Raw genomic sequence first — 57146 nt, 5'->3', positions numbered from 1 at the left:
GATGTCGATGAATCCGTTCGACGAGATCGCCGTCGAGGAAGCGCTGCGGCTGAAGGAAGCCGGCAAGGCGACCGAGGTGGTGGTGGTCTCGATTGGGCCCGCGCAGGCCTCCGAGACGATCCGCACGGCGCTGGCGATGGGCGCCGATCGCGGCATCCTGGTCAAGGCCGAGGGCAATGTGGAACCGCTGGCGGTGGCCAAGATCCTCAAATCGGTCGCCCAGGAGGAACAGCCCGGACTGATCATCCTCGGCAAGCAGGCGATCGACGACGATTCGAACCAGACCGGCCAGATGCTGGCGGCGCTGCTCGGCTGGGCGCAGGCGACCTTCGCCTCCAAGCTCGAGGTCGACGGCTCGGACTTCAAGGTCACCCGCGAGGTCGATGGCGGCCTGCAGACCGTGAAGCTCAAGGGACCGGCGATCGTCACCACCGATCTGCGCCTCAATGAGCCGCGCTACGCCTCGCTGCCGAACATCATGAAGGCGAAGAAGAAGCCGATCGCCGAGAAGACCGCCGCCGATACCGGCGTCGATCTCACGCCGCGTCTCGAGGTCCTCAAGACCACCGAGCCGGCAGGCCGCAAGGCCGGCGTCAAGGTCAAGGACGTCGCCGAGCTCGTCAACAAACTCAAGACCGAGGCGGGGGTGCTCTGATGGCCACGCTGCTGATTGCCGAACACGACAATGCCGGGATCAAGGACGCGACCAACAAGGCGCTGACGGCGGCCACAGCCCTCGGCGCCGATGTCGACGTGCTGGTCGCGGGCCAGGGCGCCAAGGGTGCTGCGGAAGCTGCCGCCAAGCTCGCCGGCGTCAAGAAGGTGCTGCTGGCCGATGACGCGGCCTATGCGCATGATCTCGCCGAGCCGCTCGCCGACCTCGTCGTCAAGCTCGCCGCGACCTACGATGCGATCGTCGCGCCCGCGACCTCGCGCTTCAAGAACGTGATGCCGCGCATCGCCGCTCTGCTCGACGTGATGCAGGTGTCGGAGATCATCAAGGTCGTCGCGCCCGACACGTTCGAGCGGCCGATCTATGCTGGCAACGCGATCCAGACCGTGAAGTCGAAGGACGCCAAGAAGGTCATCACCGTGCGCACCTCGACCTTCGCCGCTGCCGGCGAGGGTGGCAGCGCGTCGGTCGAGACCGTCGCGGCGGCCGGCGATCCGGCGCTGTCGAGCTTCCTCGGCGAGGAGGTCGCCAAGAGCGACCGGCCCGAGCTGACCTCAGCCAAGATCATCGTCTCCGGCGGCCGCGCGATGCAGAGCCGCGAGAACTTCGCCAAATACATCGAGCCGCTCGCCGACAAGCTCGGCGCCGGCGTCGGCGCCTCGCGCGCCGCGGTCGATGCCGGCTATGCGCCGAACGATTGGCAGGTCGGCCAGACCGGCAAGGTCGTGGCTCCGGAGCTGTATGTGGCCGTCGGCATTTCCGGCGCGATCCAGCATCTCGCCGGCATGAAGGACTCCAAGGTGATCGTCGCCATCAACAAGGATGAAGATGCGCCGATCTTCCAGGTGGCCGATTATGGCCTGGTGGCGGACCTCTACCAGGCGGTTCCCGAACTGACCGACGCGCTCGGCAAGCTCGGTAAGTAACGCTTGTGACACCGGCCGCATGGGACCTCGGCGGCCGGTGTTCTCACTTCTAGGGCATGGACGGACGCAGATGGCGCGCCGTTCCGGTGGATGACAACATGGCTCAGATCAACAAGCTCGGTGTGATCGGCGCGGGACAGATGGGCAACGGCATCGCGCATGTTGCCGCCCTGGCCGGGCTCGACGTGGTGCTCAACGACGTCACCTCCGACCGGTTGAAATCGGGCATGGCGACAATCAATGGCAACCTGACCCGCCAGGTGGCCAAGAAGGTCATTTCCGACGAGGCGCGCAGCAAGGCGCTGAACCATATCTCGCTCGCCGACAGCCTCGACGGCCTCGCCGATTGCGATCTGGTCATCGAGACCGCGATCGAAAAGGAAGACGTCAAGCGCAAGATCTTCCATGACCTCTGCGCGGTCCTGAAGCCGGAGGCGCTGATCGCCTCCAACACCTCGTCGATCTCGATCACGCGGCTTGCCGCCTGCACCGACCGGCCCGAGCGCTTCATCGGCATTCATTTCATGAATCCGGTTCCGCTGATGGAGCTGGTTGAGCTCATCCGCGGCATCGCCACCGACGACACGACCTTCGAGGCGGCCAAGGAGTTCGTCGGCCGGCTCGGCAAGCAGATCGCGGTGTCCGAGGACTTCCCGGCGTTCATCGTCAACCGCATCCTGCTGCCGATGATCAACGAGGCGATCTACACGCTGTATGAGGGCGTCGGCAATGTCGAGGCGATCGATGCGGCGATGAAGCTCGGCGCGCATCATCCGATGGGCCCGCTGGAGCTGGCCGATTTCATCGGCCTCGATACCTGCCTGTCGATCATGCAGGTGCTGCATGAGGGGCTGGCGGATTCCAAGTACCGGCCGTGCCCGCTGCTGGTGAAATATGTCGAGGCCGGCTGGCTCGGCCGCAAGACGCAGCGCGGCTTCTACGATTATCGCGGGCCCAAGCCGGTCCCGACGCGCTGACCGCACAACCCCGCGTTGGATAGGCCAATCGATACGCTTCGTTAAGGCTGCCGGGTTAGAGTGCCCGTAACGAGGGTATAAGCGTATGGATATGAGCTTGGTGGCTGCGGCCCTGGCGCAGCAGGCGAGTGCAACTCAGCAGCAGGTCGCCACGACTGTGCTGAAGCAGAACCTGAATGCGCAGAAGGATGCCGTCCTGACCCTGCTCGGTGGTGCGCAGCAGACGCTGTCGCTCGCCAATGTCGGCCCCGGCGTCGGCGGCAATCTCAACATCGCCGCCTGAGCTCGATTCAGCCAACCAATCAGTTGCTCGTCATGCCGGAACAAGCTCGGCGATGACGACCTGGGAATGGCCTCGCGCAAAAGGCCGAGTGTCAGAGTCCTGCCGCCGCCTTCGCCGTGATGGCCTGGATCAGCTTGACCGCATCGGCACTGTCCCATTCGGCGGGGCCTGCGATGGTCGCGATCTCGCAGCCATGGCCGTCGACCAGCACCGAGGTTGGCATGCCCAAGGCGCGGCCCACGGCCTTCAGGTCCTGGAACACCTTGGCCTTCTGGTCGCTGAAATAGGCCAGCTGCGTCAGCTTGGCCTCGGTCAGGAAGGCCTTCGGCTTCTCCGGGTCGCGGGTGTCGATGTTGACCGCGACCACCTGGAAGGCGTCGCTGCCGAGCTTGGCCTGCAGCCCGTCCAGCGCCGGCATCTCCTTGCGGCACGGCACGCACCAGGTCGCCCACAGGTTCAATAGCACCGTCCTGCCGCGGAAGTCGGACAGTTTCTTCGGCGCGCCCGTCCCATCCTCGAAAGCGAGATCCGGCAACCGCAGCGGCGCGGTGGCCGGCGTCAGCGCCGCGACCTCGCCCTTGATCAGCGGCGCGATCCGCTTGGCGGTCGCGACCGCCGCCTCGCAGGCCTGGTCGCCCGCCGGACGGCCCTTCAGCAGCCCGCCAAACGCCATGGCCGCCACACCGGCGACGGCGACCACCGTGATGGCGGCTGCGGCCAGCAGCGTTTTCCGCGATCCAGCGGGGCGGGCAGGGGACGGCTCTGGCTTATCGTTTGTCATCTCGGGTCGGTTGCGGCTATCAGAGGCGCGAATTTGCGGGGCACTGCACGATGTGTCCCATCCTTTGGCGATCAGCAAGGCTTAAGAGCGGCAGGCATGAGCAACAAGATGTGGGGTGGCCGGTTCTCGGAGCGTCCCGACGAGATCATGGAGGACATCAACGTCTCGATCGACGTCGATCGCCACCTCTACGCGCAGGATATTGCCGCCTCCAAGGCGCACGCCGCCATGCTCGCCGCCCAAGGCATCATCACCGCGAGTGATGCGAAAAATATCGGCAAGGGTCTAGACACGATCCTGTCAGAGATCACCAAGGGGGCGTTCGAGTTCAAGCGGGCGCTCGAGGACATTCACATGAATGTCGAGAGCCGGCTCGGCGAGCTGATCGGCCCGGCCGCCGGCCGCCTGCACACCGCGCGCTCGCGCAACGACCAGGTCGCGACCGATTTCCGCCTGTACGTGCGCGACACGATCGACGACATCGACGCCGCGCTGGCCGCCTATCAGCACGCGCTGGCGTCTCGCGCGCTCGACCATGCCGGCACCGTGATGCCCGGCTTCACCCATCTGCAGACGGCACAGCCGGTCACCTTCGGCCACCATCTGCTGGCCTATGTCGAGATGGCCGGCCGCGACCGCGGCCGCTTTGCCGATGCCCGCAAGCGGCTCAATGAATCCCCGCTCGGCGCCGCCGCGCTGGCCGGCACCTCGTTCCCGATCGACCGCCACGCCACAGCGGAGGCGCTCGGCTTCGAGCGCCCGATGGCCAATTCGCTCGACGCCGTCTCCGACCGCGATTTCGTGCTGGAAACGCTCTCCGCCGCCTCGATCTGCGCCGTGCATCTGTCGCGCTTCGCCGAGGAGATCGTGATCTGGACCTCGCCTTTGGTCGGCCTGATCAAGCTGTCGGACAAGTTCACCACCGGCTCCTCGATTATGCCGCAGAAGCGCAATCCGGACGCCGCCGAGCTGGTGCGCGCCAAGACCGGCCGGGTGATCGGCGCGCTGAACGCGCTCCTGATCGTGATGAAGGGCCTGCCGCTCGCCTATCAGAAGGACATGCAGGAGGATAAGCAGGGTGCGATGGAGGCTTTTGCCGCGCTGTCGCTCGCCATCCGCGCCATGACCGGCATGGCGCTCGATCTGGTACCGGACGAGGCCCGCATGAAGGCCGCCGCCGGCGAGGGCTATGCCACCGCCACCGACCTCGCCGACTGGCTGGTGCGCACGCTGAAGATGCCGTTCCGCGAGGCCCATCACGTCACCGGGCGGATCGTGGCGCTGGCGTCGAAGCAGGGCGTCGCCTTGCACGAGCTGCCGCTATCGGCGATGCAGCAGGTCGAGCCGAAGATCACGGCCGACGTGCTCGGCGTGCTCTCGGTGGAGTCGTCGGTGAAGAGCCGCACCAGCTTCGGCGGCACCGCGCCGAAGAACGTCGCGAGCCAGGCCAAGGGCTGGCTGAAGCGGCTGGAAAAACAGCGAAAGTAGGGCCGCTGTCCGAAATTTGACCGGACCGGCGTGGCTCCCCGGCACTCGCCACGTCCGGTCAATCTCTGTATGGTGCAGCCCGCATGGGGATCTCACACGTGAATCGCAGTCGCCGTCCGATGTCCAAAGCCTGGCCTCTCCTTGTGGTCGGGGCCGCCGCCCTGTCGCTCGCCGCCTGCGGGCGCAAGGGCCCGTTGGACCTGCCAGCGAACTCGCCGCCCGCGCCGCAAATGTCGGCTGCCCCCGCCGACACCGCGACCGAGACCGCCAACAAGCCGGGCCTGTTCAACTCCGGCTACGGCACCGACGCCGGCCCCGCCGCCTCCCGCGGCACCAAGAAACCCTTCATCCTCGACCCGCTGCTGGACAGCAAATAGGGGCAAACTCCGCTCGATCCGCCGTCGCTGCCACCCTCCCCTGGAGGGGCAGGGTCGCCTTGCGTGGAGCGCAGCGAGACGCGAGGCGGGGTGATCTCTCCACGGCCACCGCCTTCGCGGCATCACCTCACCCCGGCGCATGCCGCTGACGCGCCGTGCCCCGACCCTCCCTCTCCAGGGGGAGGGGGTGGCCGCGTCAATTGACAATCCGCCCCATTTCCCGGCAATTCGCCGCCACAATCACTCCATCTCGCAGCCCCGCGCGCGGACCAGACCCATGAACCATTTCGACTACCGCGACGGCGTGCTGCACGCCGAGGCCGTCAATCTCGCCGGGCTCGCCGCCCAGGTCGGCACGCCGTTCTACTGCTACTCCACCGCCACTTTGGAGCGGCACTATCGCGTGTTCGCCGAGGCCTTCACCGGCCAGGACGTGCTGATCTGCTACGCGATGAAGGCCAATTCCAACCAGTCGGTGCTGCGCACCCTGGCCAAGCTCGGCGCCGGCGCCGACGTCGTCTCCGGCGGCGAACTGAAGCGCGCGCTGGCGGCCGGCATCCCCGCGCGCAAGATCGTGTTCTCCGGCGTCGGCAAGACCGAGGCCGAGCTGCGCGCCGCGCTCGCGGCCGACATCCACTGCCTCAATATCGAGTCCGAGCCGGAGCTCGACCTCCTGGCGCGGCTTGCCAATGAGACTGGCCACACCGCGCGCATCTCGGTGCGCGTCAATCCGGACGTCGATGCCGGCACGCACGCCAAGATCTCGACCGGCAAGTCGGAGAACAAATTCGGCATTCCCTTGGAGCACGCCCGCAAGGTCTACGCCCGCGCCGCCAAGATGAAGGGCATCGAGGTCACCGGCGTCGACGTCCATATCGGCAGCCAGATCACCGATCTCGGCCCTATGGAGACCGCGTTCCGCATCCTCGCCGAGTTCGTGCAGACGCTGCGCGCCGACGGCCACACGATCAGCCACGTCGATTTCGGCGGCGGCCTCGGCATCCCCTATCACATGGACCGCGCGGTGCCGCCGGAGCCCGCCGCCTATGCCGCGATGGTCAAGCGCGTCAGCCACAATCTCGGCTGCACGCTGATGTTCGAGCCCGGCCGCATGATCGTCGGCAATGCCGGCATCCTGGTCGCCAAGGTGATCTATGTGAAGCATGGCGAAGCCAAGAACTTCGTCATCATCGACGCCGCGATGAACGATCTGATCCGCCCGACGCTCTACGAGGCGCATCACGATATCCTGCCCGTGATCCAGCCCGCGCCGAACGCGCCCGCATTCGTGGCCGACGTTGTCGGCCCGGTCTGCGAAAGCGGCGACTACCTCGCGCTCGACCGCACGCTGCCCGAACCTGCGCCCGGCGACCTCCTCGCCATCATGACCGCGGGTGCCTACGGCGCCGTGCAGGCCTGCACCTACAACACCCGCGCTTTGGTACCGGAGGTTCTGGTCAAGGGCGACCAGTCCGCCGTGATCCGCCCGCGCATCGAGGTCGAGCAGCTGATCGCGATGGATACGCCGGCGCCGTGGCTGTGAGTGCGATCAATCGAACAGATCGGGCCTGATCTCGCGCGAGTGGTGCAGGATCACGCGGATCACAACGCCGTCTGGATCTTCGGTATAGAACACGATATGCGCCTGGAACCGAAACCTCCGGTGCCCGGGCGCGATATCGCTCACGCTGGCACCGATCCGCGGAAAATTCGCCAGCAGATCGAACGTGCGCTCAAGGCCCGCGTGATAGGCGTCGGCTTGGTACGTACCGAAGGTGCTGTTCGTATAGTCGTAGATATCAAGCAGATCAGCCTTGGCACGGGCTGAGAGCTTGAACTCAGCCGCGGCGAGCCGCGACGCGCCGTTGTGCCTCGGCGCGAATATCGCTCATGGTCGAGCTGGTGATACGCTGGCAATCGGGATGCTGCAGCACTTCGCGGTAGCGCGCGAGCTGCTCCTCGCGGCTCAAAGCCCGCCATTCGGCAAGCTCGGCTTCGCTCGGCGGCAGCGCGGAAGGCATCGCACGGGTGGTTGCATCAGTCATACCCGCAAAATAACACGGGTCACCGGCACATGCGAGGGGGTGTTCCGGTCTGTCGCTTGGCGACAAGCGGACCCAGGCCAAAGGCCCAGGACCTCGCGGCGACATTGGAGGATTGAGGATGAAATCAGCAAGCTCAAGACATTCGATGCCGCTGAGCACCTCCGTACGCCGGCCGCCCGAGCGGAGGATCTCAACCTCGTGCTCGCCGACGGTGATCCCGCCGAGGTCCGCGACGCCCTCGACCTCGTCGCCCGGGCGCAGGGCATGAGCCAGGTTGCCGAGTCCGCCGGCGTGACGCGGCAAGGGCTCTACAAGACCCTCGGCGAGAACGGCAATCCGGAGTTCGCGACCGTCCTGCGGATCATCACCGCGACGGGAATCCGGTTGACGGCCGAGCCGGCCGGCGCCAAGCCGAAGACGAAAGCCGCGGCGTCGCGGTGACGATCTCCGGCTGAAGCGCAGCTCAGTCGCGCGTCTCATGCAGCGCCGCAACTCCGCATTCCCTTCACCATGAGGACCCCCCATGAGCATTCGCGTCGGCATCGTCGGGATCAGCGGTTTTGGCGGCGGCGAGGCGATGCGCCTGGTCGCGGGGCATCCCTCGTTCGAACTGGTCTACGCCGCGGGCGAGGGCAGCGCCGGCCAGCGGCTGGCGGAGCGCTTCCCCGGCGTGCCGGCCAAGCTCGCCGATCTCGTGATCGAGAAATGGGACCCCGCGCGCCTGCCGTCCCTCGACGTGCTGTTCGCCTCGCTCCCCACCGGCGCCTCGAGAGATGCACTGGCGCGCGTGCCTGATGACGTGAAGATCGTCGACATCGGCGGCGACCACCGCTACGTCGACGGCTGGACCTACGGCCTCGCCGACGTCTGGCCCAAGGAGATCGCAGGCAAGACCCGCATCGCCAACCCCGGCTGCTTCCCGGCGGCGGCGCTGACCCCGCTGGCGCCGCTGCTGGCCGACAAGCTGATTTCGCCCGACACCATCGTGATCGACGCCAAGACCGGCATCTCCGGCGCCGGCCGCGGCGGCGGCACAGGCTTCGGCTACGCCGAGAGCAACGAGAACCTGATCCCCTACGGCCTGCTCAAACACGTCCACATGCCCGAGATCGAGCGCAGCATCGCGCGGATCAGCGGCGGCAGCGCTGCCGGCCTCGTGTTCACGCCGCATCTCGTGCCGATGACCCGCGGCATTCTCGCCACCATCTACGCTCGCGGCCGCGCCACCACCGCGCAGTGCCTCGACGCCGCCCGCCGCTTCTATCGTGCCAGCGCCTTCGTCCGCGTCACCGACAAGCCGCCGCAGACCAAATGGGCCACCGGCTCCAACCTCGCCTTCGTCAGCTACGCCGCCGACCCCGAGCGCAACCTGGTGATCGCGCTGGGCGTCGTCGACAATCTCGGCAAGGGCGCGGCCGGGCAGGCGGTGCAGAATGCGAACCTGATGTGCGGATTGCCTGAGACCGCGGGGCTGGAGGGGGTGCCGGTCTGGCCGTGAGGTCGGCCGCGATTGTCACAGCAGCGGGAGACGGAACGGGTGATCAAACGGCGCCTCTCCTCAGCGTTTGATCCGCTGCACCGTCACCGTGGTCCCCACTCAGAAGCCCGTCGAGAGCGCGACCTCGCGCCATCGGGCGATGATGGCGGCGTCGGAGGCGTGCTTCGCCTCGATCGCCGCGACGGTGTCGGCCCCCAGTGGTAACCGCACCGGCGGATCGGGCTCGCCGGCGAAGTCGACGAGCACCCGCGCGAGCTTGTCGGGATCGCCGGGCTGGGCGCCGTTGACGGTGCCGGCGTTCGCGCGGACACGACCTGCCGTCGCGCTGTAATCGGGGATCACGATGCGGCTGACCTTCAACGACGAGGCGTCCATGAAGTCGGTCCGGAAGTAGCCCGGCTCGATCGCCGTCACATGGATGCCGAGCGGCTTGAGCTCGGCGCGCATCGCCTCCGACAACGCCTCGACGGCGAACTTGGTCGCGCCATAGACGCCGAAGCCGGCCGAGCCGCGATAGCCGCCGATCGACGAGATGTTGAGGATGCGGCCGGACCGTGCCTTGCGCATGTGGGGCAGAATGGCGCGGGTGACGGCCAGGAGCCCGAACACGTTGGTGCGGAAGACGGCCTCGATCTCCTCTTGGCTGGCTTCCTCGACCGCGCCCATCAGGCCGAAGCCGGCGTTGTTGAGGAGCACGTCGATCCTGCCGAAGCGGTCGATCGCCGCCTGCGCCGCCGCGACCGCCTCGCTCTCCCTGGTCACGTCGAGCGCGAGGGCCAGGAGGTCGGGATGCGCCCCGATGCGATCGACGATCGCCTTCGGATTGCGGGCGGTCGCCACGACGGCGTCGCCTCTGTCCAGCGCCCGCTGCGCCACCAGCGCGCCGAAGCCGCGCGAGGCCCCTGTGATGAACCAGACTCTCATCGGACTATTCCTCGATATTGCCGTTGCGTGTGAGGCTCGGGGGTCGCGCCGGCTCATGCCGCCGCGATGTCGATGGCGATCTTGCCGGTGCCGCCCGTCTTGAGCGCGTCATAGGCCGCACCGACGTCCTCGAGGGCGAACCGGCGCGAGTCGAGCAGCGGCGTGAGCTTGCCGGATTCCACCAGCTGTGCGGCCTGGGCGAGGATCTCGCCGTGATGCCGCCGTCCCTTGCCGTCGAGCAGCGGCAGCAGTGTGAAGACGCCGGAATAGGTGCCGCCCTTGAACGACAGCGGCGCCAGCGGATGGGTGCCCCAGCCCAGCGACGAGGTGACATGGCCGAACCGCGCGACCGCGGCGAAGGCGGTGTCGAGCGCGCCGACCGTGTCGTAGACGATGTCGAAGCCGCGGCCCGCCGTGATGCGCGCGACGGCGTCGGCGATCGGTTCGTTGCGGTCGATGAAAACCGCGCCCAGGCGCTCGATCACTGGCCGGCTCTCTGGACGTCCCGTTGCGAAAACCGTTGCGCCGAAGGCGAGGCCGAGCTGGACGACGATGTGACCGACACCGCCGGCGCCGCCCAGGACGAGCAGCGTCTGTCCCGGCCGGATGCCGACGCGATCGACCAGGCCTTCCCAGGCCGTGATCGTCACCAGCGGCAGGACGGCCGCCTCGCGCATGCTGAGGTTCGCCGGCTTGGCCGCGAGCAGATCCGCGTCGGCGCTGACATATTCGGCCAGCGTTCCCGGGTGGCCGCCGACTCCGCCGACCATGCCGTAGACCTCGTCGCCCGGACGAAACCGGGTGACGCCTTCGCCTGTGGCTTCGACCGTGCCGGCCATGTCCAGGCCGAGGATGGCGGGAGCCGGTTGCCTGGCATGCGCGGCCTGGCCGGCATGGATCTTGGTATCGAGCGGGTTGGTGCCGGCCGCGGCGATGCGGACGAGGACCTCGCCGCGTCCCGGCGCGGGGCGGCTGATCGCGGTGACGCGCAGCGGCGCGCCGGTTTCGTGGAGAATGGCAGCCTTCATCGAAATGGTCATGGCGACCTCCTGCTGTGATGGAGGCATCATCGGCCGTCGTGCCATGAATGGACATCATCGACTTCGTATGTAATCCATTCAGTTTTGAATGGGCGTCTGGTGTCCGTCGCCCCCGTCGTCGAAAGGCCTTGCATGGAGTGGAGCGACCTGCGGATCTTCCTCGCCATCGCGCGCGAGGGCACGCTCGGCGCGGCCGCGCGCCGGCTCGGCCTGTCGCAGCCGACCATGGGACGCCGCCTGGCGGCGCTCGAAGCGGCCGTGAGCCAGACGTTGTTTCAGCGCACGGCCGAAGGCTTCGTGCTGACTCACGAGGGCACGGCGGTGTTGGCCCACGCCGAGCGGATGGAGGAGGAGGCGCTCGCCTTCGAGCGGCGCCTGGCGGGCGCGCAGGCGCAGCTCGACGGTTTTCTCCGGATCTCGTCGTCGGATTGGTTCGGCCGCCTGATGCTGGCGCCGGTTCTGGCCGAATTCGGCCGGCTGCACCCGCGCGTCTGTGTCGAGCTCTTGACCGACGCGCGGCTCTACAGTCTTCCCCGCCGCGAGGCCGATCTCGTGTTTCGCATCCGCGCGTTCGACGAGTCGGAGGTGATCTCGCGCCGGCTCCTGCATATCCCCTATGCCGTGTATGGCCCGCTCGACGGCCCGCGGCGTGTCGAGGGCGATGGCCAGGGGATCAGGGTTGTCACCATGGACACGGCTTTCGCCGACATGCCCGATGCGCGCTGGCTGGCGAAGCGACTGCCGAAGGCCGAGGTCGCGATGCGCAGCAACAACCGCGACGTTCAGGCCATGCTATCAGCGCAAGGCGCGGGGCTCGCCGTGCTGCCCCGGCCGCTCGGCGACGCGACGCCGGGCCTGCGGCCCGTCGACATCGGCGAGCAGCCGCCGGGGCGGGACACCTATGTCGGCTATCACCGCGATCTGCGCCGGCTCGCCCGGCTGCGGGCGCTGCTCGACCTCGTCATCTCGCAACTGGCGTCCGCGTGAGATACGTTTGACGCTGCGGCGCTCTCGATCTCGTCGGCGCTCCGGATCTCGTCCCCCGCGTGCCTCGAGTTTGTGCAGTGTCACCGTAATCCTGTGGTGATGCTGGAGTGCGCCGCCGATAGCAGCCGCCTCCCTTGTTGTCGTGGACCCGAGCGGTCGCGAACCGTCAAAGAGACCATTGAGATAAGGTGCGTTTTGCTGTTCTCAGGCGTATCCTGAGCGGCTATGAGCAGCTTGCAAGATCCTTCATACCTCATCGACAATGCGTCGCGCCGCGTCGCCAGATGCGCATGGCTCCTCAACTGCGGCTTCTTTGCCGTTGGCGCCTGCGTTTCGACTTTCGTCTATGTCTCAGGGCGCGTAGGCGACGAGGTCGTTCGTATGAACCGCACGGGGCAGGTCTCGACCGAAAGTGCGGCCTCGGCCCTATTCTCCCTTCCATTCTTCCAGCTGATTTTGTTCATGCTTCCGCTGCTGATAGACGTGAGGTGGGAGCCGTTCCGGCGATTTGTTCGCAGCTCCCACCAATTTCAGATTTCAAGAGATCCGAAGTATCAGAAACTGGATCCCCAATTCGTCTATTACGGCATCTGCTTCATCTTCGCATTGTGCGGATGTGTTGCTCTCGTGCTGGCGCTCTCCGAAGCGATGAGCACCTATGCTGGCAGCTTGAGCAAGGTTCGATGATTGCATGTCTGAGTTGAGCGATCGCGTCAGTTTTATGCAGTTACCGTAATCCGTCAGCGGCCGCCTGCGCCAAATCGCGAGTATGAAGCAGCGGCACCGTGACTTCCTGGTTTTGCCCTCCTGGTAGCGCCCGAGGCACTCGCGGGATGCCGACTTACGCTTGTCAGGTCGGCTTGGATGACAGCCCGTTAGAGAGAGCGATTCTCTACGGGGCCGCTGAGTTGTTTGGCCGTCGCGGCGTTACGGCGATATATCGCCAGCAACCCGCGAATGGTGAGGTCGGGATCGAAGTGATCTATCGCGTCGGTGACGCCGTGAAACAACGATGCGACGCCTCCGGTTGCGACGACCGTCATTGTTTGCTTCCGCTCAGTCTTGATGCGTGCGATCATTCCCTCGATCAGGGCGACGTGTCCCCAGAAAATGCCCGATTGCATGGCACAAACCGTGTCATCGCCCACCACCCGGCTTGGCTTTTGCAGAGCAATCCTGGGAAGCTTCGCGGCGGCGGCATGTAGCGCTTCCATCGAGAGGTGAACCCCCGGCGCGATAACGCCTCCCTCGAAGCTGCCGTCCCTCCCGATCACATCCAGCGTGATGGCGGTCCCACTGTCGACGATGATCAATGGCCCCGGGTAGAGATCGAGGGCGCCAAGCGCATTGACCAGTCGATCAGATCCGACCTCTGAGGGCTTGCTGATCCGGACCTCGATGCCTGCCTCGGCATTTTCACCCACGATCAACGGCTCGATGTGCAAATAACGGCGGGACAGATTTCGCAGGTTAAAGATCGATTGCGGTACTACGCTCGATATCACGCATGCACTCAAAAAGCTGAGCTTAAGCCGGTGCATTTCCATCAGCTGCGACAGCCACACCACGTATTCATCGGCTGTACGGGTTGGCTCAGTGGCCGATCGCCATTGGGCAATCCACTGATGGCCGTCATGGATTGCGAAGAGGCTGTTCGTATTTCCCTGCTCAATTGCCAGAAGCATCGATGAAGCCCCAGGTTTTCGATGTTCTCGTCGAGGATTAGCTTTGCCGCGAATGCCGGCGATGCCGCAGTGGCCTTGTGCCAGCAACGCGCAAAGCGATCACTGCTGCAAGTGGAGGTGCGCCTGCAATCAATCCGGAAGACAAGGACGTCGCCCATCCGTCGCCGTTTGAGCCAAGAATTGCGAGCAACTCCGTGACCAGTCCGACGAAGGAAAACGTCAGCACGGAGATCGCATCGCGCGCAGTCGCTGCGTCCGACAGGTTTGACGCGTCGGGTGAATGAGAGGGCGAGAGCAAGGCGATATTGGTGGGCATAGCAGTGCCTCATGTCTATTCAGCATGGCCTAGGCTAGACCCTTTCGAAAATCGGCGGTATCTATGACCTGCGGCAGACAGTCTTCCTAAATTCGGAAGGATCAAGATGGACTCACTCGCTGCGATGGCGACTTTCGTCCGAGTGGTCGATGCCGGAAGCTTGTCCGCAGCGGCCAGGTCACTTCCGAGTTCGCTCACCTCTGTGAGCCGACAGATTTCTGAATTGGAACAGCATTTCGGGACGCGGCTGCTGTTGCGCACCACGCGGCGCCTGGCGCTGACCGAAGATGGACGAATTCTCTATGAGCGGGCGAAGTCGATCCTGACGGAATTCAAGGAAATCGAATCCACATTGTCGCGCCGGGATCATCAGCCGACCGGACGTCTTCGCGTCAGTGCACCGACCCTGATCGGCCGTTTGCTGATTGCGCCGCTGCTAGATGACTTCCTGCACCGCTTCCCGTCGCTCTCCGTCGACCTGCTGCTGGTCGACCGTGTCGTCGACCTGGTCGAGGAAGATATTCATCTCTCGCTCCGTGTCGGGCATCTGCCGGATTCCCGATTGGTTGCACGAAAGATTGCGGATCTACAGATGGTCCTATGCGCTTCGCCAGCCTATTTGGCACGTCGCGGGACCCCGCAATCGCCAGCCGATCTGGAACATCATGATTGTCTGGTGTTCTCGGGCACGCCTGGCGCCGCGGTCTGGCGCTTCAAGCTAGATCAGGACGCGGAATATAGGATCCGCCTCTACGGGCGGATCTGGGTCAACAGTCTCGATGCGCTCGTCACCATGGCAAAGCATGGCGCGGGTATCGTGCGGGTGCCATCATGGCAAGTTGGAGCAGATCTCGCCGGGGGACATTTGCAACGCATCCTCCGCAGACACGAGCCCGCGCCGACCCCGCTGCATCTTCTGTTTCAACCGTCCCGTTTGCCTTCGACGAAGACCCGCGCGTTTGCAGACTTTCTCGTCGATCACTGGCTCAAGCGCGATCCGTTTGTCGCAGGCGTCGACGGTCATGAAGAGAATTGACCTGGCAACTCGCAAGCTAAGTCGATGACGGTGATGGCGCCGTTTCGGAGTTTCGTTGCCAGTGCGCTCAATTGAGGCGCAAACCGATGATGCTCAGGCCGGAGTGACTTAATAGAGACCGCACGGATGGTACGCAGGCGTGTACGCAGAAATTAGATGCACGGTCACCGTAATACGCACCGTAATGCGGGCTGATCGTCCGCCCGCGCGGTCAATCCGTGACGTTCCTTTGGCCGCAATACAAGACCGGCATCGAGGTTTGTCTCGTCAATCGCGAGGGGCGGAAAGCCTACTTTCCACCGGTGCAAGAGGTCGTTGACCGGCCGATGTTCTATGCACCAATCATGGGATGCGCATGATGGCGGGCGGTTCATGGCCATAGACTTCCGGTGGGGTGAGGCATGTCCCTTTCCAGGCTCGACCGGAAATCGGTCGTGAAAGCATCTAAGGGAAGATTCGAACGATTGCAGGCCCGGAGTCGAGAGAGCGCAGGGGTTACATGCTCAATATGCTTACCTTGGGGCGTCCAGTGGCGTATATAGAGGGTATGTCAATTTAGGTTTGGTAAGTTTCGCCCTGGCTTGCGCTCTTAGGGAAGATCCTTTGTGGATGTCGGCGATGTACGCTCGATTTCGACGCGGGCTATATCGGCCTATTGTCGCCCTGAACATTAATGCTCCTTTGTTCCAAACAACAACTGTGAAGGGGTGCAGTTCGGCCTCATCGGTTTGCAAAGTGCCGATATTCTCTCTTGATAGGTTGAGCGGTCGACGTCGCCGTCAGGATATGAACTGTCCCAATGATACGGGTACCGATCTCGTAGAAGATAATCCAATAGGTCAGGTTGAATTGTGTCGGCATCCCACCATTTTGTCTGGATAAAGTAGGGGATTTCCCCGTAAATTCTTGGAGTAATTTTCGCATGATCAAGCGTAACCCAAGAAAATTCGACGCCGCTAAGATCAAAGCTCGAAAAATCGACGTTAGAAAGGTCTGCTTCGTCCAGTCGAAGTCCCTTTAACGAAATCGTCTCTTTCGACGGCTGGGACCCTACAGGGAATGTAGTCCGCATCCAGGTTGCAATCATTTCAGACAAGAATTGCGTCTCAGAGATCAAATTACGTGCAATCTCCTTTAACTCTAGTAGTCGGGCCATTTCAATTGATGTTAAACCAGCGTCTCGTATGGCTTTTTCGGTTACTTCCTGAGCGCAAAAACTTCCATCTAGATCCAAGTTGAGTTTCGCTCTCTGCCCTTCCTCTAAGCGTTGATAGAATACTCGGCAATTTTCGTCGTTCAGCCGAAGACTGTTACGCAGAATTCGTCCTACGTCTACAGCATCTTCTATATTGTCCGAGTTGATCTCAACAAATGTCATATTGAACAGATCTTTGAATCCTAGAACATTAGCCATGTTGCCCATCAAGCGCTTCGCGACTTCGCTTGCTTGCGCGCCAACTATGGGTGACGAAAAAAAAGATCTCAGTCGGGGTGCGAACGTTGGATCAGATTGAATTGTTGCTGATGAGGTCCTTAGATTATCAAGAAATTCGCGCCACTGCATTGATTCGTTCTGGCGGCGTGCTTCATATATCTGAGATTCGTTTAGCTGATGCGTTTCCTTGAGCTGAAAATACTGCACGAGAATCGTGACAAGCACGGTTAGCATCGAGACGATCGGAACGAGCGCTGCGAATATCACTTTTTTCTGTTCGAAGCGTTGCTGAGTTCTGGCATCAATCGCCGCTTTTTCAGCCTCCGAGAGAGCTTTTGCGGTCGTCGCGGCTTTACCTATATCATCAGGCAAAGTTGCATCGCTCTTTGCAAGAGTGGCGGCGAGCAACGATCTGAGATCGGAAATCAGCTTGAGATCGCTATTTGAGTCGTATGTTGCCATTCTAAATCCTCAGTAAGGTGAGTGATGAATTTTAACCGGGACATAGAAACTACGGTGACAGTGCATAAAATCGGCCGGTGAATAGAAATTTCGTGCACTGTCACTGTAATTCGAGCCTCGTGCGACCCGCAAAGTGAAAGATAGCCGATCCTGATTGTGCCTGCCCACACTAGGCTCTAATGCAATTTCCGCTACGCCGCCCGGCGGCGGAGTTGGTAAATGAGGAGACATCCTCGCACATCTCATCCTTGCTGTCCCTAGACAGGGCGGGGGATACCTTTGATCGAGGTTTGAGCTCTCCTCAATGCCGTAGTAATGAGGCTAATTTTCAAGAACAGGTCACTGGCTGGCATGCGGTTTGGTAACTTGCCAGCTCGTGGTCTCTATCGCGCTTGCGATTGAGTCGAAACGTTCTGAGCAATCGTCACCCCAGCTGAAGACATAAAGTCTTTCAGGGCTTGATATTGCAGCCGATACAGCTCCTTCTGAAAATCTTTGGGTCGGAAGACAAATCCCAGCTCGCTGACCTCCTGCTTTCCGTCCTCACGATAGAAGAGCGGGGAGATTAGGGCGAGGAGCTTCTTTGCTGTATCAAGCTGTTGTTGGTCGTTTCGTGTGAACGCGTTGAATGTGAATAAAGCAATTGCACGGAGCCCTCACGTGCACGTCAGCGAGAAGGTCATGGCTCGATAATGCAGATAAAGTAGCAATATGAATTTCAGGGATAGCGACTTCGCTGTAAGCGAGAGTTGTCTCTGGAGAGTAATCAAGCGGCGTACTTCTCGCAAGCCGCAGGCCGGTATAATCCCAAGCTTTTAGACTTTCGCGTAGCGCACACTATGGTGCGCGCAAGCGCATTTCCGACTTACGGGATGCGGGAGTCGTGCGGCCGGCTCGTCAGTCTAGCCGCACGCGGGTGGCGAAGTCCGGCACGTCAAGACATCGAGGGTCCCATAGTTAGCCCGTGTCCTAGCGTGCGAACCGCGATCGATAACGTTTCGGCGTGCTCCTCCTGCACCAGTTGGCATGATCGAATCCGGAGCATCATCGGTGCGACATGCTCTGACGCAGGAGTTACCCAAATTTTCGCTTGCGCTTTATCCGAAATCGTGCTCTACTCCCCGCATCCCGTCCCGCTGAGGGGGCGCTTCGCGATCGTCACGGACGTCGGGTGCGGGATGCGGTGGGCGCATTGGGGCGCAGCGTGGGCTTGCTCGCGCGGACGAACGATCCCGGTGCGACGAGGAAGTCGCGTGGTTCTGGCATCGCGGTGCTGATGCCAAGCGGCCGATGACGAGTCGGCTGCGACGGGGGCAAGACAGCCGTTCCCCGGGAAGAGCGCGTATAAATCGTAACACCATCGCGCAGGGAAGGCCGGAAGTGTCGGCCGAACCTGTGGTGACTGCCGCCTGCTTTTCTTTCTGCAGGCGGGCCATGGGAGAGGCCAGCTCCCGACCTTCCCTGCGCCCTCTTGTTTCCGGAGGGAGAGACCTGTTCGCAAAGCTCGGGCGAGACCACGCCGCGAGAACCGATGTGCATGCGAGATCGAAGCTGCAGGCGCGGTTCCGGTGGCGACGTCGGCCTCACCCATTCGCGCAGGTTCTCACAAATGAAGAACCGCGTGATCGGCAGTTGGGCCTCGCCCTTCGAGATGCCCGCCTGCGGCGGGCTCCTCAGGGTGAGGAGCGAAGGTTGGACCCCGAACGTGACACATGCAGATCGAAGCCGGCGCGCTCGTCACCAGGGGCAGGTAGTCACGGCCGACGGGCCGCGCCGACTCCACGGCCAAACCCTCATGGTGAGGAGCGCCGCTTGCGGCGCGTCTCGAACCATGAGGCCCGCCAGCGCGCCCCCCGTAGCTTTCCGGGAACCCGTTCGGTCACACTCCCGTGTGGACGGCCTGGGATGGCATGAAAGTGGCTGGGGAACGGGTGCCTCACCGGCGCCTTTGTGTTAGCGTCTAGGTCCGGGCAACCTGGAGACATCGTTGAGCGGCGAGACCCCCGAGCCGGCGCGGCCGGCAAGCAGCACCCCCGATGGGCTGGCCAACGATGGCCTTGCGCGGCTCAAGCTGACGCAGGCGCTCAAGCGGGCCCGTCTCGCTATCGCCTGGGAGCGTGGCTGGCCGCATCTGGCGCGGCTGCTCACGGTGATCGGCCTGTTCCTGATCGTGTCCTGGGCCGGCCTCTGGCTCGGCCTGCCATTCGCCGCCCGCGCCGTCGGCATCGTGCTGTTTCTGCTGCTTCTGGTCGGCGCGGCGCTGCCGATGCTGCGCTATCGCTGGCCGACCCGCGACGAGGGCCTGACGCGGCTCGATCGCGGCTCCGGCATCGCCCACCGTCCCGCCACGGCGCTCAGCGACACGCTGTCGAGCCGGGATCCGATCGCACAGGCGCTGTGGCAGGCGCAGCGCGAGCGCACGCTCGCCTCGGTCAAGCGCATCCGCGCCGGCACGCCGCGGCCGCGGCTGTCGCTGCACGATCCCTGGGCGGTGCGCGCGCTGGTCATCGTGCTGCTGGTCGCGACCTATTTTGCCGCCGGCGATGAACGCCGGATCCGCATCGCCTCGGCGTTCGATTGGAACGGCGTGATGACGCCGGTCACGATCCGGGTCGATGCCTGGATCAAGCCGCCGCTCTACACCGCCAAGCCGCCGATCATTCTCTCCGCCGCCAACAAGGAAGGCGCGGTGCCGGCCAACGGTCCGATCGTGGTGCCGGCCGGCAGCACGCTCATCATCCGCTCCAGCGGCGGCAATCTCGACGTGGTGACCAGCGGCGGCGTCGCCGAAGCCGCGCCCGGCGAGATCGCGGCCGGCGAGGCCGCGCCGAAGGGCGCGACCGAACGGCATTTCACCATCAAGGCCGACGGCACCGCCCATGTGCGCGCGCCTTCGGGCCAGCCGCAATGGGTGTTCGCGGCGACGCCGGACCGGCCGCCGGTGATCAGCATGGCCAAGGACCCCGAGCGACAGGCGCGCGGCTCGCTGAAACTGTCCTACAAGCTCGAGGATGATTACGGCGTCACCGAAGCGCGGGCCCAGATCGTCGCGCGTCCCGCCGAGAGCAAGCCGGCCGACGGCAAGGCGTCCGAGGGCAAGGCGCCCGACAGCACGGCGAATGCGGCGGCAGCGCGGCCGTTGTTCCAGCCGCCGGAGTTTCCGCTGGTGCTGCCGAACGCCCGCACCCGCAACGGGGTCGGCCAGACCGTCAAGGATCTCAGCGAGGATCCCTATGCCGGCGCCGACGTCGCGATCACGCTGACGGCCAAGGACGAGGCCGGCAATGAGGGCAAGAGCGAGCCGTTCGAGACCAAGCTGCCGGAGCGGCTGTTCACCAAGCCGTTGGCGCGGGCGCTGATCGAGCAGCGCCGTGTCCTGGCGCTCGACGCCAACCGCAACAGTGAGGTGTTCACGGCGCTCGACGCGCTGGCGATCGCGCCGGAGCTGTTCACGCCGGAGCCCGGCCAGTATCTCGGCCTGCGCTCGGTGACGCGCCAGCTCGAGGCGGCGCGCACCGACGACGCGCTGCGCGAGGTCGTGGCCAGCCTGTGGGCGCTCGCGGTCACCATCGAGGACGGCAACATCTCCGATGTCGACAAGGCGCTGCGCGCCGCGCAGGACGCGCTCAAGCAGGCCTTGGAGCGTGGCGCCAGCGACGAGGAGATCAAGAAGCTCGCCGAGGATCTGCGCCGGGCGATGGACAATTACATGCGCCAGCTCGCCGAGCAGCTGCGCAACAATCCGCAGATGGCGCAGCGGCCGCTCGATCAGAACACCAAGATGCTGCGCCAGCAGGACCTGCAGAACATGATCGACCGCATGGAGCGGCTGTCGCGGCAGGGCGACAAAGAGGGCGCGCGCGAGCTGCTCGAACAGCTGCAGCAGATGCTGGAGAATCTGCAGATGGCGCAGCCCAACCAGGGCGGCGACAACGACATGGAGCAGGCGCTCAACGAGCTCGGCGACATGATCCGCAAGCAGCAGCAGCTCCGCGACAAGACCTTCAAGCAGGGCCAGGATTCGCGGCGCGACCGCAACCGCGGTAAACAGCAGCAGGGCGACCAGGACCAGAGCATGGGCGACCTGCAGCAGGATCAGCAGGCGCTGCGCGACCGCCTCAAGCAGCTGCAGGAGCAGCTCGCCAAGCGCGGCATGGGCCAGAAGGGCGAAAAGGGCCAGAAGGGGCAGCAAGGCCAGAAGGGACAGCCGGGTCAGCAAGGCGAGCAGGGCGATCAAGGCGACCAGGGGGATGCCGGCGACGGCCTCGACGAGGCCGATGGCGCGATGGGCGATGCCGGCAGCCAGCTCGGCGACAACAATGCCGATGGCGCGGTGGAATCGCAGGGCAAGGCGCTGGACGCGCTGCGCAAGGGCGCGCAGAGCCTGGCCGATGCGATGCAGCAGGGCGACGGCGACCAGCCGGGCCAGGGCGCGCGTGACGGCCGCGGCCGGCAGGCCAACAGCCCGACGGATCCGCTCGGCCGGCCGCTGCCGAACACCCGCGACATCGACGATTTCTCGCAGAAGATTCCCGGCGAGATCGACGTCCAGCGCGTCCGCCGCATTCTCGAGGAGTTGCGCCGCCGTCTCGCCGATCCGTCGCGGCCGCAGGTCGAGCTCGATTACATCGAGCGGCTGCTGAAGGATTATTGAGGCCGTCTCCGGCGCGCGGCCGGAGGTCCGCGCCGGCGTCAGTAGCGCTTCTCGGACAGGATCCGCGCGGCATGCTGCAGCCGTCCGACCGAGCGCTCGGTGTCGGTCAGGGCGCAGCAGCTGACCAGCGTGTCGATGATCGCAAGCTGCGCGACGCGGCTGCTCATCGCCTCCGGCCGGTAGCGGGTCTCGTTCGCGACCGTGTACAGCAGCACCTCGCAATGCGCCGCGAGCGGCGACTTGCCGAGTCGGGTGATGCCGATGGTCCGTGCGCCGGCGGCCTGCGCCAGCCGCGTCGCCAGCACGGTCTCGACCGTGCTGCCGGAATGCGACACGGTGACCGTCGCGACACCGGGCCCGGTCATCCCGGCGCTGACCGCCTGCACATGGGAATCGACGATGGCATTGGCCGCGAGCCCGAGCTGCAGCAGCCGATAGGACAGGTCCTGCGCGATCGGCGCCGAGCTGCCGATGCCATAGATCTCGATCCGCTGCGCCTCGCGCAGCAGCCTGGTCGCCTCCGCCAGCGCCTCCATCGACAGCAGGCGGCGCGTCTCCTGCAGCGAGGCGGCATGGGCGGCGAAGATGTGGTCGGTCACCGTCGCCGGATCGTCGCCCCGATGCAGGTCTTCCTGGATCAGGCGGACCGGCTCGATCAGATCACGCGCCAGCATGATCTTGAGCTCCTGGAAGCCGCGCACCCCGACGCGGCGGCAGAACGACACGATCGTGCCCTCGCTGACATCGCAGGCTTCGGCGACCTCGGTGATCGACTTGTGGACGAACGGCTCGGGTTGCGCGGCGATCAGCTCGGCGATCTGCCTCGCCTTCGGCGGCAGCTCGGGCAGCAACTCGCGGATGCGCGACAGGATGCCGTTCACCGATGGTGCTGAATTGAACGTCGACCCCACCATTCTCGCCTCGCTCTCCATGCCACCATTGTTCTATCGGAGACTGAGAAAATCTCATCCAGAATCATTTTCTAAATAAATTTTTCACAGCAACGTCAAGTCACACTGCTACGCCTCGGCTGTTCTCGAACGGAGGGCGGTCATTCCCGTCGTCCAGAATCCGTTGTCCCAGGGATTTCATAGGGCCGAAACGACATGACAACACGTCGCGATTTTCTCGCAGGCGCCACGGCGGCAGCTGCCTTCGCCAGTATCCGTCAGGCATTGGCCATTCCGGCGCGGCGCCGGACCGGCACCATCCAGGACGTCAAGCATGTGGTGATCCTGATGCAGGAGAACCGCTCCTTCGACCACTATTTCGGCACGCTGCGCGGTGTGCGCGGCTTTGGTGATCGTTTCCCGATTCCGCTCGAGAGCGGCAAGCCGGTGTGGTTCCAGTCCGACGGCACCCGCGAGATTCCGCCCTATCACCGCGACTCCGCCACCTCCAACGCGCTGGTCGGCTACGGCACGCCGCATTCCTTCGGCGACAGCCAGGCCGCCTGGAACCAGGGCAAGATGGGCTATTGGGCGAAGTACAAGACGCCCTATGCGATGGGCTATTTCGGCCGCGACGACATTCCGTTCCAGTTCGCGCTCGCCGAGGCGTTCACGATCTGCGACGCCTATCACGCCTCGATCACCACCGGCACCGACCCGAACCGCATCGTGTTCTGGTCCGGCTCCAACTTCAACCCGGCGCTGCGCGCCCAGGGCATCAACTGCACCACGAACGACGCCGAGCCCAACAATCTGCGTTGCTGGCCGAATCCGCATAATTGGGTGGCCGGCCAGCCGCAGCCGCAGGCTACTTACAAATATGTCGGCAGCGACTTCAACTGGGACACGCTGCCGGATCTCTTGAACAAGGCCGGCGTCAGCTGGCACATCTATCAGGACATGAACGACAACTGGACCGGCGCGATGCATGGCTGCCTGGCCTTCTCCAGTTTCCGCCACGCCCAGCCCGGCGATCCGAACTACGTGCACGGCCTGACCGGCGGTCCGGACTATCTCGATCGCCTCAAGGCCGACGTGATGGCCGGCACCCTGCCGCAAGTGTCGTGGATCCTGCCGACCCAGGCCAATTCCGAGCACCCTGGCGGCGGCAGCCCGACCCGTGCCGGCAATTTCACCGACCAGGTGCTGGAAGCGCTGACGGCCAATCCCGAGGTCTGGAGCCAGACCGTCTTCTTCCTCACCTTCGACGAGAATGACGGCTTCTTCGATCATCTGCCGGCGCCGGCGGTGCCGTCCTACGACGCGAGCGGCAAGCTGATGGGCAAGGCGACCTTGCCGCTCGACGGCGAGTATTTCTCCAACACCGTCGGCAACGTCCTGACGGCGGCGGATAGGATCAGCGGCAACATCCGGCCCTGGGGCCTGTCGGCGCGCGTGCCGATGTATGTGGTGTCGCCGTGGAGCAAGGGCGGCTGGGTCAACTCGCAGGTGTTCGACCACACCTCGGTCGGCCGCTTCCTGGAGAAGCGCTTCGGCATCAAGGTCGAGGCCATCAGCCCGTGGCATCGCGCCGTGTCCGGCGATCTCACCTCGGCGTTCGACTTCGCCAGCCCCAACGATCCGTGCTTCCCGGAACTGCCCGACCAGAGCAATTGGCAGGAGTCGGACGCGCATCAGAAGACCTTGCCGGCGCCGGTCGCGCCCGCCACGCCGCAGCCGCTGTTCCAGGAAACCGGCGTGCGCTATTCGCGCCCGCTGCCCTACATCCTGCACGCCACGTCGAAGGTCGATCCGGCCGGCGGCAAGGTGAAGCTCTTGTTCGCCAACACCGGCTTCGCCGGAGCGGTGTTCCACGTCTACGACAAGCTGCATCTCGACCTCATTCCGCGGCGCTACACGGTCGAGGCCGGCAAGATGCTCGACGACGAATGGAGCGTCGGCAATGATGGGCTGTATGATCTCTGGGTGCTCGGCCCGAACGGCTTCCACCGTCATTTCAAGGGCGACCTCGGCAAGGTGAAGCAGGCGCACGCCGCCAATCCCGAGATCTTCGTCGGCTACAACGTCCATGATGGCGGCCTGCACATGCAACTGCGCAACGACGGCCATGGTCACCTGCACTTCACGGTGCAGTCCAACGAGATCTACGGGCCGCTGCGCGCGGTCACCGCTGCAATCTCGGCTGCGCTGGAGCCGCAATGCCCCGGCTTCGGTCCGCAGCCCGGCTTCCATCCGGTGGGCTTCGGCGCGGTGCCCGGCTTCCGTCCGGCTCCCGACTTCGATGCGCCGGGCTTCGGCTTCGGTGCGCCGAGCTTCTTCCCCGGACCCAGCCATGGCGGTGCCGCCACGGAGTGGGAGCTCAAAGTGTCCGGGCCGGGGCGCCCGAAGGAGCTGTACTGGCATCTGCGCAAGTCGGGCCTGTGGTACGATTTCGTCGTCACCAGCGACAGCGACGACAGCTTCTATCGCCGCGTCGCAGGCCACGTCGAGACCGGCCGGCCGTCGTTCAGCGACCCCGGCATGGCGCTGGATGATTGCTTCTGACAAGCACATCCTAGGCCGTTGGGAAGGGCGCCTGCGGGCGCCCTTTTCATGTGTCTCAGCCGCTGCCGAGGTCGTGAATGACGGGTGACAGGCCGCCCGCGGAGACCTCCAGGATCGCTAGCGTGATCGGCAGCTTGAAGCGGCGCGGTCCGGCGCTGCCCGGATTCAGATAGAGCACGCCGTCGCGTGTCTCGACTCGCGCGCGATGCGAATGGCCGTAGATGACGACATCGATGCCCGACGTTGCGGGATCGATCTCAAGGTCATGGACGTCGTGCACGACGTGGAAGGAGCGGCCTTCCAGCTGCACCGTCCGGGTATCAGGATACGCCCTTGCCCAGTCCGACGTGTCGATGTTGCCGCGGATCGCGGTGACCGGTGCGATCCGGCCAAGCCGCGCGATCAGCTCCGCGCGGCCGATATCGCCAGCGTGAATGATGTGGGCGACACCGGCCAGACGCTGCTCCGCCTCTGGCCGCAACAGACCGTGAGTGTCGGAGATGATCCCGATCGTCCGCATGATCTCTCGCCGCCATCACCGGCCGCATCACGCGATCGCGGTGATCTCGATCGTCTGGCCGGACATTTCGACGACGTCGCCGACCGACTTGCCCATCAACAGCCGCGCCACCGGCGAAACATAGGAAATCATGCCGCGCTTCGGATCGGCCTCGTCCTCGCCGACGATACGATAGGTCTGCACGCGGCCGTCGCCACGCTCGAATGTCACGGTGCTGCCGAACGCGATCGTCTCGGTCGAGCTCGGTTGCGGCATCACCTGCGCGGTCCGCAGCCGTGTTGCGAAATAGCGCGCATCCCGCAACGGCAGCGCGGATTCGCGGCGGCGCTCGTTGACGTCCTCGATGGCCTGCGCCGCCTCATGGGCCGCCTGCGCCTGGTGCAGCTGATCCTCGAGCGCCTTCAGGCCCGCTTCGGTCACCAGGTTCGGATGCGGCGACACCGGCCGGTCGGGCAGCTGCGTTTCGGCCGCCGTCTCGGCGCTCTCTTCCTTGGTGAATGCGACGCTCACGCGGGGCGACTCCTGCAACGAGCCGCACGGCGCGGCCATTGGGGGAGAGATCATGCGACGTGGGCGGATTTCAAGCCGTCCGATCACGCGCGCGCAAGCCGTCTTCGCCGGCTTGACAGCGGAAGCTCTGGACGCTTAGATATACGAACTTAAGTTCGCAATCCGAACCTTAGCAAATCAGAAAGCTCGCCGTCAAGGCGGGTCCCCTTAGGAAACGTCGGAGCGTCCCGTGGACGAGGACAGCAAGGCTTGCAAAAGCGTCGTGCAGTCGCTGGCCAAGGGTTTTCAGGTGCTCAACGCGTTCACCAGCGAGGAGCCGGAGCTCGTGCTCGCCGACGTCGCGCGCCGCGCCGCGCTCGACAAGGGCACCACATTCCGCCTGCTCAACACGCTGGTGATGCTCGGCTATGTCGAGAAGGTCGGGGACACCAGACGCTTCCGCCTGACGCTGAAATGTCTCGACCTCGGCTTCAACGCGATCGCACGCTCAGAGCTGCGCGATCAGGCGCGTCCGATCCTGCGCAGCCTGGTTGGTGAGATGAACGAGGCGGCTTCGCTCGCGGTGCTCGACGGCAGCGACATCGTCTATGTCGAGCGCATCCAGGCCGGCCTTGTCCGGCTCGGGGTTGACGTCCGCATCGGCAGCCGCGCGCCGGTCTATTCCACTGCCGTCGGTCAGGCGCTTCTGTCGCTGCTGCCGGTGGAGACGCAGGTCGCCGTGCTCGAGGCGCAGCCGCGCATCAAGCGGACCGAGACCACGATCACCGATCTCGACGCGCTGCTGCAGCGCCTGCGTCAGGTGAAGGCCGCCGGCTACGCACTGTCCAATCAGGAGAATGCGCCGGGGCTGTGCGTGCTTGCCGCGCCCGTGATCGATCGTGACGGAGTGCCGCTCGCCGCCATCAGCGTCGCCGCGCCGACCATGCGCATATCGGCCGAGGCGTTCGAGCGCATGGGCGTGGCGCCTTTGCTCCGCACTGCGGCCCAGCTGTCGCGCGCGCTCGAAGCCATGGGCGGCGCCGTCGCGACCGTCTCGAACCGATGACCATCCGAACAATGAGGAGCCCGCGATGAGCGTCATGACCAACTTCAAGGGGATCATACCGGCGATCGCCGTCCCCTTCGATGCCGACCATTCGATCGACGAGGCCGAGCTGTCGCGCTACGCCGCCTGGCTCGGCAAGCGCCGCGGCATCGTCGGCATCATGACCAACGGCCACACCGGCGAGGTGTTCAGCCTCACCGCCAAGGAGCGCGCCGAGGTCACGCGCATTGTCGCCAAGGCGCTCACCGGCATCTGCCCGACGATTTCTTCCGTCGTCTGCGAGGGCATCAAGGACGGCATCGAGCACGCGCTGATGGCCAAGGAGGCCGGTGCCGCCGCGCTCGACATCATGCCGCCGCATCACTGGCTGCGCTTCGGCTTCAAGCGCGAGCATTGCCTCGACTATTTCAGCGCGATCGGCGAGGCGACGAAGCTGCCGCTGATCGTGCACGTCTATCCGGCCTGGACCCGCGCCTCGTTCTCCTCGGAGCTGCTTGCCGAGCTCGCCCGCCTCGACCATGTGCAGGCGTTCAAGATCGGCACCCGCGAGATGAATAAATACGCCCGCGACCTCAAGGCGATCCGCGCTGCGGCGCCGCACAAGGCGCTGCTCACCTGCCACGACGAATATCTGCTGGCCTCGATGGTGCAGGGCGTCGACGGCGCGCTGGTCGGCTTCGCCTCGCTGATCCCCGATCTGATCCACGATCTGTTTGCCGCGGTCGTCGCCGGCGATCTCAAGCTCGCGATGAAGCTGCAGAGCATGATCGATCCGCTGAAGGATGCCGTTTACGGCGCGGGCGAGCCGACCGGCGAGGCGCATGGCCGGATGAAGGCGGCGATGCAGGTCGCCGGCGTCATCCGCGACGCCACGGTGCGCCCGCCGACGCATGCGCCGAGCGCCGAGGAGATGGCGGCGATCCGCGCCGCAGTCGCCGCGGCCGGACTGACGGTGCAGGCTGCGGCCTGAGCTTTCGACGACAAGGCGGCCGGGCCCGGCTGCCTGCGATGACGAACGACAAGCAAAACAAATCCAGGGACGACGCTCATGCTGATGATGGATGTCGACAATACGCCCCCGCGCCCATCTGCCGCGCCGGATGACGTGCTGATCGCGATCGACCAGCTGTCCAAGACCTACGTCTCAGCCTCGGGCGCGGCGGTGCATGCGCTGAGCCGGATCTCGCTCGACATCAAGCCAGGCGAGTTCGTCTGCGTCGTCGGTCCCTCCGGCTGCGGCAAGAGCACCTTGCTGCGGCTGCTCGCTGGGCTGGATGGTTATAGCGACGGCCGCCTGCTGCTCGACGGCGAGGCGGTTGCAGGTCCCTCGCGCAAGGTCGGCGTGGTGTTCCAGGCCGCCAATCTGCTGCCGTGGATGACGGTGCGCGACAATGTGCGGCTGCCGCTGCGTGTCGGCGGCAAGCATGCGCCCGCGGCCGACCGCATCGAGCGCCTGCTCGCCGTGACCGGCCTCGGCGAGTTCGGCGACAAATATCCCTACGAGCTGTCCGGCGGCATGCAGCAGCGCGCCGGCATCTGCCGCGCGCTGGCGCGCGATCCCGAGATCCTCTTGATGGACGAGCCGTTCGGTGCGCTCGATGCGCTGACGCGCGAGCGCCTGAACCTCGAGCTGCAGCGCATCTGGCAGGAGAACCGCAAGACCATCCTGCTGATCACACACTCGATCTCGGAAGCCATCTTCCTCGCCGACCGCGTCATCGTGATGTCGGCGCGCCCCGGCCGCATCCTCGCTGATCTGCACGTCCCGATCCCGCGGCCCAGGACCTTCGACGACATCGTCCTGCACCCGGACTATGCGCGGCTGGCCAAGGAGGTTCGCGGACTCCTGAACGCGCAGGAGCACGGCCATGACTGACCTTGCCAACATCGCCGCGCCCGCCATGACCCCGAAGCCGACAAAGCCCAGCCGCCGTCTCGGTCTCGGTTCGCCGATCGCCTGGATCGGTCTTGCCGTGCTGATCCTGAGCTGGATCGCCGCGGTCAAGCTGCTGAACATCCCATCCTACATCCTGCCGAAGCCCGAAGCGGTGGTCCGCGCATTGTGGTCCGGATTGGCCGTCAGCCCCGCCAGTCCGCTCGGCTATTATCTGCCGCTGTGGAGCACGCTCAGCAATGCCGCGGTCGGCTGCGCCATCGGCGTCGGGCTCGGCCTCGTGATCGGCTCGCTGATGGCCGAGGTCGAGGCGATCGAGCGTCTCGTGATGCCCTATGCGTTCGCGCTGCAGAGCCTTCCCAAGGTGGCGATCGCGCCGCTGATCGTGATCTGGTTCGGTTTCGGCGACGGCTCCAAGATCGCGATCTCGGCGCTGCTGTCGTTCTTCCCGGTATTGATCAATAGTTTCACGGGGCTGCGCGCGGTCGAGCCGGAGCGCATCGATCTGATGCGCTCGCTGTCGGCGTCGCGGCTCGAGACCTACCGCATCGTCAAGCTGCCCAACGCTGCGCCCTTCATCTTCGCCGGACTCGACATGGCCGTCGTCTATGCGCTGCTCGGTGCGATCGTCGCCGAATTTCTCGGCGCGCAGCGCGGCATGGGCGTCGTGATCACCCAGGCGCAGGCGGTGTCGGACGTCGCCGGCGTGTTCGCCGCGCTGATCATTCTCGGCGTGCTCGGCATCGTGCTGCACGGCATCGTGCGCTGGTGCGAGGCCAAGGTCGTGCATTGGGGCGCCAATCGAAAGAAATAAAAACCGGGAGGAACGAACATGATTTCGCGCAGGTCATTCCTGACGGGCAGCGCCGGTGCGGCGTTGCTGATGAGTGGCGCACCGGCCGGCCTGATGGCAGCGGACGCGAAGAAGATTCGCTTCGGCGTCGGGCTGAAGGCGCTCAACGCCACCGTCATCAATTGCGTGATCGGCGAGGCGCTCGGCTACAACGCGCAGGAGGGCTTTTCGCTCGACGTGCAGGCGCTCGGCACCAACGCCAGCGTCCAGGTCGCGACCGATCGCGGCTCCGTCACAATCGGCGTCGGCGTGCCGTCGACGGCGCTGCCGCTGCTCGCCAAGGGCGAATGGAGCGGCGCGAAACTGTTCTATCAGTACACGTACCCCTACAAATGGGACATTGCCGTGCCGCCCGGCTCGGCACTCAAGAGCTACACGGATCTGAGGGGCAGGAAGATCGGCGTGTCCGATTTCGGCGCCACCGAATATCCGGTCACCAGGAACGTGCTGAAGGCGCTCGGCCTCGATCCGGACAAGGATGTGAGCTGGGTGGCGGTCGGCAACGGCACGCCGGCCGGCGTCGCGCTGCAGCGTGGCGTCATCGATGCACTCGCCTATTTCGATACTGGCTTTGGCCAGATCGAGGCCGCCGGCATCGAGATGAGCTACCTGCAGCGCCCGACCACGATCCCGATGGTCGGCGGCCAGTTCCTCATGGCGATGCCTCAGACTTTCGAGAAGGACAGGAATCTCTTGATCGGCTTCGGCCGTTCGGTGTGCAAGGCATCGCAGTTCCTGCTCGCCAATCCCGCTGCCGGCGCCAGGGCGTTTCTCAAGATGTACCCGGAGACGGCGCCGCGTGGCGCCAGCGAGGACGAAGCCGTCAAGGCTGTGCTGCAGTCGATCAGTCGGCGCATCAAGCTCTACGCGCCGCCTTATGCCAACACCCAGATGGGCGCGATCAACGAGCAGGAGTTCCGCACCGAAGCGGCGATGAACGGGCTGGACATCAAGGACTATGCTGCGCTCTACACCAACGAGCTGATCGACAAGATCAACAATTTCGATGCGGTGAAGGTCAAGGCCGAGGCGGCTGCGTACAAGGGATGACGGCGGGGGATCACGAACGTCGTTCCGCGCGCCACGCGGTGGTGACCGGCACCAGCTCCGGCATCGGCCGTGCCATTGCCGAGCGCCTGCTCGCGGGTGGCTGGCATGTGACGGGCATCGACCGCGCGCCGCCGGACTGGACGCATGCCGGCTTCGTCGGCCTGCAGGCTGATCTGGCGGAGCCGCACGCGCTGATCGCGCAGCTTGCGGACCTCGGCACGGTGACCGCGCTCGTTCATGCCGCCGGCTACATGCGTGTCGGCCGGCTCGGCGAGCTCATGCCTGACAGCGGCGAGGGCATGTGGCAAGTCCATGTCGGTGCCGCGGAGGCGCTGGCCAATGCGCTGGCGCCTGATATGGGCGAGGGCGGACGCATCGTGCTGATCGGCAGCCGCACCGCCAATGGCTCTGCCGGCCGCAGCCAATATGCGGCCACCAAAGCCGCACTCACCGGCCTTGCGCGGTCCTGGGCGATCGAGCTCGCGCCGCGCCGGATCACCGTGAACGTGATCGCCCCCGCCGCCACCGACACGCCGTTCCTGCGCGATCCCAGCCGCGCCGGCACCGCGCCGGTGCTGCCGCCGATGGGCCGCTTCGTCGATCCCGCCGAGGTCGCCGCGCTCACCGCCTTTCTGCTGTCCCCGGAGGCGAGCGCGATCACCGGACAGACCATCACCATCTGCGCAGGTGCCTCCCTCTGACGCGGCGCGTGCGACCACGACCAGGAGAATGACCATGACCGTTCGTATCGTCGACGTCCGCGAGGTGACGAAGCCGATCTCATCGCCGATCCGCAACGCCTATATCGACTTCACCAAGATGACGTCGAGCCTGGTCGCGGTCATCACCAATGTCGAGCGCAACGGCCGCCCCGTCGTCGGCTACGGCTTCAACTCCAATGGCCGCTATGGCCAGGGCGGCCTGATCCGCGAGCGGTTTCGTGCGCGCCTGCTGGAGGCCGATCCGGCCTCGCTGCTTGATGCAACGAAAGACAACATCGACCCCGACAAGGCCTGGGCGGCGATGATGATGAACGAGAAGCCGGGCGGTCATGGCGAGCGCTCGGTCGCGGTCGGCACGCTCGACATGGCGATCTGGGACGCGGTGGCGAAGATCGCCGACAAGCCGCTGTTCCGTCTGCTCGCCGAGCGCCATAACCGCAAAGCTGATCCCCGCGTATTCGTCTACGCCGCCGGTGGCTATTATTATCCGGGCAAGGACCTCTCGGCCTTGCGCCGCGAGATGCGCGGCTATCTCGAGCGCGGCTACACTGTCGTGAAGATGAAGATCGGAGGCGCGCCAATCGACGAGGATCGCCAGCGCATCGAGGCCGTGCTCGCCGAGATCGGTCCGAACAATCAGCTCGCGGTCGATGCGAATGGCCGCTTCGACCTGGAGACTGCGATCGCCTACGCCAAGATGCTGCGCGACTATCCGCTGTTCTGGTACGAAGAGGCCGGCGATCCGCTCGACTATCATCTGCAGGCGACGCTCGCCGACTTCTATCCCGGGCCGATGGCGACCGGCGAGAACCTGTTCAGCCATCAGGACGCGCGCAACCTGATCCGCTATGGCGGCATGCGCCCCGATCGCGACTGGCTGCAGTTCGACTGCGCGCTGTCCTATGGCCTTTGCGAATATCTGCGCACGCTCGACGTGCTCAGGACCTATGGCTGGTCGCCAGTCCGCTGCATCCCGCATGGCGGTCACCAGATGTCGCTCAACATCGCCGCCGGCCTCGGCCTCGGCGGCAATGAGAGCTACCCGGACCTGTTCCAGCCCTATGGCGGCTTCCCCGACGGCGTCAAGGTGATCGACGGCCACATCACCATGCCAGACCTCCCCGGCATCGGCTTCGAGGGCAAGTCCGATCTCTACGCCGAGATGCGCGCGCTCAGTGCGTGAGGCGAGGGTATCGTCCCGGACAAGCGCGCAGATTCCGGACTCATAACCACCGGGAGATGTTCGAGGCAGGATGGCCGTTCGATGTCGCCCAGCCCCATTTGCCGCGGCGCATGTGTCCGAGGTCGGCGCTCGTCAACGCTGCGCGTGCCGGACTTGCCCGGGGCGACACGGAGTGCGGAGCGCGTGGTCATCCGCCCGACGGGCAGTTCGCTCATGACGGCGTTGCGCCAACTGCCCGTCGAGCCAGTTTGTCGCAGCGTGAGGCCTTGTGTCGGCGGGCGGCGCACCGGGGAGATCGCGAAGCAGCCGTAAACCCGTCGCGCAGGGAATGCCGGATTGTCAGCTGAACCTGTGGTACCTGCCGCCTGCATGTCTTTCCGCAGGCGGGCCATGGACGAGGCCTTCGCCCGGCATTCCCTGCGCCCTTCGACTCTTGTGAGGGCGACGCAGATTAGCAGAGCTGGGCATGGACATGCCGCGGGAATGCGGGCGCATATCCACTGGATGAGTTGGGAAACGAGATGGCAGCTCAGGCGTCATTGCGAGCGCGGCGAAGCAATCCAGAATCCCGCTCACGACTCTGGATTGCTTTGCCGCGCTCGCAATGACGGAGGCGAGAGGGTTATATGCGTTCGACGACCATGCGAGGGGCGCGAAGCGGCAGCTGGGGTCGTCGCGCGTGCCTCAAACGCCCATGTCTTCCCGGGCAAGCCGTCAACGCGCGCAAGCACAGTGGGGGCGCCAATCCGGGACCCCACCACCACAGGGAGATGGGATGGCGCAGGATGGTGGACCGGCATCGCCTCCCGATCACCATGGGTGTTTATCGATCGCGGCTTTCGCCGAGACGACAGCGGAGATTGGCGCGTCAGCGAGGATCGCAGCTGTCAGCAGATCCGCCATGCCAGAGCCGTCCAAAGCGTCGCCTCCGGCGCGCGATGCGCATGTGCTACGCCTTGGCCGCCTTCGACGCCAGGGCGTCGGCGACCGCGGTACGGATGTCGGCGACCGAAAACGGCTTGGTGATCACGTCATGGGCGATCGCCTGCAGGTTGGAAGCGCGTTCGCGCTGATGCGCAAAGCCCGTCATCAGCAGGATGACCAGGTCGGGATAGTCGCGCGCGGCCGACAGCGCCAGCGCGATGCCATCCATGATGGGCATCTGGATGTCGGTCAGCAGCAGGTCGAAGGCGCCGTTCTCGCGCGTGAGGATGTCGAGCGCCTCGGCCCCGTCCTGCGCCGTCACGATCTCATGTCCATCCATGGCGATGGCGCGCGCGACCAGCGTCCGCATCGATTCTTCGTCGTCGGCGATCAGCACGCGCGACATGTCGTTTCATCTCCGTCTCATGGGTCCCGCGCGAGACCCGCGAGACCGGAACCATCATGCACTGCCGGCGGCCAGATCGCGCCGGTTGAAGAATCGTATATCGATATTGCGGCCTTCGGGAGGGGGCGAGGCCAGGCGCGATTTGAACGTCGTGCGCTCGCCAGGCTTCAGCGCGCTCTGTTCGAGCAGCGTATTCCAGGCGTAGATCTCGGTGCCCTGGGCGTCCCGCACGCTGAAGCGGAGACGCGGCAGGTCGACCGCCTTCTTGGTGACGCTCACAATCGCCCCCTCGATCACCAGCACAGGCTTGCCGTCCACGGTTTCGGTCGCCACCTTCACGTCCTTGAAGGAGAGGCCGCGCAGGTTCACCTCGAGCCCGGCGAGCTTGTAGAACGACGCCGTCTGCGGCAGCAACCGCACCACGTCGGCGCGCCAGACCACCAGCGCGATGCAGAGCGCCGCCATCGCAGCGGTCAGCGCCGGCAGGCCGAAAATCCTCTTGCCGGGGAAATTCGGCAGCGTGGGACGCCTGATGAGCTTGCCAAATCGGGCCAGGCGGGAGGCCTTGCCTTGCGTCTCCGGCTCCGCATCCTCTGTCTCGGCCTGCGCCTGTTCGGCGGCATCCTCCGGCCAGCCGGCAGCCAAGGGCGGACTGTCCACCTGCGGCGGCTGTCCGTCCTCCTCCTCGCGCGCCAGCGCCTCCCATTCGTCGGCCGGGTCGGGCGGGGGAGCAGCCGCGCTGGCGGCGTCGGCCATGGCCGGAACCGGGGCCGGAGCCTCGACGGCGTCCTCGGGCCTCGCCAGCCATACCTCCTTGCAACGCGCGCAGCGTACGCTACGGCCGGCCATACCCAGGGTTGCCAGATCGATGGCGTAGGACGTTGTACAATGGGGGCAAACGATGAACATCGCGCCTTTATCTCCGGCGGCCATTGCCGCTTTGTTTCCGACAGTTCGTGCTACAAGAACCGCCATGTTGACGAACTTCGGAACTCAATCTCCGCAATGGTACATGGAAACCATTAACGAACCGGAAACCATAACGGGCGCTCAATCGGGTCATCGTACCGCCGGACTTATTGTTGGCGGGTGGGCCGTGCACACTGTCGAACGGAGCTGATGCTTTGGTTCGGTTCGAAAATGTCGGATTGCGCTATGGACTGGGGCCGGAGATCCTCCGCGACCTCACGTTCCAGATTCCGGCTCATTCATTCCAGTTTCTCACGGGCCCCTCGGGCGCAGGCAAGACCTCGCTGCTGAAGCTGCTGTTCCTGTCGCTGCGTCCCACCCGCGGGCTCGTCAACCTGTTCGGCTACGACATCTCCCTGCTCAGCAAGGACGAGATCGCCGATCTGCGCAAGCGGATCGGAATCGTGCTGCAGGACTTTCGGCTGCTCGATCATATGACGACCTATGAGAACGTCGCATTGCCGTTCCGGGTCATGGGGCGCGACGAGTCGAGCTACCGGAAAGAAGTGATCGACCTCTTGAAATGGGTCGGGCTGGGCGAACGGATGGATGCGCTGCCCCCGATCCTGTCGGGCGGCGAGAAGCAGCGCGCGGCCATTGCGCGCGCCGTCATCTCGCGGCCGCAACTCCTGCTCGCCGACGAGCCGACCGGCAATGTCGATCCGACGCTCGGCCGGCGGTTGTTGCGCCTGTTCATTGAGCTCAACCGCTCGGGGACAGCGGTGATCATCGCAACCCACGACATCACGCTCATGGACCAATACGAGGCCCGGCGGCTGGTGCTGCATCAGGGACGGCTGCACATCTATGAGTAGCGTGGACGATCGCGGCCTTCTGGTCGACCTGGGCGACGACCGCCCGCAACTGCCGGCGCAAGCCCGCATCGTGTCACCGATCGTGCCGCGGGCGTCGATCGCCGGCCGCGCGCTCGTGGCGGTGGTCGCGATCATGACGTTCCTGGCTTCGATCACGACCGGTGCCGTGCTGCTGGTCAGCGAATCCGCAGCAGAGTGGCAGTCGGAGGTGGCGAGCGAGATCACCGTCCAGGTTCGGCCGAAGACCGGCCGCGACCTGGAGCGCGACATCGCGCTGGTGACGGAGGCGATGCGGGCGCAGTCCGGCATCGTCGAGGTGCGGCCGTTCACCAAGGACGAATCGAGCAAGCTCCTGGAACCGTGGCTCGGCAGCGGCCTGTCGTTCGACGAACTCCCGGTCCCCCGCGTCATCATCGCGCGGGTGCAACCTGGCACCAGCTTTGATCTCGCCGCGTTGCGCAATCGCGTCAGCCAGGTCGCTCCGACGGCCAGCGTGGACGATCACCGCGCCTGGATCGAGCGCATGCGTTCGATGACCGGAGCGACCCTGTTCGCGGGCTTCGGCATTCTCGTGCTGGTGATCGTCGCCACCATCATCTCGGTGTCGTTTGCGACCCGCGGCGCCATGGCCGCGAACCGGCCGATCGTCGAGGTCCTGCATTTTGTCGGCGCCGGCGACCGCTATATCGCCAATCACTTCCTGCGCCATTTCCTCCAGCTCGGGCTGGAGGGCGGGGTGATCGGCGGCGGGCTGGCGATGCTCGGCTTCGGGTTCTCGGAGTCGATCGCGAATTGGTTCTCCGGCACGCCGGTGGGCGATCAATTCGCGGCGCTGCTCGGCACGTTCTCTCTGCGCCCGCTCGGCTATGTCGTGATCGCCCTGCAGGCCGTGGTGATCGCGGCCGTCACCGGCTGGGCCGCGCGCCGGACCCTGTTCGCGACGCTGGCGAGCATCGACTGATGGCCGCTTCTGTCCCCAACCGTCGCGTTGCGGATTTCACTTGGCCTGAAAAACGCCTAAAATCGTCTGCGTCGGGTCAAGTTTCGGCAGGGGTGAGTTCGGTCACGGACTCGATACAGAGCGCCTGCCATGATCGAGGGCGAGCGAACGTGATCGGGGGGCCGGCGAAACCTGCCTGAGCTCCCGGACTTGAACGACGGGATCGTGCGACGGCATGGGGCCGCGCGCCAGGAGGCAAGGATTCGCCGGGCAACGCATGGGGCCGGAAATCGACGATAGCAGCCGCAGGCTGCCGCTCATCGTGATGGTGGGCCGGACGTTCGCGGGCGTCGTGGCTACGCTTGCGATCGGCTTTTTCGTCGCGGCCGTCGGCTTCATCGGCTTCCTGTCGCAATTGCGCGGCGCCGAGATCAAGCCCGAGCGCAAGGCGGACGGAATCGTGGTTCTGACCGGCGGCTCGTCGCGGGTGTCGGACGCCGTGGAACTGCTCGCCGGCGGCTATGGCAGGCGGCTGTTGATTTCAGGCGTGCACCCGACCAACGAGGCCAGCGACATCACCCGCTCACTGCCGGAGGCGCGGTCGTTCATCAATTGCTGCGTCGATCTCGACTACTCCGCGATCAACACCCGCAGCAACGCGGCGCAGACGCGACGCTGGGCCGCTGAGCGCGGCTTCAAGTCGCTGATCGTCGTGACCTCGAACTATCACATGCCGCGCGCGATCGTAGAGCTGTCGCACGCAATGCCGAGCCTGGATCTCATTCCCTATGCCGTCGTCGGCGAGAAATGGCGGGATGAGCCGTGGTGGACCAGCGGGCCGACCTTGCGGCTCTTGCTGTCCGAATACGCCAAATATGTCGCCGCCGAAGCGCGGCTGCGGCTGGCCGATCTCGGCCTCGATCTCGCGCCCGAGGTCGACCTGCCGACCGGCTCCGTGTCGCGCCGGCCGGCGACGGCACAAGCCAATTGAACTGGGTCCCTGATGGTTTCGATCTTCCTGCGTTCGCTCCTGTTCAACATCCTGTTCTATCCGAACTTCGTGTTCTGGGCGATCGTCGCGCTGCCGACCTTGGCGATGCCGCGCAAGGCGCTGCTGCGCGTCGCGAACTGGTGGGCGCAGAGCAACATCATTTTGATGCGCATCGTCTGCAACATCCGCGTTGAATATCGCGGTGTCGAGAAGATCCCGACGGGGCCCTTGATCGTCGCTGCCAAGCACCAGTCGATGTGGGAGACGATCTCGCTGCTGCACTTTTTCGACGAGCCGTTCTTCGTCCTCAAGCGCGAGCTGCTGCGCATTCCCCTGTTCGGACAATATCTCGTCAAGGCGAACATGGTGGCGATCGATCGCAGCTCCGGCGCACGGGCCCTGAAGCAGGTGATGCGGCGGGCCGCGGAAGAAGTGAAGCACGGGCGCCAGTTCGTGATCTTCCCCGAGGGCACGCGGCGGCCGCCGGGCGCGCCGCCGGACTACAAAGGCGGGGTCGCGCTGATCTATGCGGATTGCGGCGTGCCGTGCCTGCCGGTCGCGCTCAATTCCGGACTGTTCTGGCCGCGCCGTACCTTCCTGCGCTATCCGGGGACGCTGGTTGTCGAGTTTCTCGATCCCTTGCCGCCGGGCCTGCCGCGCGACGCATTCATGACCCGCATCGAGAGCGTCATCGAGGAGGCGACGAACCGGCTGGTGGCGGCGGGACAGGCCGAGCAAGCGCAGCTGTTCGGCCGTGTGCCGGCCCCGGTGAAGGCGTGAGACGGCTACGGCGAGTCGCCCGGCGCCGGATGCCGCGAGTGGCCGTCGTCATGCAGCATCATGGCCAGCCGGTGCAGCTGCGTATCGCGAAAGCCCTGGGCCTCGATCGCCTTCACGGTCGAGAGCACATAGTCGCGGTTGGCGCCGGACTGGCCATGGCCCTGGCGGACATGGCGCAACTGCTCCTGCAGCGACAGCCGGCCGGCATATTGGACATGGCCGCGGTCGACGACATAGACCAGCGCGCTGACGCGCTGCCTTGCTTCGTTCTCCAGCCACACCGAGCGCGTCACCTCGCGATACACCGAGGTCACCTGCTCGCGCGCGCGCAAATAGGCGATCGTCTCGTCGCGCCTGGTTTCCGCGACCCGGAACGCAATCCCGCGGCACGCGCCACCGCGATCAAGGCCGAGCACGAGGCCCGGCTTTTCCGGCGTTCCGCGGTGGACAAACGAATAGACACACAGCGCGCGGTGCTCGCCGATCAGCCGCGCCGGCACTTGCTCGAGGAACTCGAAACCGGGCCGCCACATCAGCGAGCCATAGCCGAACACCCAGAGGTCGCCGTTGGGAAGATCACGATCGGACAGGGTCATTGCAGACATCGGAACGGAAGCCTAAGGGTGGTGCTCGCGAATTGTTAACTGAAATACACAATCCGTGATCGTGGAATCGCCTAAATTGCTGCCCAAAGGGTGTCCTGCATGTCTCGTTTGCCGCAAGCGCCCCGCAGGCGCCCACTCTGGGGCCTCCTCGCAGCCCCCATCCTGCTCCTGATCGCCGCCATCGCGTGGAGCGGATTCTGGTTCTTCGCTGCTTCGCAGGTCAATGTCCAGGCCGACGCCTGGCGCGCCCGCGAGGCCAAGTCCGGCCGCGTCTATGATTGCGCCAAGCGTTCGGTGGCCGGTTTCCCGTTCCGCCTCGAGGTCCGCTGTTCCGATCCGAGCGTCGCCTTGTTCTCGCAGGCCGCGGGCACGCCCTTGATGAACGCCAAGCTCGACGAGATCCTGGTCGTCGCGCAGGTCTGGGATCCGCAGCGGATCATCGCGGAATTCAAGGGACCCGCGACGATCGCTGACGGGCACGGGCCGGCGTCCTATGCCGTGAATTGGCGCTTGGGGCAGGCCAGCGTCCGCGGCCTTCCGGGGTCGCTGCAGCGCGCCGATCTCGTCTTCGACCAGCCGACCATCGATCGCGTCGAGGGTGGCGCGACCGTTCCTGCCGTGCGTGCCGATCACGCCGAATTGCATGGTCGCGTCGCGGACGGTACGCCGTCCGATCATCCGGTAATCGAGACGGCGCTCCAGATCGCGAGTGGCAGCATTCAGGACAGCCATCCGCTGCTGGCCGAGCCGTTCAATGCCGACATCCAGGCCCGGGTCACGGGGCTGAAGGACTTCCACCCGAAGCCTTGGCCGGAGCGGTTCCGCGAGATCCAGGCGGCTGGCGGTCATGTCGAGATCGTCCAGTCGCGCATCCAGCAGGGCGAACTGCTGGCCGTCGCCTCGGGCACGCTGACCCTCACCGCCAATGGCGGGATCGACGGCGAGGTGCAGATGACGGTGGCGGGGATCGAAAAGGTCATCCCGGCGCTCGGCCTCGACAAGATGCTCGAGAACGGCGTGCCGCAGGCGACGCTCGACCGCGTTGCTCCGGGTGTGAAGTCGCAGGATCTCAACAACCTGTTCGGGGCGCTCGACCGCGCCATTCCCGGTCTCGGCAAGGTCGTCAAGCAGAACGCCAATGCCGGCGTCGCCGTCGGCATCAACGCGCTCGGCAAAGAGGCCACGCTCGAGGGCCGCAAGGCGCGCAGCTTTCCGTTGCGCTTCTCGGATGGGGTTGTCGTGCTCGGTCCGTTCAAGGTCGCCCGCGTCCCTCCGCTATTCTAACCGTTAGGGCTTCTTGATCTGCGGCAGCGGCCGGCCGAAATCGGGCGCCGCCGAATCCTGGCCGACCTCGACAATGCCGCGGCGGATCGCGCGGGTCCGGGTGAAGTGATCGAACAATGCCTCGCCGTCGCCGCGGCGAATCGCGCGTGTGAGCTTGGAGAGGTCCTCGGTGAAGGTGCCGAGCATGTCGAGCACGGCGTCCTTGTTGCTCAGGAAGATGTCGCGCCACATCGTCGGGTCGGAGGCGGCGATGCGGGTGAAATCGCGGAAGCCGCCGGCGGAGAACTTGATCACCTCCGATTCCGTCACCTGCGCCAGCTCGTCGGCGGTGCCGACGATGGTGTAGGCGATCAGATGCGGCAGATGGCTGGTGATCGCGAGCACCCGGTCGTGATGGTCCGGCGTCATGATCTCGACCTTGGCGCCCAGCGCGGCCCAGAACGCGCGGAGACGATCGATGGCGTCGGGATCGACGCCATCCGGCGGCGTCAGGATGCACCAGCGATTGATGAACAGCTCGGCGAAGCCGGAATCCGGCCCCGAATTCTCCGTTCCTGCCACCGGGTGGGCCGGCACGAAGTGCACGTTCGCCGGCAGATGCGGGGCCATGTCGCGGACGATTGCGCCCTTGACCGAGCCGACATCCGAGACGATGGCTCCGGGCTTCAGATGCGGCGCGATCTCCTCGGCCACTGGGCCGCACGCCCCCACAGGAATGCAGAGGATGACGAGGTCGGCATCCTTCACCGCCTCCGCATTGCTCGCAACGACATGGTCGACGATGCCGAGCTCGGTGACGCGCGCCCGCGTCTTCTCGGAGCGGGCCGTCGTGACGATCTCGCCGGCCACCCCGTGTTGCCGCGCTGCGCGCGCGATCGAGCCGCCGATCAGGCCAAAGCCGATCAGCGCAATGCGTTCGAATTTTCCCGCGACGCTCACTTCGGCCCCATGAATTCGCTGAGTGCATCGACGACGAGACGATTGGCCTCCTCGGTGCCGATCGTCATGCGCAAGGCGTTCGGCAGCTTGTAATTGGCGAGCGCCCGCAGCACGAGCCCGCGCCGGGTCAGGAAGGCGTCGGCCTCGACCGCGGTCTTGCCCTTGTCCGTCGGGAAATGGATCAGGATGAAATTGGTGACGCTCGGCGTCACCTTCAGCCCGAGCTTGCCGATCTCAGCAGTCAGCCAGTTGCGCCACTTTTCCGTGTGCGTCTTCGACATCTGCTGATGCGCGGTGTCCTCGATCGCGGCGACAGCCGCCAGCATCGCCGGGGACGAGACGTTGAACGGTCCGCGGATGCGGTTGATGGCGTCGACGATGTGCGCCGGGCCGAACATCCAGCCGACGCGGAGCGCGGCGAGGCCATGGATTTTGGAAAAGGTGTGCGTAACGACGGTGTTCTCGGTGGTCGCGACCAGCTCGATGCCGAACTCATAGTCGTTGCGCGACACGTAGTCGGCATAGGCGGCGTCGAGCACCAGCACGACATGCGCGGGCAGGCCGGCGCGCAGCCGCTTGACCTCGTCGAACGGGATGTAGGTGCCGGTCGGATTGTTCGGGTTGGCGAGCCATACCAGCTTGGTGCGCGGCGTCACCGCGGCGAGGATCGCATCGACGTCGGTGCGGTACTCCGTCTCCGCAGCGACCACGTTCTTGGCGCCGCAGGCCATGGTGGCGATCGGGTAGACCAGAAAGCCGTGCGCGGTGGAGATCGCCTCGTCGCCTTGGCTGAGGAAGGTGTGCGCCAGCAGATTGAGGATCTCGTCGGAGCCGGCGCCGCAGACGATGCGGTCGGGATCGAGGCCGTAGGTGCGGCCGATCGCCTCGCGCAGCACCCGCGACGTCCCCTCGGGATAATCTTCAAGATGGCCGGCGGCGCTCTTGAACGCCTCGATCGCTTTCGGCGAAGGGCCGAACGGCGTCTCGTTGGCTGACAGCTTGAACACCTTGCGGCCCGGCTCGGGGATCGGGCTCTTGCCCGGCGTATAGGGCGCAATGTCGAGAATGCCGGGATTCGGCACGGGGCGGGACATCATGAACTCCGGACGATGATCACTGGCGCAGCGCGTCTCAGCTCGGAACCGTATAGCGTTTGGCATGGCCGCCGACGAGGGCCGCCGAGCGTACCGAGGCGCCCGCCGCGATCAGGGCCGCCTTGATGCTGTCCAGGTTGGACGGCGCCTCGATCGACACCAGCAGCGCGGCGCTGTCGAAGGCGGTATCGGGCACCGCAATGACGTCGGCGAGCGGCGACAAGGCGCGCGACACCTGCGCATTCCAGCCGGAGACGCGGATGCTCCAGGTCTCGACCTCCAAGACCAGCGCGTCGTCGGCAACCCGCGACACCGCGAACACCGGCAGTGCCGCCGGATGGTCGGCGCGCTCGATGAAGGGCATCCGCGCGATGATCTTCGGCGCGCCGGCGGGCTCCAGCGTGATCCACCACGGCGTATGGCCCGAACTCGTCGACACCAGCGCGAGATCGCCTTTCGAGCGCGCCACCGCTTCGACGGCAGCCTGCGCGCTGAAATGCGCCACATACGGGACCACGAAGCCGAAATGGAACCGGGCCGAATCGCGCATCGCGGATTCGCCGACCGAGACGTCGGCATGCACCGAGAACGGCGCCTGGACATAGGTGAAGGTCGACACGATCACGCGCCAGATGCCCTCGACGGTGTCGAGCGGCAGGATGCCGCGATGGCGCTGCACCAGGCGGCGCATCATGTCGGCCTCACGGGCCGGGCGGAACGCCGACCCGACCTCCTGCGTCTTCTTGACCTTGATCAGCCGGTCGATGATGTCGGCCCGGTTCATCAGCAACTGATGGACCTGCTCGTCGATCGCGTCGATCTCCTTGCGCAGATCGGCAAGCGAGGGCGGGGCGGGCGGCGGGTTCGACATGGTCGCGGTCACTCTTCGTGGGCCACGGGGGAACGCGCGGCCGCTGGGAATGGATGCCGTTCTGTCCGATGCGCCGGGCCTACGCAACAGCAAGTTTACCTTGTGCGGCCTAGGCTTGGCTGGATTGCAGCCGTGGAGTGCCCGATCGGCGGTCAACCCCTGCTTGCCTTGACGAGGAGCGCCCGCGGGACTAGTTTCTGCTCGTTCCGTGGTCATTTGAGCCGGCCGGCTTGCAGCCACGTTAAACAATTCGCTAAACAGGCCGGGGACGTTATCGATCCCGGCCGAACCCCAGTTCAGGCCGGGTTTTTCATGGCCTGATATGTCACGTGGTTCGGGAGCCCTGGCCGGATGGCCGGGGTGAAAGACATGACAGGCCTGACGCCGAAATCCACATCCTCGCTGCGCACGATCGCGCCCGAGGAGCGCTCGCACGAGGTCGACCATCCGAGCTCGCTGGTCGCGCAGTTCGGCGCCGACAAGCCGCTCAAGCTCGATTGCGGCGTCGACCTGTCGCCGTTCCAGATTGCCTACCAGACCTATGGCGAACTCAATGCCGACAAGTCCAACGCGGTCCTGATCTGCCACGCGCTGACCGGCGATCAGCACGTCGCCAACCGGCATCCGGTCACCGGCAAGCCCGGATGGTGGGAGACGCTGGTCGGCAAGGGGCGGCCGCTCGACCCCAGCCGCTATTTCATCGTCTGCTCCAACGTGATCGGCGGCTGCATGGGCTCGACCGGGCCGGCCTCGCTCAATCCCGCGACCGGCAAGGTCTGGGGCCTCGACTTCCCGATCATCACCATCCCCGACATGGTGCGGGCACAGGCGATGCTGATCGATCATCTCGGCATCGACACCTTGTTCGCCGTGGTCGGCGGCTCGATGGGCGGCATGCAGGCGCTGCAATGGACGGTGGCCTATCCGCAGCGCGTATTCGCCACCTTGGCGATCGCCTGCGCGACGCGGCACTCGGCGCAGAACATCGCCTTCCACGAGCTCGGCCGCCAGGCCGTGATGGCCGATCCCGACTGGGATCATGGCCGCTACGGCGACAAGGGCGTCCATCCGCATCGCGGGCTTGCGGTGGCGCGGATGGCCGCGCACATCACTTATCTCTCGGACGCCGCGCTGCATCGCAAGTTCGGCCGCCGCATGCAGGATCGCGAACTGCCGACCTTCTCGTTCGACGCCGATTTCCAGGTCGAGAGCTATCTGCGTTACCAGGGCTCGTCCTTCGTCGAGCGCTTCGACGCCAATTCCTATCTCTATCTGACGCGCGCGATGGACTATTTCGACATCGCCGCGGACCATGACGGCGTGCTGGCGGCGGCGTTCCGCGGCATCAAGACCCGCTTCTGCGTGGTGTCCTTCACCAGTGACTGGCTGTTCCCGACCTCGGAATCGCGGGCGCTGGTGCATGCGCTCAACGCGTCCAGCGCGCGGGTCTCGTTCGCTGAGATCGAGACCGACAAGGGCCACGACGCGTTCCTGCTCGATGTCCCCGAGTTCTTCGACATCGCCAGCGCGTTCCTCGATTCCGCTGGCAAGGCGCGCGGCCTCAAGGTCGCGAACGGAGGCTGACCCATGAGCCTGCAGGGTGTGTTGCCGCTGAACGGCTTTTCCGGCGGCGAGGTGCTGGCCTATCGGCCCGATCATCTCCTGGTCGCCGGCATGGTCGAGCGCGGCTCCAAGGTGCTCGACATCGGCTGCGGCGACGGCGACCTGCTGCAGCTCCTGGAGAGTCGGGGCATTGACGGCCGCGGCATCGAGCTGTCGCGCGAGGGCGTCAATCACTGCGTCGCCAAGGGGCTCGCGGTGGTGCAGGGCGACGCCGATACCGATCTCGTCGACTATCCCGACGATGCCTTCGACTATGTGATCCTGTCGCAGACGCTGCAGGCGACGCGCCGGCCCAAGGCCGTGCTCGAGAACCTGCTGCGCATCGGCCGCCGCGCCATCGTCACGTTCCCGAATTTCGGCTTCTGGCGGCTGCGCCTGCAATTGCTCGTCGGCGGCCACATGCCGCGCACCGACAATCTGCCCTTCACCTGGTACGACACGCCCAACATCCATTTCTGCACCATCAAGGACTTCGTCCAGCTGTGCGACGAGATCGGCGTCAAGATGGAGCGCGCCGTGGCTCTTGATAGTTATGGCCGTCCGTTGCGCGTCGCGATGCCCTGGTGGTTCTGGAACATGTTCGGCGAGCAGGGCGTGTTTCTGCTGAGCAGAGGCGAGCGGCGGTAGGTCTGGATCGTTTGCGCGCTGGTAGGTAGGCCACCTCACGCGCGTCATCCTCGCCGTCGTCCCGGCCTTGGGCCGGGACCCATACTCCGCAGCAGGAGTGAGGCGGGAGCGCTGAGTCATACCCACCTCGGTTCGTTACGCAGGCCGGTGGTTATGGGTCCCGGCTTTCGCCGGGACGACGTCGGAGGCCTAAGCGGCACCTCACGCAACATGCCTCCCTGGCGCGTCGACTTCACGTCTCAAACAACGGATGGCGTGGCATCGTATTCCCGCGGCACGTTTGTGCCCGAGCTCTGCGGCAGGTCTCACCTCTGACAACGCAGAGGCGCAGGGAAGGCCGGATGCTGGCCGCACCCATGGCCCGCCTGCGGAAAAGAATGCAGGCGGCAGGTACCACAGGTCCGAGCCGGAACAACCGGCCTTCCCTGCGCGATGATTTGACGGCTGCTTCGCGTTCTCCCCGGTGCGCCGGGCTTTCTGGCCACCGTCGTCGGCGAAATGCATCACCAACTTGATCCTAGCGTCGGAGGATCAGGACCGCGCGACTTGACCGTGCGCATCGGAATTGTCCGTCCACGCGAGAAATCCCACGCGCAACCCGACACGCCCACCGCATCCCGCACTCAGCGCTCGTGACGACCGCGATACGCCCCTCTTGCTGTGAGGCGGGACGGGCGGAAACATCGATCTGATTTGCCCGACGGTGCAAGGGCTCATCATGCGACAAACTAACACGACGGGCAGTAGGTGCATGACGCTCATGCGCAAACTGCCCGTCGGGCAGCGAGAACAGGGCAGCGCGATCAGCGCCCGCCCATCTTGAGCAGCTTCGGAAGGTCCCGCATTTGCTGCAAAAGATTTGCACAGACGGGCGCCAATTGCAGTTCGACGTCCGGGTCACCGCCGCTGAATCCGATGACCTGCATGCCCGCAGCATGCGCCGCAGTGACGCCTGACAACGAGTCCTCGATCACGACGCAGCGCGCGGGGGCGATCCCGAAGGTCTGCGCAGCGTGCAGGAAAAGATCAGGGTCAGGCTTCCACGAGCCGACGTCGTAGGCGCTGAAGATGCGGCCTTCGAAATAGTTCAGCAATTTTGTCAGTCCGAGTGCGTGCCTGATCTTCGACATCGGCCCGTTCGATGCGACGCAGAACGGAAGAGTGATCTCCGCAAGCGCCGCATGTATCCCCTCGACGGGTTGCAGTTCGGCTTCAAATGCCAGTGCAGTTGCTCGCCTCACGCCAGCCTCGAAATCCTCGCCGACGCGGCGCCCCAATCGCCGTTCGATTTCTCGCACGCAATCGGCGAACTTCAACCCGCGAAAGAGCCTTTTGGCCTCTTCCAGGTCGATGGATATTCCTTCGTCCGCTGCTGCACGGGCCAAAACGCTGAGGGCGATTTTCTCGCTATCGACCAAAACACCGTCTGAGTCGAAGATGATCAGCTCTATCAAGATCGGCACCTGCGTCTGGCACGTGGAAATCAAGGGCCAGCGCAGAGAGCGATATCAGAAGTCTCGAGGAAACACACCTTCCGTTGCGCGTGGGATCGTGTTCACCGGATTGGGGTGCCCCGTGCGGGCCAGCGCTCGACGCTGGGATGAACGCCGCGTACAATGGAGAGAGCTGAAACGTCCAAGCACGCGTGAGGTGCCCGCATGAAATCGTTTCGCAAGGAGCTGTGGTTCGACATTCCGGGCCGGCGCGCCTTCATCAACATCACGCCTGAGGTCGAGGCGGCGCTGCGGGAGAGCGGGGTGCGCGAGGGGCTGGTGCTGGTCAATGCCATGCACATCACGGCCTCAGTGTTCATCAATGACGACGAGAGCGGGCTGCATCACGACTATGAGCAGTGGCTGGAGAAGCTGGCGCCGCACGAGCCCGTGTCCGGCTATCGGCACAACCGGACCGGCGAGGACAATGCCGACGCCCACATGAAACGCCAGATCATGGGCCGCGAGGTTGTGGTCGCGATCACCGGCGGCAAACTCGATTTCGGTCCCTGGGAGCAGATCTTCTACGGCGAGTTCGACGGCGGACGCCGCAAGCGGGCGCTGATCAAGATCATCGGGGAATAGGGTTAGCCGTCGCGGTGTTGGATGGCCGAAGATTTGGGAGGCNTCGACGGCGGACGCCGCAAGCGGGCGCTGATCAAGATCATCGGGGAATAGGGTTAGCCGTCGCGGTGTTGGATGGCCGAAGATTTGGGAGGCCGTCATTGCGAGGAGCGCGAGCGACGAAGCAATCCAGGGGCTGCACGTGAAGTCTTTCCGTGTGGCCCCTGGATCGCTTCGCTGGCGCTCGCGATGACGGAGGAGGGTGGTGACAGCCGCCGCTGTCATGCCCGCGCAGGCGGGCATCCAGTCCGCCGCAGCCCCCCGGTGGACCAGCTGCCAACTCGGAATACGGGATGGCCCGGTCAAGCCGAATGATGACAGCCGTGGCGATGCGGCAAGCTTAGCCACGATCGTCATTGCGAGGAGCGCAAGCGACGAAGCAATCCAGGGGCCACGCATGAAGTCCTTCCGTGTGGCCCCCGGATCGCTTCGCTGGCGCTCGCGATGACGGAGGAGGGTGTGACAGCCGCCGCTGTCATGCCCGCGCAGGCGGGCATCCAGTCCGCCGCGGCCCCTCGGTGGACCCAGCTGCCAACTCGGAATACGGGATGGCCCGGTCAAGCCGAATGATGACAGCCGTGGTGATGCGGCGAGCTTGGCCACGATCGTCATTGCGAGGAGCGCGAGCGACGAAGCAATCCAGGGGCCACGCATGAAGTCCTTCCGTGCGGCCCCCGGATCGCTTCGCTGGCGCTCGCGATGACGGAGGAGGGTGGTGACAGCCGCTGCTGTCATGCCCGCGCAGGCGATGACAGGTGAGGTCGGAGCAGCAGCATGCCTCCTCATCCTGCCATCGACCGTGGATCTCGCACTCCCCACCGCCCGGCCTCGGCCAAGGCGATGAAGCGCTCGGCTGCCTCGTTGAACAGCGCGGGCTCCTCCAGATTCAACACATGGCCGGACTTCGGGAAAAACGTCAGGCCCGAGGCCGGCAGGTGCCGCTTCAGGAACAGGCTCGGCTCGATGCAGGCCTCGTCCTCGTCGCCGCAGATGATCAGGGCCGGCGTGGTCACGCGGCGGATGGCGTCCGCCATCGTGTAGATCGAGGGCCGGCCGCCCTGGAAACCGCGCATGGTGTTGGCCGATCCCCGCGCGTCGTGACGGGCCAGAGCCGCGTAAAAGTCGGCGTGGCCGCGCGGGTCCTTCACCAGGAAGGGGATGCGGCCGGGGGCCCCGCGGGTGACCTTGGCGGTCTCGGCCGAGCCGAGGGTCTCGAACTGCTCGGCGGTGGCGCGGCACTGGGCGCGGAAGGCGTCGAGCTGCGTCAGGTCCGAGCCGGAGCCGACCCCGGCCAGCACCATGGAGCGGATGCGCCGGGGCGCGTTCAGCGCCACCTGCAGCGACGAGTAGGAGCCCATCGACAGGCCGACGAAATGGGCGCTGGCGATGCCGAGGTGATCGAGCACGGCCAGCGCGTCGGTGTAGAAATGCACGTAGCTGTAGAGGTCGGGTGAGGCCGGCACGTCCGAGGGTGTATAGCCGCGGGCCGCGTAGGCGATGCAGCGATGGCGGCGCGCGAAATAGCGCAGCTGCGGCTCCCAATTGCTGTGGTCGGCGGCGAATTCGTGCAGGAAGAGAAGCGGCGTGCCGGCGCCAACCTCTTCAAAATACAGGCGAACGCCATCCGTGGCTGTTGCGTGTGGCATCAAAAGCTTCCTCCTGCTTTGCGTGTGGCATGATGACGAGTCGCGCAATGCGCGACAACTGGAAGCCGCCTCGCCTCGATTCGGTCGTTCAACGGACTCCGAATCACCTCCTGTTTGCCGTGATTCCGCCATCGATCGTCATGGTTTCGTCACATCCCGACTTTTTACGGACCAGCGCTGGCGGCTCGCACGGGAGCCGGGCTGGGACAAGGGGGTGCCAAGTCAGGGTACCGGGGGAAGTAACAGAAGGAATGAGTATGGTTGTGTCTACCCTTCGCCGGTCGCTTCACATCGTTGCGCTGACCATGGGTGCGGCAGTGATTGCCGCCACCGCAACACCGGCTTCGGCCCGTCCGCATCACGGCTCGGGGCATCATGCCCACCGCAGCCACGGCGGCCATCACTACGCCAAGCGTCATTTTCACCACCGCTCCGCCCGGATGTCGCGCTGGGAGCGCGGCGTGGCGCGGATGGAGGTGAGCAGCGTCGCCGACGCACAGGCCAGCCTGATGATGCCTGGGACGGCGTCCGAAGGGATGGCGACGTCCGGCGGCTTCAGCGGCGGCAGCAGCGTCGTGGCCGCGGCGCGCAGCTACATCGGCAGCGGCAATCCGACCGGCCGCCGCAGCCTGTGGTGCGCGCGGTTCATGAACATGGTGCTGGAGCGCACCGGCCATCGCGGCACCGGCTCCGACTTGGCGCGCTCCTTCGCGAGCTACGGCCAGCGCGTCTCCGGCCCGCAGGTCGGCGCCATTGCCGTGATGAGCCGCCGCGGCGGCGGCCATGTCGGCGTGGTCTCGGGCGTCGACGCCCAGGGCAATCCGATCGTCATCTCCGGCAACAACGGCCACCGCGTCCGCGAGACCGCAGTGTCGCGCGGCCGGGTGTATGCCTATGTGATGCCGAACTGATACGTCCCTCGAACTCGGCATTGGAACTGATGAGTTGAGCCGCTTCGGCTCGGACACTCTGCGCCTCCCCCGCATGCGGGTGGGGCCGCCCCACGAAGACTGCTCATAGGGCTGCCCCCACTCCAGCCCTCCCCGCAAGCGGCGAAGGGGGGCGCACTGTTGGCGCGGTGAGAGTTCGGGTCCAGGTCCCGCTCATGCCGTCATTGCGAGCGAAGCGACGCAATCCAGGGCTACGCGACGACTCTGGATTGCTTCGTCGCCTGCGGCTCCTCGCAATAATGACGCGGGGAGAGAGGCGGAGCTCTTCCGGAGCACGCGGGGGGAAGAGGGGCTCACACCAGCCGCGGCTGCTCCACCGCGAGGTCGTCGCCGAGCGCGATGTCGCCGGCCTCGATCACCTCGGCGTAGATGCCGCATTCATTATTGCCGCGGTGCTTCATCAGCGCGGGCGGGATGTCGAGGTCGCGGACGGCGGTGTCGGGGTCGACGTTGACGGCGGCGCAGCGGGTGGTCGTCTTTACCACCTTGAGCCGCGCCGCGCCGATCCGCAGCGTCTCGCCGAGCAGCGCGGCCTCGTGCCAGGCCGGCCAGCCGGTGACGTAGATATTGGCGCGGAAGCGCAGCGGATGCACGGTCGCGCCGACCATCTGCTCGATCTCGGCGACCGAGGCCAGGTTGATGATCGAGACCACCTTGCGGGCGAGATCCGTAAAACTGTAGCCGCCGCCGGACAGCAGCCTGGCCGGTCCGCGCAGCTCGTCGGCGAATTCGCGCGCAAAGAACGCTTCGATCGCGGCGCGCCCGTCGACGCTTTCGAGATCGCCCGCGGCGACGATGGCACCGTCCTTGCGGATGGTCAGCACGTTGGTCGCGTCCTCGAAGACCGTCTTGAAGCCGGCCAGCCGCTCATTGCGCATCAGCATCAGATAGGCGGTTTTGGGCTTCCACACCGGGGCCTCGGGATCGAAGCCAGTCGGGCCGTTCTCCAGCGCGTAGCGGCGGTCGGCCGGCAATGTCTGGCCGGCGCGCAAGGGGGCCGTCTGCAGTGGTTCCGGGGTAAGGCCCTTGATCGGATAGCGATACAGGCCGGTGATGCGCGCAGGGCTGATGTGGCTCATGGCCGCGGTCATAGGAGATTCCTCCCCTGGCGGCCAGGGCACACGAATTTGTGAAGCCGCCCCTTCCGTTTTCGGGCCGCCTTCCCACATTTCAGCTCAAGCCGGGCGCAAGCCGGCGACGTGGACGGTTGCGGCGTTGATGGATGTCAACGTGCGTGGACCGGAACCCAATGAAGATGCTGGAACCGTGCCTTCGGGGCGTCACAGCAGGCTGAGGGAAACATCATGAATATCGAAAAATATACCGAGCGCGCGCGGGGCTTCATCCAATCGGCGCAATCGCTGGCGGTGCGCGACGGCCATCAGCAGTTCTCGCCGCTGCATCTCCTCAAGGTGCTCCTCGACGACAGCGAAGGACTCGCGGGCGGTCTGATCGATCGCGCCGGCGGCAATTCGCGCGCCATTCTGAAGGCCACTGAGGATGCGCTGGGCAAGCTGCCGAAAGTGTCGGGCAGCGGCGCCGGGCAGATCTATCTGTCGCCCGAGCTGGCGCGCGGCTTCGACGCGGCGGAGAAGGCGGCCGAGAAGGCCGGCGACAGTTTCGTCACCGTCGAGCGGCTGCTGCTCGGCCTGACGCTGGACAAGAACAGCGAGACCGGCAGCATCCTCGCCAAGGGCGGCGTCACCGCGCAGAACCTCAACGCGGCGATCGAGAGCTTGCGCAAGGGGCGCACGGCCGATTCGGCGACCGCCGAGAACGCTTATGATGCGCTGAAGAAATATGCCCGCGACCTGACCCAGGCGGCGCGCGACGGCAAGCTCGATCCGGTGATCGGCCGCGACGAGGAGATCCGCCGCACCATCCAGGTGCTGTCGCGGCGGACCAAGAACAATCCCGTGCTGATCGGCGAGCCCGGCGTCGGCAAGACCGCGATCGTCGAGGGGCTGGCGCTGCGCATCGTCAATGGCGACGTGCCGGAGAGTCTAAAGGACAAGCGGCTCTTATCACTCGATTTGGGCGCGCTGATCGCCGGTGCCAAATATCGCGGCGAGTTCGAGGAGCGGCTGAAGGCCGTGCTGCAGGAGGTCACGGCCGCCGAAGGCACCTTCGTGCTGTTCATCGACGAGATGCACACCCTGATCGGCGCCGGCAAGGCCGATGGCGCCATGGATGCGTCGAACCTGTTGAAGCCCGCGCTCGCGCGCGGCGAGCTGCATTGCATCGGCGCGACCACGCTCGACGAGTATCAGAAGCATGTCGAGAAGGACGCCGCGCTCGCCCGCCGCTTCCAGCCGGTCTATGTCACCGAGCCCACGGTCGAGGACACGATCTCGATCCTGCGCGGCCTGAAGGACAAATACGAGCAGCATCACGGCGTGCGCATCACCGACTCCGCGCTGGTCGCCTCGGCCACGCTGTCAAACCGCTACATCACCGACCGCTTCCTCCCCGACAAGGCCATCGACCTGATGGACGAGGCGGCGGCGCGGCTGAAGATGCAGGTCGATAGCAAGCCCGAGGAGCTGGACTCGCTGGACCGCGAGATCATCCGACTCAAGATCGAGCAGGAGGCCTTGAAGAAGGAGAGCGATCTCGGCTCCAAGACCCGGCTGCAGGCGCTGGAGAAGGAGCTCGCCGATCTCGAGGAGAAGTCGGCCTCGCTGACCGCGAAATGGAGCGCCGAGAAGGACAAGCTGTCGAACGCGCAGAAGCTCAAGAGTGAGCTGGACGCGCTCCGCATCGAGCTCGCCAATGCGCAGCGCCGCGGCGAGTACCAGAAGGCGGGCGAGCTGGCCTATGGCCGGATCCCCGAGCTGGAGAAGCGGCTGGCTGACATCGAGGCCAAGGAGAATGCCGGCGAGATGATGGAGGAGGCGGTCACCGCCAACCACATCGCGCAGGTGGTCTCGCGCTGGACCGGCGTGCCGGTCGACAAGATGCTCGAGGGCGAGAAGGACAAGCTGCTGCGGATGGAGGACAGCCTCGGCAAGCGCGTCGTCGGCCAGTTCGAGGCCGTGCATGCGGTTGCGACCGCCGTGCGGCGCTCGCGCGCCGGCCTGCAGGACCCGCACCGGCCGATGGGCTCGTTTATGTTCTTAGGCCCGACCGGCGTCGGCAAGACCGAACTGACCAAGGCGCTCGCCGAATATCTGTTCAACGACGAGACCGCGATGGTCCGCCTGGACATGTCCGAGTACATGGAGAAGCACTCGGTGTCGCGGCTGATCGGCGCGCCTCCCGGCTATGTCGGCTATGACGAGGGCGGGGCGCTGACCGAAGCGGTGCGGCGCCGGCCGTACCAGGTCGTGCTGTTCGACGAGATCGAGAAGGCGCATCCGGACGTGTTCAACGTGCTTTTGCAGGTGCTCGACGACGGCCGCCTGACCGATGGCCAGGGCCGCACCGTCGACTTCCGCAACACGCTGATCATCATGACCAGCAATCTCGGCTCCGAGTTCCTGGTCAACCAGCCGGAGGGCGAGGATACGTCCGAGGTGCGCGAGCTGGTGATGGGCACGGTGCGGAGCCATTTCCGGCCCGAGTTCCTGAATCGTGTGGACGAGATCATCCTGTTCCATCGCCTGCAGAAGAGCGAGATGGGCCGGATCGTCGAGATCCAGTTCTCGCGGCTCCAGAAGCTGCTGGAGGAGCGCAAGATCACGCTGTCGCTGGATGGCGATGCGCGCGATTGGCTCGCTGCCAAGGGCTGGGACCCGGCCTATGGGGCGCGTCCGCTGAAGCGGGTGATCCAGCGCAGCGTGCAGGATCCGCTCGCCGAGATGATCCTCGCCGGCGACATCAAGGATGGCGACAAGGTCGCGATCTCCTCGGAGGGTAACGTGCTGACCTTCAACGGCAAGGCGCATCGCACCGCCGAGATCGCGACCTTCGAGGCGCCGATCCCGAAGCGCAAGCTGAACTGATCTCCGGCTTTCGCCGGACGTCACGAGAAACGGCAATGAGAAACGGCCCCGCTGAGTGCTCAGCGGGGCCGTTGTCCGTTGGAAACAGGTTTCAGGCCGCAGAGGCCTGACGGCTCACTACCGGCTCACCTGGATCGGGCCGGCATCCGAAATCCGCGACGCGCCATTGCCGCGGCTGGTCATCATCTGGTCGACGCGGTCGCGCTCCTTCTCGAAGCTCGCCATCATCTGGCCCTCCAGCGAGCGGCCGCGCGGCAGCTTCACGCGCATCGGGTCGACGAAGCGGCCGTTGACCAGGATCTCGTAATGCACGTGCGGGCCCGTCGACATGCCGGTCGAGCCGACGAAGCCGATGACCTGGCCCTGGCGCACGCGCTTGCCGGGCTCCATGCCCTTGGCGAACGCAGACAAATGGCCATAGGCGGTCTCATAGCCATTGTTGTGCTTGATGCGGATATATTTGCCGTAGCCGCCTTCGGTGCCGACCTTCTCCAGCACACCATTGCCGGAGGCGAAAATCGGGGTGCCATAGGCGGTCGCCCAATCGACGCCGGTGTGCATCTTCACATAGCCGAGGATCGGGTGGCGGCGGCCGCCGAAGCCGGAGCGCATGATCGCGTTGTTGACGGGCTTGCGGACCAGGAACTTCTTCGCGCTCTTGCCGGTCTCGTCATAATAATCGACGACGCTGTCGTCGGGGGTCTGGAACCGGTAGTATTTCTTGGTCTCGCCGCCGACGGTCAGCGAGGCGAACAGCACCTCGCTCTTGTCGTTGGTGCCGGGCTTGTCGTCGTCGTCGCCGGCATAGAACACGTCGAACGAGTCGCCCGGCTGCACCTTGCGCTGGAAGTCGACGTCGTAGGAATAGATCCGGATCATGTCCTCGATGACGGGCGCCGGCACCTTGTTGCGCATCGCCGTTTCGTAGATGCTCTGGTAGAGGCGGACGCCGGTGCCGTCATCCTCTTCATCATTGGTATTGTCGGCGGTCTCGGTGACCGTGTTCATGCTCTGGACGTCGACGGCGACATATTTGCCGAGATCGGACAGAGCGGCCACCGCCTCGATCATGCTTTCGTTGGCGACGATGACGCGGAACGGCTGCAGCCGGGCGCCGGGGGCAGGGCTCGACGGCGCCATCAGAATGCGCAGCTTCTCGCCTTCCTTGAGGCCGCCGTCGCGGCCGCGCGTGCCGAGCTGGGCGGCGATCGCCTTGGCCTCGTCGGGCGTCGCGCCCTGGTCGCGCAGTATCGAGGTGACGGTGTCGCCCTTCTTCACCAGATGGACGCGCTCGCCGAGCGGATTGCCGCCGGTGATCTGGTCCTTGGTCTTGGGCAGCAAGGTCACGTTCTCGGGCACGACCCGGGTCTCGAAACCGGCGTAGGGATCGGGCGAGGTCCCGTCACTGGCATAGGACAGTTTGAGGTCGCCGCCTTGTACGCCTTGCACACCGGTGGCGTCGGCCGCGGCATTGGCCAGCGACGCGTAGCGGACGCCGCCATTGTTGCCGCGCCAGTTCGCCGCGTCGCGGACCCGCATCACGATCTCGTCCAGCGCCACCGAAGCCGCGATCTTGGCCTTCGGCAGGACGCCCGCGAGGTCCTTGGTCACGAACGACACTTCGGCGTCGGGCTCGACCGCCTCGGGGTTGTTGGGATCCTCACCGGAGCCCGTCTTGTCATTATCGCCGTCGTTGAGCAGCCGCTGCGCGTTGAACGGCGGGATCTTGGCCGACAGATCGCTGGTGGTCATCGACAGGTTGCCGGAGATCCGCACATAGGGACGGACCCGGATCAGCTCGCGCGACCCGGCGCGGGTCACGGTCGAGACGCGCACGACGTTGCGGGCGGCGGCAGCTTCGCTCGGGGGCGGCAGCCGGTCGCTCTTGCGCAACGTGGCAACGCGATCATTGGCGCCGAAGGCTCCGCGCAGCGCGCTCTCGACGCGCTCCGGCATGCGGGCGAATGTCATCTCGCCATCGAGCGAAGCGAAAACGGCGCCGCCAATGAGGGCTGCGCCGCACAGACCGGTCAGGATCGTACCCGAGAACCATTGGACGGAGACGCGTCGGCGATCGATCACCGCGGCTTCGGAGCCATCGACCGATAGCGGTGGCTCATGACCGAGATCGATCATGCCGACCTCGCGTCCATATCCCCCGCGTGACGTCCGATGGTTCAACCTTCGTCCCCCAAGTTCAAAGTCAGCACCGAGATCACTCAGCTGCCGGTTGGCTACCGTGTAAGACAAACGGCTCGGAATGATGGCGCGTCTCTGACGGTTCGAGGCTGTTGGGCTTGGAACCCGCAATCCCCGAACCGCTGTTATTCTTCAGGATCTCTCGATGTCGTCTCGGTCGTCTGATCAGGCGAAGGGCTCGCCCATTCCTTGATCTGGATCACCCATGAAGTCTGGCATCCCCACCTGGAGCCAAATCAATTCAGGTCGATGCTTAACAAATCGTCGCAGGATTGTGGCCCAAGTGGGGCACGATGTCCGCAAGAAATCGGGGTTCTGGGGCGGTCCTAAAAAAAATGATTCGATGCGACGATTTCATGAAAAAGGTCGTTGACACCCCGATCGGACCCCCCTATACACCCGATCACTGAGCGCGGCGCCGCTTCGGGACACACCGAGGCGAGCATTCGCGCCGATACTGCTCCTCACTTCGTTGAGTGGTGCACAACCGGTAGAACCCGGTTGCCCATCGCCGTCGAAAGGGTCGAGTGGGTCCCTCCGAGAGAGGGTGGGGCTGAGGCTCCGGGCTGTTTGACAAGTGAAGATGAAGAAAGAGAAACGTGG

52 protein-coding genes and 1 riboswitch (1 of these 53 running past the window's edge) are annotated in these 57146 nt (G+C 65.3%); of the genes, 31 read left to right on the top strand and 21 right to left on the bottom strand.

The window, feature by feature from the left end:
• The 4 genes from HL671_RS29920 to HL671_RS29905 all read left to right on the top strand — a co-directional run.
• A protein-coding gene (locus HL671_RS29920; RefSeq protein WP_172241296.1) for an electron transfer flavoprotein subunit beta/FixA family protein crosses the window boundary here: on the top strand, positions 1–655 show its 3' portion. 95 nt of this gene lie to the left of the window's left edge; 655 of the gene's 750 nt are visible here — the last part of the coding sequence; its start codon lies beyond the left edge, outside the window; its stop codon occupies positions 653–655.
• Positions 655–1599, top strand: coding sequence for an electron transfer flavoprotein subunit alpha/FixB family protein (locus HL671_RS29915; RefSeq protein WP_012041436.1), 945 nt, complete (start codon positions 655–657; stop codon positions 1597–1599). Before HL671_RS29920 ends, HL671_RS29915 begins: the two co-directional genes overlap by 1 nt.
• A 98-nt stretch (positions 1600–1697) precedes the next feature.
• On the top strand, positions 1698–2576 hold the full coding sequence (locus tag HL671_RS29910) for a 3-hydroxybutyryl-CoA dehydrogenase (protein ID WP_012041437.1): 879 nt from the start codon (positions 1698–1700) through the stop codon (positions 2574–2576).
• Between the two features lie 85 nt (positions 2577–2661).
• Positions 2662–2859, top strand: a complete 198-nt coding sequence (locus tag HL671_RS29905) for a putative motility protein (protein ID WP_012041438.1) — start codon at positions 2662–2664, stop codon at positions 2857–2859.
• A 91-nt stretch (positions 2860–2950) separates the two neighbouring features.
• Here the strand turns inward: HL671_RS29905 and tlpA are convergent, their stop codons facing one another.
• Complete coding sequence (gene tlpA, locus HL671_RS29900; protein ID WP_172241293.1) at positions 2951–3640, bottom strand: thiol:disulfide interchange protein TlpA; 690 nt, start codon at positions 3638–3640, stop codon at positions 2951–2953.
• 96 nt (positions 3641–3736) lie between these two features.
• On the opposite strand from tlpA, the gene argH reads away from it, so the two are divergent.
• From argH to lysA, 3 genes are all read left to right on the top strand, one after another.
• Positions 3737–5128 (top strand): argininosuccinate lyase, encoded by a 1392-nt coding sequence (argH, locus tag HL671_RS29895; protein WP_012041440.1) that lies wholly within the window; start codon positions 3737–3739, stop codon positions 5126–5128.
• A gap of 83 nt (positions 5129–5211) precedes the next feature.
• Entirely contained in the window at positions 5212–5505 is a 294-nt protein-coding gene (gene lptM / locus HL671_RS29890) for an LPS translocon maturation chaperone LptM (RefSeq protein WP_172241290.1), read from the top strand.
• Positions 5506–5782: 277 nt separating this feature from the next.
• Positions 5783–7048, top strand: coding sequence for a diaminopimelate decarboxylase (lysA, locus tag HL671_RS29885; RefSeq protein ID WP_172241287.1), 1266 nt, complete (start codon positions 5783–5785; stop codon positions 7046–7048).
• Between the two features lie 6 nt (positions 7049–7054).
• Here lysA and HL671_RS29880 read toward each other — a convergent pair whose 3' ends face one another.
• Positions 7055–7303, bottom strand: coding sequence for a type II toxin-antitoxin system RelE/ParE family toxin (locus HL671_RS29880; protein WP_312010767.1), 249 nt, complete (start codon positions 7301–7303; stop codon positions 7055–7057).
• 40 nt (positions 7304–7343) lie between these two features.
• A complete protein-coding gene (locus HL671_RS29875) occupies positions 7344–7526 on the bottom strand; it encodes a hypothetical protein (RefSeq protein ID WP_012041444.1) in 183 nt (60 codons plus the stop codon).
• A gap of 63 nt (positions 7527–7589) precedes the next feature.
• Here HL671_RS29875 and HL671_RS29870 point away from each other — a divergent pair, with 63 nt between their 5' ends.
• Both HL671_RS29870 and argC read left to right on the top strand, forming a co-directional pair.
• Positions 7590–7991 carry an addiction module antidote protein gene (locus HL671_RS29870; protein ID WP_012041445.1) on the top strand — a complete coding sequence of 134 codons (402 nt, stop codon included), beginning with the start codon at positions 7590–7592 and terminating at the stop codon, positions 7989–7991.
• An 82-nt stretch (positions 7992–8073) separates the two neighbouring features.
• On the top strand, positions 8074–9048 hold the full coding sequence (argC, locus tag HL671_RS29865) for an N-acetyl-gamma-glutamyl-phosphate reductase (RefSeq protein ID WP_172241284.1): 975 nt from the start codon (positions 8074–8076) through the stop codon (positions 9046–9048).
• Between the two features lie 99 nt (positions 9049–9147).
• Here the strand turns inward: argC and HL671_RS29860 are convergent, their stop codons facing one another.
• Positions 9148–9972: an SDR family NAD(P)-dependent oxidoreductase gene (locus HL671_RS29860; protein ID WP_172241281.1), complete on the bottom strand. Its 825-nt coding sequence runs from the start codon at positions 9970–9972 to the stop codon at positions 9148–9150.
• Positions 9973–10025: 53 nt separating this feature from the next.
• Positions 10026–11012 (bottom strand): zinc-dependent alcohol dehydrogenase family protein, encoded by a 987-nt coding sequence (locus tag HL671_RS29855; protein WP_172241278.1) that lies wholly within the window; start codon positions 11010–11012, stop codon positions 10026–10028.
• Between the two features lie 132 nt (positions 11013–11144).
• Here HL671_RS29855 and HL671_RS29850 point away from each other — a divergent pair, with 132 nt between their 5' ends.
• Both HL671_RS29850 and HL671_RS29845 read left to right on the top strand, forming a co-directional pair.
• Entirely contained in the window at positions 11145–11999 is an 855-nt protein-coding gene (locus HL671_RS29850; RefSeq protein WP_172241274.1) for a LysR family transcriptional regulator, read from the top strand.
• A gap of 225 nt (positions 12000–12224) precedes the next feature.
• A complete protein-coding gene (locus HL671_RS29845) occupies positions 12225–12686 on the top strand; it encodes a hypothetical protein (protein ID WP_172241271.1) in 462 nt (153 codons plus the stop codon).
• Between the two features lie 188 nt (positions 12687–12874).
• On the opposite strand, the gene HL671_RS29840 is transcribed toward HL671_RS29845, so the two are convergent.
• On the bottom strand, positions 12875–13684 hold the full coding sequence (locus HL671_RS29840; RefSeq protein ID WP_172241269.1) for a type III pantothenate kinase: 810 nt from the start codon (positions 13682–13684) through the stop codon (positions 12875–12877).
• 37 nt (positions 13685–13721) lie between these two features.
• Positions 13722–14000: a hypothetical protein gene (locus HL671_RS29835; protein WP_172241266.1), complete on the bottom strand. Its 279-nt coding sequence runs from the start codon at positions 13998–14000 to the stop codon at positions 13722–13724.
• 106 nt (positions 14001–14106) lie between these two features.
• On the opposite strand from HL671_RS29835, the gene HL671_RS29830 reads away from it, so the two are divergent.
• The gene (locus HL671_RS29830; protein ID WP_172241263.1) at positions 14107–15036 is read left to right on the top strand and encodes a LysR family transcriptional regulator; all 930 of its coding nucleotides are present in this window, start codon (positions 14107–14109) and stop codon (positions 15034–15036) included.
• 670 nt (positions 15037–15706) lie between these two features.
• Here HL671_RS29830 and HL671_RS29825 read toward each other — a convergent pair.
• A complete protein-coding gene (locus tag HL671_RS29825) occupies positions 15707–16933 on the bottom strand; it encodes a hypothetical protein (protein ID WP_172241260.1) in 1227 nt (408 codons plus the stop codon).
• A 1987-nt stretch (positions 16934–18920) separates the two neighbouring features.
• Between HL671_RS29825 and HL671_RS29820 the strand changes: the two genes are divergently transcribed.
• Positions 18921–21587 (top strand): TIGR02302 family protein, encoded by a 2667-nt coding sequence (locus HL671_RS29820; RefSeq protein ID WP_172241257.1) that lies wholly within the window; start codon positions 18921–18923, stop codon positions 21585–21587.
• 38 nt (positions 21588–21625) lie between these two features.
• On the opposite strand, the gene HL671_RS29815 is transcribed toward HL671_RS29820, so the two are convergent.
• Positions 21626–22501 (bottom strand): MurR/RpiR family transcriptional regulator, encoded by an 876-nt coding sequence (locus tag HL671_RS29815; protein ID WP_083780607.1) that lies wholly within the window; start codon positions 22499–22501, stop codon positions 21626–21628.
• Positions 22502–22693: 192 nt separating this feature from the next.
• On the opposite strand from HL671_RS29815, the gene HL671_RS29810 reads away from it, so the two are divergent.
• Positions 22694–25042, top strand: coding sequence for a phosphocholine-specific phospholipase C (locus tag HL671_RS29810; protein WP_172241254.1), 2349 nt, complete (start codon positions 22694–22696; stop codon positions 25040–25042).
• 55 nt (positions 25043–25097) lie between these two features.
• Here HL671_RS29810 and HL671_RS29805 read toward each other — a convergent pair whose 3' ends face one another.
• Both HL671_RS29805 and greA read right to left on the bottom strand, forming a co-directional pair.
• Entirely contained in the window at positions 25098–25562 is a 465-nt protein-coding gene (locus HL671_RS29805) for a metallophosphoesterase family protein (RefSeq protein WP_172241251.1), read from the bottom strand.
• Between the two features lie 27 nt (positions 25563–25589).
• The gene (gene greA, locus HL671_RS29800; protein WP_012041459.1) at positions 25590–26072 is read right to left on the bottom strand and encodes a transcription elongation factor GreA; all 483 of its coding nucleotides are present in this window, start codon (positions 26070–26072) and stop codon (positions 25590–25592) included.
• Positions 26073–26301: 229 nt separating this feature from the next.
• Here greA and HL671_RS29795 point away from each other — a divergent pair, with 229 nt between their 5' ends.
• From HL671_RS29795 to HL671_RS29765, 7 genes are all read left to right on the top strand, one after another.
• Positions 26302–27117: an IclR family transcriptional regulator gene (locus tag HL671_RS29795; protein ID WP_172241248.1), complete on the top strand. Its 816-nt coding sequence runs from the start codon at positions 26302–26304 to the stop codon at positions 27115–27117.
• Positions 27118–27142: 25 nt separating this feature from the next.
• On the top strand, positions 27143–28087 hold the full coding sequence (locus HL671_RS29790) for a dihydrodipicolinate synthase family protein (RefSeq protein ID WP_012041461.1): 945 nt from the start codon (positions 27143–27145) through the stop codon (positions 28085–28087).
• Between the two features lie 78 nt (positions 28088–28165).
• Complete coding sequence (locus HL671_RS29785) at positions 28166–28993, top strand: ABC transporter ATP-binding protein (protein WP_172241245.1); 828 nt, start codon at positions 28166–28168, stop codon at positions 28991–28993.
• The gene (locus HL671_RS29780) at positions 28986–29825 is read left to right on the top strand and encodes an ABC transporter permease (RefSeq protein ID WP_172241242.1); all 840 of its coding nucleotides are present in this window, start codon (positions 28986–28988) and stop codon (positions 29823–29825) included. Before HL671_RS29785 ends, HL671_RS29780 begins: the two co-directional genes overlap by 8 nt.
• 18 nt (positions 29826–29843) lie before the next feature.
• A complete protein-coding gene (locus HL671_RS29775; RefSeq protein WP_172241239.1) occupies positions 29844–30914 on the top strand; it encodes an ABC transporter substrate-binding protein in 1071 nt (356 codons plus the stop codon).
• Positions 30911–31615, top strand: a complete 705-nt coding sequence (locus HL671_RS29770; protein ID WP_172241236.1) for an SDR family NAD(P)-dependent oxidoreductase — start codon at positions 30911–30913, stop codon at positions 31613–31615. The genes HL671_RS29775 and HL671_RS29770 overlap by 4 nt, the downstream gene beginning before the upstream one ends.
• A 34-nt stretch (positions 31616–31649) precedes the next feature.
• Complete coding sequence (locus tag HL671_RS29765) at positions 31650–32819, top strand: mandelate racemase/muconate lactonizing enzyme family protein (protein WP_172241233.1); 1170 nt, start codon at positions 31650–31652, stop codon at positions 32817–32819.
• Between the two features lie 949 nt (positions 32820–33768).
• On the opposite strand, the gene HL671_RS29760 is transcribed toward HL671_RS29765, so the two are convergent.
• Both HL671_RS29760 and HL671_RS29755 read right to left on the bottom strand, forming a co-directional pair.
• Positions 33769–34149, bottom strand: a complete 381-nt coding sequence (locus HL671_RS29760; RefSeq protein WP_012041467.1) for a response regulator — start codon at positions 34147–34149, stop codon at positions 33769–33771.
• A gap of 54 nt (positions 34150–34203) precedes the next feature.
• A complete protein-coding gene (locus HL671_RS29755) occupies positions 34204–35058 on the bottom strand; it encodes an MJ0042-type zinc finger domain-containing protein (protein WP_172241380.1) in 855 nt (284 codons plus the stop codon).
• A gap of 215 nt (positions 35059–35273) precedes the next feature.
• Between HL671_RS29755 and ftsE the strand changes: the two genes are divergently transcribed.
• The 4 genes from ftsE to HL671_RS29735 all read left to right on the top strand — a co-directional run bounded on the left by ftsE (position 35274) and on the right by HL671_RS29735 (position 38644).
• Entirely contained in the window at positions 35274–35933 is a 660-nt protein-coding gene (gene ftsE, locus HL671_RS29750) for a cell division ATP-binding protein FtsE (RefSeq protein ID WP_012041469.1), read from the top strand.
• Complete coding sequence (locus HL671_RS29745) at positions 35926–36894, top strand: cell division protein FtsX (protein ID WP_041750360.1); 969 nt, start codon at positions 35926–35928, stop codon at positions 36892–36894. Before ftsE ends, HL671_RS29745 begins: the two co-directional genes overlap by 8 nt.
• 304 nt (positions 36895–37198) lie before the next feature.
• The gene (locus tag HL671_RS29740; protein ID WP_012041471.1) at positions 37199–37864 is read left to right on the top strand and encodes a YdcF family protein; all 666 of its coding nucleotides are present in this window, start codon (positions 37199–37201) and stop codon (positions 37862–37864) included.
• A 12-nt stretch (positions 37865–37876) separates the two neighbouring features.
• Positions 37877–38644: a lysophospholipid acyltransferase family protein gene (locus HL671_RS29735; RefSeq protein ID WP_012041472.1), complete on the top strand. Its 768-nt coding sequence runs from the start codon at positions 37877–37879 to the stop codon at positions 38642–38644.
• Between the two features lie 5 nt (positions 38645–38649).
• Here HL671_RS29735 and HL671_RS29730 read toward each other — a convergent pair whose 3' ends face one another.
• Positions 38650–39249: a gamma-glutamylcyclotransferase gene (locus HL671_RS29730; protein ID WP_041750361.1), complete on the bottom strand. Its 600-nt coding sequence runs from the start codon at positions 39247–39249 to the stop codon at positions 38650–38652.
• 99 nt (positions 39250–39348) lie between these two features.
• Between HL671_RS29730 and HL671_RS29725 the strand changes: the two genes are divergently transcribed.
• Positions 39349–40533 (top strand): DUF2125 domain-containing protein, encoded by a 1185-nt coding sequence (locus HL671_RS29725; RefSeq protein WP_172241230.1) that lies wholly within the window; start codon positions 39349–39351, stop codon positions 40531–40533.
• A 3-nt stretch (positions 40534–40536) separates the two neighbouring features.
• Here HL671_RS29725 and HL671_RS29720 read toward each other — a convergent pair whose 3' ends face one another.
• Genes HL671_RS29720 through HL671_RS29710 form a run of 3 tightly spaced genes read right to left on the bottom strand, consistent with a single transcriptional unit; the run spans position 40537 to position 43437 of the window.
• A complete protein-coding gene (locus tag HL671_RS29720) occupies positions 40537–41472 on the bottom strand; it encodes a prephenate/arogenate dehydrogenase family protein (RefSeq protein ID WP_012041475.1) in 936 nt (311 codons plus the stop codon).
• Positions 41469–42566, bottom strand: a complete 1098-nt coding sequence (gene hisC, locus HL671_RS29715) for a histidinol-phosphate transaminase (RefSeq protein WP_012041476.1) — start codon at positions 42564–42566, stop codon at positions 41469–41471. Before hisC ends, HL671_RS29720 begins: the two co-directional genes overlap by 4 nt.
• A 37-nt stretch (positions 42567–42603) precedes the next feature.
• Complete coding sequence (locus tag HL671_RS29710) at positions 42604–43437, bottom strand: chorismate mutase (protein ID WP_012041477.1); 834 nt, start codon at positions 43435–43437, stop codon at positions 42604–42606.
• A 198-nt stretch (positions 43438–43635) separates the two neighbouring features.
• Positions 43636–43715, top strand: a riboswitch (SAM riboswitch).
• 91 nt (positions 43716–43806) lie between these two features.
• Between HL671_RS29710 and metX the strand changes: the two genes are divergently transcribed.
• Positions 43807–45021 (top strand): homoserine O-acetyltransferase MetX, encoded by a 1215-nt coding sequence (gene metX, locus HL671_RS29705; RefSeq protein ID WP_041750362.1) that lies wholly within the window; start codon positions 43807–43809, stop codon positions 45019–45021.
• Between the two features lie 3 nt (positions 45022–45024).
• Positions 45025–45687: a methionine biosynthesis protein MetW gene (gene metW / locus HL671_RS29700; protein WP_012041479.1), complete on the top strand. Its 663-nt coding sequence runs from the start codon at positions 45025–45027 to the stop codon at positions 45685–45687.
• 803 nt (positions 45688–46490) lie between these two features.
• Here metW and HL671_RS29695 read toward each other — a convergent pair.
• Positions 46491–47141 (bottom strand): HAD family hydrolase, encoded by a 651-nt coding sequence (locus HL671_RS29695; RefSeq protein WP_210264153.1) that lies wholly within the window; start codon positions 47139–47141, stop codon positions 46491–46493.
• Positions 47142–47345: 204 nt separating this feature from the next.
• On the opposite strand from HL671_RS29695, the gene HL671_RS29690 reads away from it, so the two are divergent.
• Positions 47346–47765 carry a secondary thiamine-phosphate synthase enzyme YjbQ gene (locus HL671_RS29690; protein ID WP_172241224.1) on the top strand — a complete coding sequence of 140 codons (420 nt, stop codon included), beginning with the start codon at positions 47346–47348 and terminating at the stop codon, positions 47763–47765.
• Between the two features lie 821 nt (positions 47766–48586).
• Here the strand turns inward: HL671_RS29690 and HL671_RS29685 are convergent.
• Positions 48587–49450: an alpha/beta fold hydrolase gene (locus HL671_RS29685; protein WP_172241221.1), complete on the bottom strand. Its 864-nt coding sequence runs from the start codon at positions 49448–49450 to the stop codon at positions 48587–48589.
• Positions 49451–49707: 257 nt separating this feature from the next.
• On the opposite strand from HL671_RS29685, the gene HL671_RS29680 reads away from it, so the two are divergent.
• Positions 49708–50361 carry a TIGR02594 family protein gene (locus HL671_RS29680; RefSeq protein ID WP_012041483.1) on the top strand — a complete coding sequence of 218 codons (654 nt, stop codon included), beginning with the start codon at positions 49708–49710 and terminating at the stop codon, positions 50359–50361.
• Between the two features lie 332 nt (positions 50362–50693).
• Here HL671_RS29680 and HL671_RS29675 read toward each other — a convergent pair whose 3' ends face one another.
• Complete coding sequence (locus HL671_RS29675) at positions 50694–51521, bottom strand: MOSC domain-containing protein (RefSeq protein WP_012041484.1); 828 nt, start codon at positions 51519–51521, stop codon at positions 50694–50696.
• Between the two features lie 183 nt (positions 51522–51704).
• Here HL671_RS29675 and clpB point away from each other — a divergent pair, with 183 nt between their 5' ends.
• Positions 51705–54344 carry an ATP-dependent chaperone ClpB gene (gene clpB / locus HL671_RS29670; protein ID WP_012041485.1) on the top strand — a complete coding sequence of 880 codons (2640 nt, stop codon included), beginning with the start codon at positions 51705–51707 and terminating at the stop codon, positions 54342–54344.
• 117 nt (positions 54345–54461) lie between these two features.
• Here the strand turns inward: clpB and HL671_RS29665 are convergent, their stop codons facing one another.
• Positions 54462–56525 (bottom strand): M23 family metallopeptidase, encoded by a 2064-nt coding sequence (locus HL671_RS29665; protein ID WP_012041486.1) that lies wholly within the window; start codon positions 56523–56525, stop codon positions 54462–54464.
• Positions 56526–57146: the final 621 nt, after the last annotated feature.

Origin of the sequence: Bradyrhizobium denitrificans, assembly GCF_013179005.1 — a bacterium.
Lineage (GTDB): Bacteria > Pseudomonadota > Alphaproteobacteria > Rhizobiales > Xanthobacteraceae > Bradyrhizobium > Bradyrhizobium denitrificans.
The sequence above is the reverse complement of the archived record's forward strand: the minus strand, read 5'-3'. Positions and strand labels throughout refer to the sequence as shown.

Coding starts and splice junctions, on each gene's coding strand:
- HL671_RS29915 (WP_012041436.1), top strand. CDS start 655: ATGGCCACGCTGCTGATTGCCGAACACGACAATGCCGGGATCAAGGAC.
- HL671_RS29910 (WP_012041437.1), top strand. CDS start 1,698: ATGGCTCAGATCAACAAGCTCGGTGTGATCGGCGCGGGACAGATGGGC.
- HL671_RS29905 (WP_012041438.1), top strand. CDS start 2,662: ATGGATATGAGCTTGGTGGCTGCGGCCCTGGCGCAGCAGGCGAGTGCA.
- tlpA (WP_172241293.1), bottom strand. CDS start 3,640: ATGACAAACGATAAGCCAGAGCCGTCCCCTGCCCGCCCCGCTGGATCG.
- argH (WP_012041440.1), top strand. CDS start 3,737: ATGAGCAACAAGATGTGGGGTGGCCGGTTCTCGGAGCGTCCCGACGAG.
- lptM (WP_172241290.1), top strand. CDS start 5,212: ATGGGGATCTCACACGTGAATCGCAGTCGCCGTCCGATGTCCAAAGCC.
- lysA (WP_172241287.1), top strand. CDS start 5,783: ATGAACCATTTCGACTACCGCGACGGCGTGCTGCACGCCGAGGCCGTC.
- HL671_RS29875 (WP_012041444.1), bottom strand. CDS start 7,526: ATGCCTTCCGCGCTGCCGCCGAGCGAAGCCGAGCTTGCCGAATGGCGG.
- argC (WP_172241284.1), top strand. CDS start 8,074: ATGAGCATTCGCGTCGGCATCGTCGGGATCAGCGGTTTTGGCGGCGGC.
- HL671_RS29860 (WP_172241281.1), bottom strand. CDS start 9,972: ATGAGAGTCTGGTTCATCACAGGGGCCTCGCGCGGCTTCGGCGCGCTG.
- HL671_RS29855 (WP_172241278.1), bottom strand. CDS start 11,012: ATGACCATTTCGATGAAGGCTGCCATTCTCCACGAAACCGGCGCGCCG.
- HL671_RS29850 (WP_172241274.1), top strand. CDS start 11,145: ATGGAGTGGAGCGACCTGCGGATCTTCCTCGCCATCGCGCGCGAGGGC.
- HL671_RS29845 (WP_172241271.1), top strand. CDS start 12,225: ATGAGCAGCTTGCAAGATCCTTCATACCTCATCGACAATGCGTCGCGC.
- HL671_RS29840 (WP_172241269.1), bottom strand. CDS start 13,684: ATGCTTCTGGCAATTGAGCAGGGAAATACGAACAGCCTCTTCGCAATC.
- HL671_RS29835 (WP_172241266.1), bottom strand. CDS start 14,000: ATGCCCACCAATATCGCCTTGCTCTCGCCCTCTCATTCACCCGACGCG.
- HL671_RS29830 (WP_172241263.1), top strand. CDS start 14,107: ATGGACTCACTCGCTGCGATGGCGACTTTCGTCCGAGTGGTCGATGCC.
- HL671_RS29825 (WP_172241260.1), bottom strand. CDS start 16,933: ATGGCAACATACGACTCAAATAGCGATCTCAAGCTGATTTCCGATCTC.
- HL671_RS29815 (WP_083780607.1), bottom strand. CDS start 22,501: ATGGTGGGGTCGACGTTCAATTCAGCACCATCGGTGAACGGCATCCTG.
- HL671_RS29810 (WP_172241254.1), top strand. CDS start 22,694: ATGACAACACGTCGCGATTTTCTCGCAGGCGCCACGGCGGCAGCTGCC.
- HL671_RS29805 (WP_172241251.1), bottom strand. CDS start 25,562: ATGCGGACGATCGGGATCATCTCCGACACTCACGGTCTGTTGCGGCCA.
- HL671_RS29790 (WP_012041461.1), top strand. CDS start 27,143: ATGAGCGTCATGACCAACTTCAAGGGGATCATACCGGCGATCGCCGTC.
- HL671_RS29785 (WP_172241245.1), top strand. CDS start 28,166: ATGCTGATGATGGATGTCGACAATACGCCCCCGCGCCCATCTGCCGCG.
- HL671_RS29780 (WP_172241242.1), top strand. CDS start 28,986: ATGACTGACCTTGCCAACATCGCCGCGCCCGCCATGACCCCGAAGCCG.
- HL671_RS29775 (WP_172241239.1), top strand. CDS start 29,844: ATGATTTCGCGCAGGTCATTCCTGACGGGCAGCGCCGGTGCGGCGTTG.
- HL671_RS29770 (WP_172241236.1), top strand. CDS start 30,911: ATGACGGCGGGGGATCACGAACGTCGTTCCGCGCGCCACGCGGTGGTG.
- HL671_RS29765 (WP_172241233.1), top strand. CDS start 31,650: ATGACCGTTCGTATCGTCGACGTCCGCGAGGTGACGAAGCCGATCTCA.
- HL671_RS29760 (WP_012041467.1), bottom strand. CDS start 34,149: ATGTCGCGCGTGCTGATCGCCGACGACGAAGAATCGATGCGGACGCTG.
- HL671_RS29755 (WP_172241380.1), bottom strand. CDS start 35,058: ATGTTCATCGTTTGCCCCCATTGTACAACGTCCTACGCCATCGATCTG.
- HL671_RS29745 (WP_041750360.1), top strand. CDS start 35,926: ATGAGTAGCGTGGACGATCGCGGCCTTCTGGTCGACCTGGGCGACGAC.
- HL671_RS29740 (WP_012041471.1), top strand. CDS start 37,199: ATGGTGGGCCGGACGTTCGCGGGCGTCGTGGCTACGCTTGCGATCGGC.
- HL671_RS29735 (WP_012041472.1), top strand. CDS start 37,877: ATGGTTTCGATCTTCCTGCGTTCGCTCCTGTTCAACATCCTGTTCTAT.
- HL671_RS29730 (WP_041750361.1), bottom strand. CDS start 39,249: ATGTCTGCAATGACCCTGTCCGATCGTGATCTTCCCAACGGCGACCTC.
- HL671_RS29725 (WP_172241230.1), top strand. CDS start 39,349: ATGTCTCGTTTGCCGCAAGCGCCCCGCAGGCGCCCACTCTGGGGCCTC.
- hisC (WP_012041476.1), bottom strand. CDS start 42,566: ATGTCCCGCCCCGTGCCGAATCCCGGCATTCTCGACATTGCGCCCTAT.
- HL671_RS29710 (WP_012041477.1), bottom strand. CDS start 43,437: ATGTCGAACCCGCCGCCCGCCCCGCCCTCGCTTGCCGATCTGCGCAAG.
- metX (WP_041750362.1), top strand. CDS start 43,807: ATGACAGGCCTGACGCCGAAATCCACATCCTCGCTGCGCACGATCGCG.
- metW (WP_012041479.1), top strand. CDS start 45,025: ATGAGCCTGCAGGGTGTGTTGCCGCTGAACGGCTTTTCCGGCGGCGAG.
- HL671_RS29690 (WP_172241224.1), top strand. CDS start 47,346: ATGAAATCGTTTCGCAAGGAGCTGTGGTTCGACATTCCGGGCCGGCGC.
- HL671_RS29685 (WP_172241221.1), bottom strand. CDS start 49,450: ATGCCACACGCAACAGCCACGGATGGCGTTCGCCTGTATTTTGAAGAG.
- HL671_RS29680 (WP_012041483.1), top strand. CDS start 49,708: ATGGTTGTGTCTACCCTTCGCCGGTCGCTTCACATCGTTGCGCTGACC.
- clpB (WP_012041485.1), top strand. CDS start 51,705: ATGAATATCGAAAAATATACCGAGCGCGCGCGGGGCTTCATCCAATCG.